Genomic DNA, 51,433 nt, shown 5'->3' with positions numbered 1-51,433 from the left:
GAATTCCTTCTTTTTGACTAACCTGGTCTGGAGTCAAATTTTCAGTCTTCTTAGTGTCTTTATTCCCATTTACATAGGACACACGATTTTTATCTGTATTGGCCTGTTGACTATGTTGATTCAGAGCATAAACACACAGACTTAAGGAGAGGATAACAGCAGAGCCAGCTGCTATATATTTCTTTTTAAATTTCATGATTTCCTCATTTCTATATTCAAAATTGATTTTTCATTTAATTAACTGGTTAATTAATTAGTTAATATTCTACCTCTTTTAAATTTGGATGTCAAGAGATTTTATGTCTTAAAAAAGAGCCAGTATCACTACTGACTCTTAAATTCATTTCTCTTCTAAATAATACTTTCTAAACTATAAAACTATTATTTAGAAAAATTTTAAACAGAAGACTTATCTAAACGTTTATCGATTTCACTTTATGTATAAGTGTTTTCTTATTTTAATTCCTCTACTAAGACAAGCATATTTTCTTCAAGATTTTCTAAATAAGTCTTATCATTTCCCGGATCAGCTTCTAGGGGATTTAAAGTTTTTAGACTCACACCTGCTGATTTTACTAGTGTTTCAGCAACTTTTGAAGAAGCATTACTCTCTGTGAATATCGTCTTGACCTTATATGTCTTAACAAATTCTTGTATTTCTGTTAATTGCCTTGGACTTGGTTCTTGTTCTGGTGATATACCTGCGATTCCAAGTTGATTTAACCCAAATCTCTTAGCAAGATAAGAAAATGCAGTATGTTGAGTAACAAAAGTTTTTTGACTGACTTTTTCAAATTTATCTTTATACTTCACATTTAATTCAGTAGCTTTTTTGATAAATTCTTCAGCATTTTTTTGATAAGTATCTTTATGCTCAACATCGATATCTGATAATTTATCTGCTATAATCTGCGCTTCCTCTGCAACTTTTACAGGATCTAACCATGTATGAGGATCATAAAGAGTTTTCTCATCAACTCCATCTCCTGCTTCAACACCCTCTAATCCTGGTACACGGTCTAGTGTCATCCCTTCAGAAGCTTCTAAAACTTTAACTTTTGATTTTTTCAAATTGGGGTCAAGACTTCCAGCCCAAGATTCCAATGTATGAGAATGATAAATAAAAACATCTGCATCATATATTGCTGCAATATCATTTGCCGAGGGTTCGAACGAATGAATACCACTACTTGATTGAATCATACGAACATCATTCAAATCACCTGATACTTCTTTTACCATTGCGTAAATAGGATAAAAACTGGTCACAATTTTCAACCCTTTTACCTCTTGTGTTTCTTTTTGACTACAAGCTCCAAAAATGAGAGTTAGTAGACTTAACAGTATAATTAAAATAGATTTTTTTTTCATCATAACTCCTTTATAAATTGATTAACTGGTAAATATTTTACCCCTATTTTAAGGGGATGTCAAGTTATTTACCAGTTACTATTTTTTAACTATTCGTGTCTACCAATTACATTAAGAAATAGAATCTCTAAAATGACACAAAGAAAAGAACCTTGCAACAAAGTCACAAGGTTCACAAAAAAGAGAAGGAAATCAATCCTTCTCCCTTCTACTATCTAGTAGATTAGTTTTTACGTTTTGCAAATGGAAGGGAACCAAGGACTAATCCAAGGAATCCTACTGATGCCAATGCAGCATTTTCCTTAGTACCAGTTTTTGGAAGTTCTTTTTTAGATTCTTCTTTAGTAGCTGGTGCTTGGTAAGTGTTATCTTGGCGAGTTCCTGCTGTAGCTGATCCTTGAGCTGGCGCAGCTGATGCAACTGGTAATTTATATTCAGGAACTTCGTTAACAGCAGGTTTGTTAGCAGCTAAAATTTTAAGAGCTTCTTCAAGGTCAGCTAATCTAGCTTTTAATCCTTCAATATAGTAAGATTCAGCACCATTTTCTTCACCATCTTTGATTTGTTCCTTAAGTTGTTCAATCTCGGCTTCAATTTTTAATTTATCAACATTACCTAATTCAGGAACGTTGTTAATTAGAGCCTTAGTACCAGCGTTAGTGCCAGCATTGTTGTTAGCACCAGCGTTTGCATTACCATCATTGTTTGGTTTCACTTCTGTGCCAGCGTTGTTGTTAGCACCAGCGTTTGCGTTACCATCATTGTTTGGTTTCACTTCTGTGCCAGCGTTGTTGTTAGCACCAGATCTTTTGCTTTTAGGGTATGTGACATAGAAATTAGTCCAGTCACCAAAAAGAGCGTTACGACTGTCTAGAGATGTACCTTCACTGCCGCCCCTATTTACTATTGCACCAGCGAATACATATCCACCAGGCAATGTTTCTGGGATATGATCTGACAATGGTTGGTTAGGAGTAACGTAAAATACTTTACTACTACTGCTGCTACTGAATGGACTCATTGGATCGTCATAAAGATTGTAGTAGATCGTTACTTTGTGAGTTTTTTCATTATTGTTAGCACTAGCGTTTACATTACCATCATTGTTTGGTTTCACTTCTGTGCCAGCGTTGTTTGGTTGGGTATATACACCTAACAGATGCAGATGTGCATATTTAGAAAGTAAATCACCTCTATGGTCAACTCTATAGTTATGATCAGGATCTACTTTATATACCCACATCATTCCTTTGCCTTTGGTAATATATTTTAAATCAGCACCATCCTTAGATAATGGATAGTAGTCTCCAACGGTAGCATTAGGATTTTCTGCAATATTTACCTTAACGTTAATTAAGTCATCCTTTCCTTCGAAGCGGTAATGAAGATCTACTATGTTTTCTTCAGCATAAACCACACTACCATTCAAATTAAGTACTGACGGAACTACTGCTGGAGCTACCCCACCAAGTACTCCTGCGCTCAACATTACAATTCCTGCTTTTTGCAGTTTTTTCATCTTTTTTTACTCCTTATGAATAAAGTTTTTTGTTTTTTTGAAAAAAGTTTTAAAAAGCTCTTCATAAAAAACAATAATGAACTGCACCCCAAAAGTTAGACAGAAAAAATCTAACTTTTGGGTGCAGTACATAAAATTAATCAAAATTAACGTATTCTTTTTGAAGTTCAAGAACTTCTTCCATTGTTGAACACTCTGTAAGGGCACGGTTAGCGTACTCTTCCATCTTAGCAGTATCCAATTTCTTCATCAAGCTACGTGTACGAAGTACAGATGTTGCTGACATAGAGAACTCATCCAAGCCCATTCCGACAAGAAGTGGAACAGCTTTTTGGTCACCAGCCATCTCACCACACATACCAGCCCATTTGCCTTCAGCGTGAGCTGCCTTGATAACATTGTTGATCAAGCGAAGGATTGATGGGTTATATGGTTGGTAAAGGTATGAAACTTGTTCGTTCATACGGTCTGCTGCCATTGTGTATTGGATCAAGTCGTTTGTACCAATTGAGAAGAAGTCTACTTCTTTAGCAAATTGGTCTGCAAGCATCGCTGCTGCAGGGATTTCAATCATGATACCAACTTGGATATCATCCGCAACTGCAACTCCTTCTGCAAGAAGGTTTGCTTTTTCTTCGTCAAAGACTGCTTTAGCTGCACGGAATTCCTTCAAAAGGGCAACCATTGGGAACATGATACGTAATTGACCATGAACAGATGCACGAAGAAGAGCACGAATTTGTGTGCGGAACATAGCATCGCCAGTTTCAGCGATAGAGATACGAAGGGCACGGAAACCAAGGAATGGGTTCATTTCGTGTGGCATATCAAAGTAAGGAAGTTCCTTATCTCCACCAATATCCATTGTACGAACAACCACTGGTTTACCATTCATTCCCTCAAGAACAGCCTTGTATGCTTCATACTGCTCATCTTCAGTTGGGAAGTCTTGAGAATCCATGTACAAGAACTCTGTACGGTAAAGTCCAACAGCTTCTGCACCGTTGTTGTTAACACCTTCAACGTCTTTTGGAGTACCGATGTTAGCAGCCAACTCGAAGTGTTTACCGTCAGCAGTCACTGTTTGAGCATCTTTTAAAAGTGCCCATTCAGCTTTTTGTTTAGCATAAGCTTCACCAGCTGCTTTAAATTCTGCCGCTTGCTCATCTGTTGGGTTGATAATCACTTCACCAGTAATTCCGTTAACAGCAAGGATATCACCGTCTTTCACTACTTCAGTGATGTTATTCGTTCCCAATACAGCTGCAATTTCAAGTGTACGTGCCATGATAGCTGAGTGACTTGTACGTCCACCGATGTTTGTTACAAAAGCTTTTACAAAGTTTTTGTCCAATTGAGCTGTATCAGAAGGAGTTAAGTCATGAGCAATCACGATAACTTCTTCATTGATTGAAGCTGGGTTTGGTAATTTCTTACCAAGAAGGTTTGCCAATACACGTTTTGTCACGTCGCGGATATCCGCTGCACGTTCTTGCATATATGGGTTGTCTTCCATTCCTTCAAAGATAGTGATGAACATGTCAGTCACTTCTTTAAGACCTGCTTCAGCATTGACTTTCTTAGCACGGATTGTTTCTTTAATCTGACCAATCAATTCTGGGTCAGCAAGAACCATCAAATGAGCGTCAAAAACTTGTGCCGCTTCTTCACCTAGCGTACCTACAGCTTTCTCACGGATAAGAGAAAGCTCGTTTTGAGAAGCTTCAAGAGCTACATCCAAACGAGCCTCTTCTGCGTTTGTATCTTCGACTGTAAGAGTCTCAAATGACAAATCCGGTTGAACGAGTAGATATGCTTTTGCAACGGCAACACCATCAGATGCTGCAATTCCTTTAAGCATTTCTGTCATTTCTCTTATGCCAACCCTTCTTTTTCCATAGTTTCTGAGATTGCAGCAATAGCATCATCTGCGTCTGCACCTTCAGCAGAGATTGTTACGTCAGCACCTTGGCCAACACCAAGACTCATAACACCCATGATTGATTTAAGGTTAACTGATTTACCTTTGTACTCAAGAGTGATATCTGAAGCAAATTTGCTAGCAGTTTGTACCAACAATGTTGCTGGACGCGCGTGAATACCTGTTTCTGCCACTACGTGGAAATCTTTAGAAGCCATAGTTTGACTCTCCTTTTGTTCTTTCTTTTTTGAGTTATATGTGATAACCCTTACAATTCTGTATTATATCACCTTCTAGATTATTTTTCAAGTATTTTATAGACTTTATTCTAATACATTTCTGATAACTTACTGAAAATCTTTCAAATATCTCATAAAAACACAATATAAAACCGGCCAATAACCCTACTTTGTCTTAAACATTACCATCTAATTGCATAAATACTATATATTGTGTTTTATATTTCGTAAGACAAAATTTCACCACAATATTTAGTCTTATCGATTGACAAATAATTTTTTTCTGATATACTAAGAAAGGAATCTATTTTGAAAGAGAGCTACAATTATGGTAACTGTTTATTCTAAAAACAACTGTGTCCAATGCAAAATGACCAAACGTTTCTTGGACAGTAATAACATCACCTATCAAGAGATTAATCTTGATGAGCAACCTGAATATATTGAACATGTAAAAGAGCTCGGTTTCAATGCAGCTCCAGTAATAGAAACACCAACTGAAGTCTTTTCAGGTTTCCAACCAGGAAAATTAAAGCAATTAGCTTAATCTTAATACATCATCCAGAAGAAAACTGCTTCTAGTTCTAAGTTAGAAGCCTTTCTTTTTAATTAGATAAGGGAAATTTTATGGGATTAAAACATCTTGCAGACGTAACCTATTTCCGTCTCAACAACGAAATCAACCGTCCTGTTAATGGACAAATCATGCTTCATAAAGACCAAGATGCTTTAGAGGCCTTCTTTAAGGAAAATGTTCTTCCGAATACTATGGTTTTTGATTCGATTTCTGAAAAAATCAATTACCTCATCAAACACAACTACATCGAAACAGCATTTATCAAGAAATACCGTCCAGAATTTTTAGAAGAGTTATCTCAATTTATCAAGGCTCAAAACTTTCGTTTCAAGTCGTTCATGGCAGCCTACAAGTTTTACAATCAATATGCCTTGAAGACAAATGACGGTGAGTATTATCTTGAAAGCATGGAAGATCGTGTCTTATTTAATGCTCTTTATTTCGCAGATGGAAATGAAGCCATTGCTACTGATATTGCAAATGAGATTATCCATCAACGTTACCAACCTGCTACTCCTTCCTTCTTGAATGCTGGACGTGCCCGTCGTGGAGAGTTGGTATCTTGCTTCTTGATTCAGGTAACAGATGATATGAACTCTATCGGTCGTTCCATCAACTCTGCCCTTCAACTGTCACGTATCGGTGGTGGTGTAGGAATCACCCTTAGCAACCTTCGTGAAGCTGGTGCACCTATCAAAGGTTATGAAGGAGCCGCTTCTGGTGTCGTTCCTGTTATGAAGCTTTTCGAAGATAGCTTCTCTTACTCTAACCAATTGGGTCAACGTCAAGGCGCTGGTGTTGTCTACCTCAACGTCTTTCACCCCGATATCATCGCCTTCCTTTCAACTAAGAAAGAAAACGCTGATGAAAAAGTTCGTGTTAAGACCCTTTCACTTGGTGTTGTGGTACCCGATAAATTCTACGAATTGGCACGTAAAAATGAAGAAATGTACCTCTTCAGCCCTTATTCTGTCGAAAAAGAGTATGGTGTACCTTTCAACTACATCGACATCACGGAAAAATATGATGAATTAGTCGCAAATCCAAATATCCGTAAGACAAAAATCAAGGCTCGTGATTTAGAGACTGAAATTTCTAAATTGCAACAAGAATCAGGTTATCCTTATGTAGTCAATATTGATACAGCTAACCGTGCAAATCCTATTGATGGAAAAATCATCATGAGTAACTTATGTTCAGAGATTCTCCAAGTTCAGGAGCCAAGCTTGATTAACGATGCTCAAGAATATCTCCAAATGGGTACTGATATCTCATGTAACCTTGGTTCAACCAACGTCGTCAACATGATGACTTCACCTGATTTTGGTCGCTCTATTCGAGCAATGGTGCGTGCTCTAACCTTCGTCACAGACAGTTCTCACATCGTAGCTGTTCCTACTATCGATAATGGAAACAGTCAAGCACATACCTTTGGTCTTGGTGCCATGGGACTTCATAGCTACCTAGCGCAACAATTGATCGAATACGGTTCAGCCGAATCGGTTGAATTTACAAGCATCTACTTTATGCTTATGAACTACTGGACTTTGGTAGAGTCAAATAATATAGCACGTGAGCGTGGCATCACCTTCCATAATTTTGATAAATCAGATTATGCCAACGGTACTTACTTCGAGAAGTATGTGACTGGCGAATTTGTCCCAACATTAGACCGTGTCAAAGAACTCTTCAAAGATGTCTTTATCCCTAGTGCAGCTGATTGGGCTGAGCTTCGTGACAAGGTTCAAGCGGATGGTCTTTACCACCAAAACCGTCTAGCTGTTGCTCCAAATGGCTCTATCAGCTACATCAATGATGTTTCTGCGTCAATCCACCCAATTACACAACGGATTGAAGAACGCCAAGAAAAGAAAATCGGTAAAATCTACTATCCTGCTGCAGGATTATCTACAGAGACTATTCCTTACTACACTTCTGCCTACGACATGGATATGCGCAAAGTCATAGACGTTTATGCCGCTGCAACTGAACACGTAGACCAAGGACTATCCCTCACACTCTTCATGCGTAGCGACATTCCAAAAGGACTTTACGAATGGAAGAAAGAAAACAAACAAACGACTCGTGACTTATCTATCCTTCGTAACTATGCTTTCAATAAGGGTATCAAGTCTATCTACTACGTCCGTACCTTTACAGATGATGGTGGAGAAGTTGGAGCCAACCAATGTGAAAGCTGCGTTATTTAGTTTTTAACCAAAGGAATTACTATTTCTCTGTAATTTTAGTAAGCTCACTTCAAAAGAGAACTTGGTCAAGCATTTTATAAACTAGCTAAGCACATGTAAAAGTCGGTTCTCCGACTTTTTGTGCGATACACTAAAGGAATTATCATAAAGCAAAAACGATTGTGCAATAGCATTATTATATACAGAAAGAGATTTCAAATGGAAACTTACTACAAAGCCATTAACTGGAATGCCATCGAAGATGTCATCGACAAATCAACTTGGGAAAAATTAACTGAGCAGTTCTGGCTCGATACACGTATCCCCCTATCAAATGACTTGGATGACTGGAGAAAATTATCAAATAAAGAAAAAGACTTAGTTGGTAAGGTTTTTGGTGGATTAACTCTCTTAGATACCATGCAATCTGAAACAGGTGTTCAGGCTCTTCGCTCAGATATCCGTACTCCACACGAAGAAGCTGTCTTTAATAACATCCAATTCATGGAATCAGTCCACGCAAAATCTTACTCTTCTATCTTCTCAACTTTGAATACAAAATCTGAGATTGACGAAATTTTCGAATGGACAAATACAAACCCTTACCTACAAAGGAAGGCCGAAATTGTCAATGAAATTTATCTCAATGGTAGCCCACTTGAGAAAAAAGTTGCCAGTGTCTTCCTTGAAACCTTCCTCTTCTACTCTGGTTTCTTTACTCCCCTCTATTACCTGGGTAACAACAAACTTGCTAACGTTGCAGAAATTATCAAACTAATTATCCGTGATGAATCTGTTCACGGTACCTACATCGGCTACAAGTTCCAGCTTGGTTTTAATGAATTACCAGAAGATGAACAAGAAAAACTCAAGGAATGGATGTACGATCTTCTCTATACACTTTATGAGAACGAAGAAGGCTATACTGAAAGTCTCTATGACGGTGTTGGATGGACTGAAGAAGTTAAAACCTTCCTACGCTACAACGCTAATAAAGCTCTTATGAATCTAGGGCAGGATCCTCTTTTCCCAGATTCAGCAGATGATGTCAATCCAATTGTTATGAACGGAATCTCTACAGGAACTTCTAACCACGACTTCTTCTCTCAAGTCGGAAATGGTTACCTGCTAGGTGAAGTTGAAGCCATGCAAGATGATGACTACAACTATGGCTTAAGCTAATTTCAACTATCTAATAGTGATAAAAAATATCATGATTTGTTTAAACAAACCATGATATTTTTGTTTTTTGTTTTTTTTTGTTTTTTTATATTTGAATGATTGATTGTTTTGTGGTAAGATAATAATAGTAGAAATCGAGGTGATAGAGATGTTAAAGCAAGAAAAATTAGACAGTATTCTAGAAACAGTTAATACAAAAGGTACTATTACTGTAAAAGAAATCATGTTTCGATTGGATGTTTCAGATATGACAGCTCGACGCTACCTACAAGAACTTGCTGACAAAGATTTACTCGTTCGTGTACACGGTGGAGCAGAAAAAATTCGTACAGGTTCTCTTTTAAATAATGAACGTTCTAATATAGAAAAACAGAGCTTACAGATTGCAGAAAAGCAAGAAATTAGCAGATTCACTGGTCATTTAATTGATTCAGGCGAAACTATTTTTATAGGTCCAGGAACAACCTTAGAATGCTTTGCTCGAGAACTTCCTATCGATAATATTCGGGTAGTTACAAACAGTTTGCCGGTATTTCTCATTCTAAACGAACGAAAACTAACAGATTTGATTCTCATTGGTGGTAACTATCGTTCTATCACAGGTGCCTTTGTTGGTACGATGACATTACAAGATTTGAGCAACCTACAATTTTCCAAGGCCTTCGTAAGTTGTAACGGTATCAAAGATCATGCTATTGCAACCTTTAGTGAAGAAGAGGGCGAAGTCCAGCGTATTGCTTTAAATAATGCCAATAAAAAAATCTTGTTAGCAGATAATAGTAAATTTAATAAATTTGACTTCTATACTTTCTACAATCTCTCGGATATTGATACTATTGTTTCCGACTCAAAATTAAATAAAGAAGCCTTTTCTCAACTGTCTAAACAAACAAAAATTATTCTTTCTAAACCATAAAAAATCCTACCACACGCACTGCACCCCAATAATGGGACAAGAGAAAATCCCTCTTATGCGGCCAGTTTTCTGTACTCTACAGGAGACTGGTCATTTAATTTCTGTTGAATTCTACTTTCATTATCAAATATGATGTAAATTTTGACAATATCCGTCATACTATCTTTGGTTAATTTTCTCCACTTATGGAGATAGAAGGTTTCAGACTTGAGAACAGAATGGAATCATTCGATACGGGCATTATCTGCTGACGTTTCTTTTAGGGAGATGGAGCGGGTGATGCCTTCTATATAAGCCTGATATAGTAAACTGAACCAAAAATAGTACATAATGTGGTATAATCTTCTTATGGCATATTCAATAGATTTTCGTAAAAAAGTTCTCGCTTATTGTGAGCGAACAGGTAGTATAACAGAAGCATCACACATTTCCCAAATTTTACGTAATACCATTATAGCTGGTTAAAGCTAAAAGAGAAAACAGGAGAGCTAAATCATCAAGTCAAAGGAACAAAACCAAGAAAGGTTGATAGAGATAGATTTAAAAACTATCTTACTGACAATCCAGACGCTTATTTGACTGAAATAGCTTCTGAATTTGGCTGTCATCCAACTACTATTCACTATGCTCTCAAAGCTATGGGCTACACTCGAAAAAAAGAACCACACTTACTATAAACAAGACCCAGAAAAAGTAGCCTTATTTCTTAAAAATTTTAATAGTTTAAAGCATCTAGCACCTGTTTATATTGATGAAACAGGATTCGATACTTATTTTTATCGAGAATATGGTCGCTCATTAAAAGGTCAGTTAATAAGAGGTAAAGTATCTGGAAGAAGATATCAGAGGATTTCTTTGGTTGCAGGGCTAACAAATGGTGAGTTAATCGCTCCAATGACTTACGAAGAGACGATGATAAGTGACTTTTTTGAAGCTTGGTTTCAGAAGTTTCTCTTGACAATATTAAATACACCATCAGTTATTATTATGGATAATGCAAGATTCCATAGAATGGGTAAGCTAGAACTATTGTGTGAAGAATTTGGGTATAAACTTTTACTTCTTCCTCCCTACTCACCTGAGTACAATCTTATTGAGAAAACATGGGCTCATATCAAAAAGCACCTCAAAAAGGTATTACCGAGTTGTAATACTTTTTTCGAGGCTTTTTTGTCTTGCTCTTGTTTCAATTAACTATAATATGCTTTTGAGGTGTAGACAGAATCCTGATCGATGTGTAAAGTAGCTCTTGAGGTATTAAGTATGTCGAGCACAAAGTCAGTATCTTAGCAATCGGAGATGGTATAAGCTACAATTTTGTGATTATAGAGATTCGTGATCGAAGATAGATAAAGTCTACAGTTTCCAAAGTAGAGGTAGGTGATGTCTGTGACAAGCTTCTCAATAGGCTTGTCTGTCTGAAAATCACGATCCAGCTTATTATCTGTTACATGGTAAGATTTCCCTAATTTAGCTCCCTTCTTAGGACGGACACAGCAAAGGAAGTCCTTTTCCTTACCTTCTTGCGATTAACGACGAGGTTATAAACTTTCTTGAGCAAGCAAGTGATGGTTCGATAGCCGTAAATAAAGTGAATTTCCATACAGAGTTTTTCGATTTTATCTGCTATTTCGTCTCATTTCTGAGAATTCTTACACTCCTGTTTCCAGCGATAAGAGGTTGAGTGTTTGACTCCGAAACACTCTAAAATAATAGATACAGGGCGCGTTTTCTTATACTCTTCCACTAGCTTGATAAAGCTTACTTTGGCGATTCTCTACCAAGCTCTGATACTTTTTTAGTATTTCTACTTTCGAACATAACTATGAGACTTCAGATAACTGTTTCAACCTTTTACCATAAGTATATTGTTTCTCCACAGGTTGGTGGAAACGGTACAATTCATCATTCTGATACCATCCCCACCAGATCTTGACCTAACTAGCTTTTTGATACCGTGAGTTTCCATGATAACCTTATTTGATTTACCGGCCTTCTTCATTTCTACTGAATATGCTTTTTTAATCATAACAAAACACTCCTGTTTCTAGTTTGCCAGAATTCAACAGGAGTGTTTTCTTGTGTTTCATTTTATGGGTGCAGTGCCTGGAAATCTCTAGCTTGTTGTGGCTGAGAACCATTTTGTCTCATACTCTTTTATTTGCTTTCATCACACCACTACAATGTAGCAAAATCTTTTATTATCCGATTCTTTTAATCAAAAATCTAAGTTTAAAGACAGATTAATCTTCTTTTTTATTTTTTACTGAAGCTAAACCTACTCCTAAGCCAAGAAGTGCTAAACCTGCAGCTAGTGTTGCTTGATTATTTTCACTTCCTGTATTTGGTAAATGAAGTTTATCTTCTTTAGAGTTAGAGTGAGTTGAAGAATTCTTCCCTTCTTCAACTTTAAAATCAACAGTTTCTTCTTCAAGAGGAAGTTCTGGTCTGTCTAGAACAAGATTCTTCACTTTATCTTCTGGAAAAGCTGTTCTTACTTTTGTACCTATCGAAACGATATGGTTTAATGGATTTTGTACGACCTCACGACCTGTTTCTATCTTAGTGCCGTCAGGATTTACAATTGTAAAGATTCGTTCCTTACCAACTTGACCTTCTTGTTCTACACGAGTTTCACCAATATAGAGAGTTGAATCTTTTTTCTCAATTGTATTAAAGGCTACCTCTTTTTCAACAACATCAAGTCTTGAAGTCTCTTCTTGAACTGCAGCTACAGTCTTCTCAGATAAAGGTTTTTCTTTTGTAAATTGGATACGGTATTCCTTAACTTGTTTACCACTCTCTGAAACCAAACGAACAAGCACTGGTAGATTATCATGTCCACTATCTACAACGGTTGAAGCAACGTGATCAGTTTCTTCAACTGAGACCTTTGGACGTTTCCCTTTATAAGTTACTTGATAATCTTGGCGATCTTCTGCAAAATTAGGGAGCTCATTTCCATCTACAAGAATCTTAGATTTTGTACTTTCTTGTGGTAATTCACTAGGAGCAAGGAAGCTCATCTCAAGAATCGCAACACCTTTCTTATCTGCTTTACGCTCCATACGCCATCTCAAGACTTTGGTTTTCACAGCTTTGAATGTTACATTGATTTCATCTCCAGCTACAATTTCCTTTTCTGCTTTATAAGGAACAACTTGCCAGTTTTCCGGAGTATTAAATGGGTGGTTTCCTTCATAGGCTTGATAATTTGAATAGTATGTAGGAACATTAAATTCTGGACCAACATAACGTTCTAGAACAAGTTTAGAAGGCGCATCAGTACCGCTATCTGCAAAGAATTGAAGTTTTGCTTGAGCAACAGTGCGTTCTACAATCTTACCATTTTCACGGAAAATAACACCTGCAGAGACCTCTGGATTAGCAGATGGTGATGCAGACCAGTTTGTCCATCGACGATTTTCTGAATGATTCCCGTCATTGATATAATCTACACGGTCATGAGAATTTTTATCTATATCATTCGTTGCAGAGGCAAAGGCTTGATTACCATTTTCATTGTATTCAGGATTATCTGAAAGAACCTCACCTAATTTATCTGTTACGCGAACAGAGATTTCAGCTTTAAGGTCACTACCTAGAACGTGTCCTCTAACAGTAAATTGACCTGTCTTGTTCAAGTTTTCTGCTGGAACTTCTTCCCATTCAACTGCCAAATCTTTTGCTTCATAAGCATCTTTACCTGTGAAGTATACAGAAACCTTGCTTGGTAGATCTAGTTGTTGCCCTAATTGTAACAAACGAGATTGTTTAACTGCTGCAACAGGTTTACTAGAAAGCAGCTCTTTATCGTTAGTAAAGTGTAGACGGTATTCTCCTAAAATATCACCATTTTCTGCTTTTGCAATAACACGTACAGGCTCACCTTCACGAACGCTTGGAACGACAGTTGCTAGACCATTATTCGTTACGCTAGCTGTTACTAAAGGAACTTTACCCTCTACTGACTCAAGATAGTAGTTTTTTAAATCAGGGTTAAAGTTTGATAAGTCTTTGCCGTCAACTTGAATATTAGTTTGTCCTTGTTTAGCTGCAGCAACTTGTTTAGCAAAAATCTGTACTTCTGTGATAGAAGTTCCTTTCTTATTGTCAAGTCTAACCATGCGCATACGAATAGCATAGGTATCCACCTTATCAAAGCTAAAGTGATTCATTTCTCCAGCCTTAAGTTGATCTGGTGCTTTCAGATTTGTTACTGGTTTCCAGTTGGCATCATCATTAAAGACATGATTTTCATTGCTTACAAAACTTGGATTTTTAGGTGCAGTTGGAACTGTCTTACCGACATAATACTCAATCACATAGGTCTTAGGTACACCAACTCCGTGGTCTTCGTGGAATCCGACACTCAAGTTATCAACTGAACGTTTACTCAAGATACCTGAATCTCCAAACAGAACACCAACTGAAGCTTCTGGTTTACGATTCCAGTTTGTCCAACGGTTTGCTGGTCGATCATTAAATGAAATTAATTTATCGTTGACATTTGAAACTGGATCACTCGGATTTGAGTCTGATGCAAAGGCAAGTGGTAATTCTGAACCGGTCCATTGATCAGAAATGTTAGCACCTTGCTCTGTTTGAGCAGATACACGAACATGGAGTTTCGTTGTCAATTGAGAACCTTCTAGTCGGCCATTAACTGTGAAGTTGCCTTCTTTAGCGTATTGATCAGGACTAATAACATCCCAAGCTACCTTAGCGGATGAAACCTGACCGTTAGAATCGTAAGTACGAACACTTTCCGGTAATTTTGGAGCTTCAGAAATTGGAGTTGTTACGCTAACCTCTTCAACAGATATGATACCTTCTACAGATACTTTAGCATGTGCTTCTAAATCAATTCCTTCAACTTTTCCTAAAACATCAAAGGTTTGATAACGATCTAATTTTTCTTTTGGAATAGATTGCCAAGTGACTTTATGAGTTTTAGGGAAACCTTTATCGTATTCAACAGTAACTGTTGCTGGAAGACTTGGTTCTTGATGCAAGTCAGTCACTACATTTACTGGACGAATGGCTTGAACGACTTTCTTTTCAGTATTAGGTTGAATGGTGAGGTCAACTTGACCTTTAGCTCCCTCATACTCTGCCTTAAGAGTAACAGCACCTGGTTTATGCATTTCGAGCAAACCTTTACGAACCGCTACTTCCCCTTCACCACTTGTAGAGAAGGTAACTTTATCAGCTGCTAAAACTGCTTGGGTATCGTCTTGATAATGTGCAAGTACTGAAAGTTTGGCTGTTTGGTCTTCTTTAAGAGATGAGGCTTGCTCAACTTGTAGACTCAAATGATCAATTTTTGGTGCTTCCTCAAGGAATTGAACAGCATAAGTTTGGAGAGAACCTCCATCTTTTGATTGAACAAAGATGCTTGCACGCATACCATTAGCTACACTTGCTTGAAGAACTGTAACATCAGCATTTTCAGCACTTGCAGTTACTTCAGGTAACTGAGCACCGTAAGGAAGAGTTTTATAGTGCATTGGCCTTTGGCTTGAAAGACCTGAAACAGCTTCCCCAGCAATGCTTATATTTGGTACTACAGGTTCAGGAACTTTCCCTTCTCCAACAACAAGAGTAGCACGAATTGTATCACCTGCTAGTTGTCCAGTCATTTGAATTCGAGATCCTGCAACTGAAAGTTTGGCCTTGTCTGCCTCTGCTATTTCCCACTTATCTACTTCGTATTCTTGAACGCTACCATCTGTTACTGCGATAGAAACATATTTATCAACATCATTCAAATCTGTTCCTGGAGCAACACGTTTAACGGTTGGAAGTTCTTTTGCAATTGCAAGAACTTCTACACGAGCCTCTACCTCACGACCCTCTGCTATTCCTTTAACAGTCACAACTCCTGGTTGACTCACATCAACTGGTGACCATGTTACCGAATGTTTTTCACGACTACCATCGCTATATACAAAAGCGACTGTTTTCGGCATTTTTGGAATTTGAGAAATAACTGTGCGTACTTTTGGAGTTTCTGTGCCTAGAACTGTTTTTTCTTTATCTTCTTGTTTACCAGTAAAGACAGTTACTTGCGCAGACTTCAAGAGATCAGAATGAGCAGTAAGAGTGAATTTACCTGCTTGCTCAGTTGACTTGACAATTGCAACACCCTTACCGTTAAAGGCTCTACGAATCCAAGAACCATCTGGCTGCGCTTTGTAACGTTCACGGCTAGCTTGTTCCCCATTATCAACACCGACCAATTGACCTTGTCCATGCAATTGGAAGCGAACCAGATTATTAGCAGTTGGCACTACATTTCCTTGGCTGTCAACGATTTCGTAGTAGATATAAGTCAAGTCTTTTCCATCTGCTGCGATTGCATTTTCTTCCTTGATGAGACGTACACCAGCTGGTTGCCCCGCAGTAGTAATCTTATCTCTTGCAATCTCTTTACCAGCATCATCGCGAGCTACTGCTTCTAAAGTTCCTGGTTGATAAGCAACCTTCCACTCAAGATAAAGTTCTTTGGCATTAGCTCCCTCTTGGTATGTTCTTCCATCGCTAGTTTGCTTTTTGTTAAATTTCTTCTCTCCTAGGGACTTGCCATTTAAGAACAATTCTACACTAGAAGCATTCGAATAAGCACGAACTGGAATCTTGCCTTCTGAATCAGCTACTTTTGATGCTAACTCTTCATTTTCCCAGTTCCAGTGAGGAAGTAGGTGAACCATCGGTTTCTTTTTAACTGAAACCCATTGACTTTGGTAGAGATAGAAGTCATGTTTTGGAATACCTGCAGTATCTACAATACCAAAGTATGAACTCTTAACCGGCGTGTGGTTTTGATTGTGCCAAGGTGTTGGCTCACCAATGTAGTCTGTTCCAGTCCAGATAAATTGACCAGCATAACCAGCATTGTCACGGTCAAAAGTCCATGAATCTGTAGCCGTTTTCCCCCAACCAACTCTGTCATTACCGTAGTCAGACTGTTCGTAATTACGTTCAGGTCCATTACTATGTTTCAATTCACGTTCAGGACGATAATAGCTACCACGAGTACGAGTTGCTGAAGAGGTTTCAGAACCATAAATCAACCATTTTGGATGCTTAGCTCGAAGAGCTTTATAGTTATCTTCAGAGTAGTTAAATCCAACAGCATCTAATTCTTCGGCAATTTTCTCATGTCCACCACTACCATTACCGAAACGGAACTTATCTGCTCCCATAGTGACATAGCGTGTCTTATCAACATCTTTAATAACCTTGACCAAACGTTTTACTGTAGCTAGTGAGTGAGCATCACCATTGGCTTCACCGATTTCATTACCGATTGACCACATGAAGATAGCTGGATTGTTTTTGCCTCTTTCTACCATGGTACGTAAGTCAAAATCAGACCATTTCTCATCTTTTTTAGCTTCTGGATGAGTGGCATCTTTTTCAAAGAAACGTCCGTAATCATATGGTTTCTTGCCTCCATACCAAGTATCAAAGGCTTCTTCTTGAACAAGCAAACCAAGTTCAGCAGCTATTTGCAAGGTTTGCTCACTGGCAGGGTTATGCGTTGTACGAATGGAATTGACACCCATTTCTTTCATCTGTTTAAGACGACGGTACTCAGCTTTGTAGTTTTCTTCCGCTCCAAGTGCTCCGTGATCGTGGTGCAAGGAAACTCCATGGAATTTAATACGTTCACCATTCAAAGAGAAACCTTCATTTGGTGTCCAGTTATAGTAACGATAACCAAACAGGTCTTTCTTAGCATCCACCAACTGACCGTCACGATATACACGAGTAACCAATTCGTACAAAGCAGGTTTATCACTTAGGACTGTCCAGAGTTTTGGTTTTTCAACTTCTAAAATAGCATCAAGTTGTGTTGTTTCATGAGCTTTCAAAGTACGACTAGATGTACGAACTAAGCCTGTTACAGGCTGCCCACCACGTTCAACAATTTGATATTCAGCAACAAGTTCGTGGTCTTTATCATCAGTATTAACAATTTTACTTGTTACATGAGTTTCAACCTTACCATTTTTTTGATCCTCTAGTTTTGGTGTTAAAATAGTTGTACCATTTTTCTCAACATGGACCTTATCAGTCACTTGTAAAGTCACATCACGGTAAATACCACTTCCTGAGTACCAACGGCTACTTGGCTGTTTGTTAACTGCATGAACAGCAACTACATTATCACGACCATCCTTATTTAAATATTTAGTAATGTCATAAGAAAATTGGTTATAACCATTTGGATAATGACCTACTAACTGACCATTTACATATACTTGTGAATCCATGTAGACACCATCAAAGATTAGACGAATATTTTTATTTAAGTCTTTTTCATCAAGTTTAAATGTCTTACGATACCATGCTTCACCACCATTAAGCTGTCCACCTTCGTTTTGAGCAGGGGATTGATGGTCAAAATCGTTGAAAATACTCCAGTCGTGTGGCAAATCTAATTTATTCCATGAAGAAACATCTGCATCAGGTTTAATCGCTTCTTTAGAATTTGCATTGAGTTTAAAGTGCCAATTTTGATTAAAATTAACTTTTCTGTCTTCAATCACTTGATTCACTTCTTCATTTGTCACAGCTTTGGCATCTTCCTTTACAGGTTTTTCTTGACTTGTGGGTTGAGTTTCAACCTTTGGAGCCTTTTCAACTTGCTTAATAGCTGCTGTTTCTTTAGGTGCTATAACTTCAGCATCTTTCTTCACTTGATTAGAGGTCTCATTTGGATTAGGAATGTTTTTTTCAGGACTTGCAACCTCGGCATTTATAGTCAAAGATTGATTACCTTTATTTTCTACTGTCGGATTTTCCTTATTTTCTTTCTCTACAATTTGAGTTACAGGATTTTCTTCTGCGTATACTCTAGATTCTCCAGCTATATTTCCTCCAAACAGAACTGCACAGGTTCCAATCATAACTGAGCAAGCTCCAACAGCAAACTTACGAATACTATATACCCTTTTCCGATTCCAATGGCCTTTATCCATAAAATCCTCCTTTTAGTAAACGCTTTCCTTATTTGTAAGCGTATTCTTTTGTTGTAATTACCATTATATAAAATAACATAAGATTTTTCAACAGTTTAATTATATAAACTTACAATTTTTAATTCGATAACTTCTCAAATTAACTTCCACTTGGCTGGCTGAAGTGGTAGTTAGTTTAAAACGGATTTTTATGGTGGAATTAAGTATGAGACGTTTGAGTTAGAAATGAGGTCCACTATTACAAAACACAAACACCTCACCCTTTCAGACCGTAATGATATCCAACTAGATTTAGAGCGCGGGGAAACATTCAAAGCTATTGGGCAACTTATTCTAAAAGATCCAACTACTGTTTCTAAAGAAGTCAAACGAAACAAATAAGTCCGAGAGGCTACATATGATAACCTCCCTTGTCCTCTACTCGATAAGGCTCCCTTTTTTCTACACCAAAATAGGCTCCATAATATCCATAGGGGGTTACCCACTACAAATAGTATAGAGCCAAAAATGACCACAAATGAACTAGAAAATCATCCGATTTCTAATTCACCTGTGATCATGCCTAATATTACTTAGTAACACTCACCTTGTATTAACTTGTGATTTAAGTATAGCACAAGTAAGTTATTTTGTAAACCTTTACATACAACTTTTTTTTAAACTTAACTATGTTCTAAAATTTATCAAACAGAGGCTCTGTTTTTATTTTTTTTTGTAAATCAAAACAAAAACAGGAAGACAGAAAAATAAAAAAGTAGCTATATTTTTAAAATTCATTAAATCTAATAAACAAAGAACACAAGAAACTATAAAACAAAATACAGTTATTTTTTTAAAAGAATCATTCATAAAGAAATATCCTTTAAGGTAAATCTATGGTGTAAACTGAGAATATTGAAACAATACCTAGTCCTACAACTAACGCTTTAAAACTTTTTTTAGTAAGCATTTATCTTCTCCTTTTATAAAACAACGAATTGAAATGCGCATCTAAATATAGTTTATTCTGGCAATATTGTTTCTGTATTTTTTCCTTCCTAGCTCGTAAAATAAACTATACCTTATTTTTATTATACTTCATATAGTTACTTTCTAATTCATATTAACTTGTGATTAAAGTATAGCACAAGTCGGTTGTTTTGTAAACCTTTACATATAACCTTTTTAGATTCATGTTCCTAAACTAGGAGGACTTTCTTACACGCGTTCTTTCCATGAAGTTGCTGTTGTTTGAAGAACTTTGTTGAGTTCGTCAATGTTTTCAAAACCAGTTGTGCGAAGCCATTCGCGTGCTGCTGCTTCACCATCTTTGATGTAAGCTTCAACTGATCCAGCCCATGTTGCACGGCCACAAAGAACGCCATTGAAGTTTGCACCTGATTCGTGAGCAAATACAAGAGTATCTTGGAAGAGTTTAGCTGATACACCAGCACTCAAGTAGATGTATGGCAAGTTAGTTGCTTCATCTTGAGCTTTGAAGAAGGCTGCTGCTTCTTCACGTGTATAAACTACTTCACCTTCAGCGAAACCTTCAACATATTTAATGTTAACAGGAACTTCTACTTTCAAGACATCAATGTTAAAGCGTGGGTCTGAGAAGACTTTCATAGCACCGATAACTTTGTGTGGTTTTACTTTAGCGTATTCTACAGAACCTGCGTCAGCAATTTTTTCATCGTAAGCAAGAATTTCAAGGAAGAATGGAATATCTTCAGCCACACACTCAGAACCAATACGTTCGATGTAAGCTTGTTTTTCTTGGTTGAGTTCGTCTGAGCTATCTACATCGTAGTAAAGCAAGAATTTAACTGCATCTGCACCTTCTTCTTTAATACGTTTTGCAGACCAAACATCCAAGCAGTCTGGCAAGCGTTTTGTGCTTGTTGTGTCATAACCTGTTTTTTCATAAGCAAGGAGAAGACCAGCTTTTTCATCAAGAGCTTTAGTTGCTGGAAGTCCATACTCAGGGTCAAGAAGCATAGATGAAGCGTATTTAGTCAATTCATCTGCTACCAAAACTTTAAGTTCTTCCATTTGAGCCACAGTTGGTTCTTCTGTTTGGTGTTGAGCCATGAGGCGTTTCAAAGCACCACGTTGGTCAAATGCAAGAGCTGAGATGATACCATTTTCATCAGAAAGTTTTTCTAAGCGTGCACGTTTTTGTTCTGTTAAAGCCATTTTATACCTCTTTTACTATTAATTGATCATATAGAGCTTGATAGTTGGCCATGTTGACATGACCAGTCATTTTTTCTTGAGCATTAAGCATTCCAAGGACATTTGCCTTGATTAAAAGTTCTGCATCCGATTCTTTATGAAGAAGTCCTGAAGAAATTCCTGCCACAGTAGAATCTCCAGATCCAACAGGATTTACTACCTGAATTCTAGGAATATCTACCTTGTAGAAAGTGTCACCATGTTTGGCAAAGGCACCATTGGCACCAAGTGAAACGATAATCCATTCAATACCTGCAAATAAAGGTTCTTGAAGAACTTCTTTTAATTCCTCCAAATCCTCAGAAACTTCTCTTCCTAGAAGTTGAGATAATTCCTCATTATTTGGTTTGATGACTGTTGGTTTATGTGATGATTCAAGAACCGCCTGAAGTGCTGCACCTGAACAATCCAAAACAACAGGCTTACCAGCATCATTTGCAATTTTTACAAGTTGAGCATAGTAATCCACTGGAAGACCTGCGGGTAAACTACCTGAGATAGCTACTACTTCTACACTATCAAGAAGTTTTCCAAAATGAGCCAAGAAAGCTTGTCCTTCTTGTTCCAAAACTTCTGGGCCTTTTTCTAATACTTCTGTTTGGTTTTCACCATGTAGAATAGCGATACAGTTGCGAGTTTCTCCCTGAATTGAGAAGAAATCTTTCTTTACTTGATCATCGATATTTTCAACCAAAAACTCACCAAGTTTACCACCAACTAAACCAGTAGCAGCAACTGGATCACCAAATTCTGAAAGTACTCGAGTAACATTGAGCCCCTTACCACCAGCTGTTTTTGTAACATCAACAACTCGGTTGACAGTATCAATTTTTAACTCATCCAAAGGATAAGAAATATCAATGGATGGGTTCATTGTGACTGTTAAAATCATAGGTCACCTCTTAGTCGTGGTATTCTCCACGATCCCATTTTTCAAGGAATTCTGTAAAGAAGTTTGCATCAGTTTGTTGAGCATTGTGGCTTTCAACATGTTCAATCTTAGCAATCAATTTTTTGTTTTCTTCAGATGGTTTGTATTCAGCATTAATGAATGCTTCAATGATATCACACATGAGCAATTCACCAGTAATCTTACCACCAAAACCGATAACGTTAGCATTCAATTGTTCTTTGGCATAAAGAGCTGTAGTCATATCACGTACTAAAGCAGAACGGACACCAGGAACTTTATTTACAGCATTGTTGATACCAACACCAGTACCACAGATACAAACACCAAGATCAGCTTGTCCACTAACAACTGCTTCCCCTACTTTTTTACCAAAGATTGGGTAGTGAGTACGTGTATGGTCATATGTACCAAAGTCAATGACTTCATATCCTTTTGATTTCAAAAATTCTGAAACCGCCATTTTTTCATCTGTTACGATGTGGTCACATCCAATTGCAATTCTCATTTTTAACTTACCTTTCTTACTGTAATCTAATTAGCACATTTTGTTCAACATATCAACACGAATTTGGTGACGTCCACCATCGTATTTACCGTTAACAAATCCTTTAGCAATATTTTTAGCCAATTCATCACCAACAAGTTGTGCACCCATAGTGATCATACGTGAGTTGTTGTGACCACGAGTCATATAAGCTGAGCGTTCGTCAGAAACTTCTGCAGCAACCATTCCTTTGATCTTAGTTGCAACCATAAATGGACCAGCTCCATAAGCATCAATCACGATACCAAGGTTTTGTTCCTCTTTGTTTACTTCTTCAGCAACAGCAAGAGTCACATCAACAAAATCTTGTCCCTCTGCTGTAACATCCACAACGTGGAAGTTTTCTTTTTCCAAGAAGTCTTTCACAACTTCTTTCAATCTCAAACCTGCAGCATCTGCACCGATAACAATAGCCATATTGTATACTCCTTTTTATTTTTCTAGGCTAGTAAATCTTAATCGTAGAATTTTAACAATAAAGATTATCTAGCAGTTTATTAACATAAATTAATGTTCAGATGATAAACATCCTTACGATTCCTTTAAGAGGACTTAAAGGGATTTTCTTTAGAATCAAAGAAAATATAACAACCTACTATTTGTTTGCTTCAAACAGTATTTGTTGCTTACAAACATAATATACTCTTATTTTTTAAAAAAGTCAACAGTTAATGTTTGTTTTCTATTTTAATTTTAAAGAATTTGGATCGCAAAACCAATTTGGTCTACCTGTCCTGCTTCTAAGAGTCGCACATTCTTTTTATCTTCCAAATGATCGCCTTCTTCTAGCGATGTTGATAAGCCAGACCATGGTTCAAAGGCAATGAAAGGTCCCTTATTTAATGTAGACCAAATAATGAGATTTGAAAACTCTTTAAAATCTACTTTTAGACCTTTAGTGTGCTTACGAGATCGTAATGTAACCGTTCTAGATTTTAATTCATCTAATGTAACAGCATCCACACTAAAAAGATCGTAACTTAAATTTAATTCTTTTTGGTTTGTTAGCCATGGACTTCTATCTTGAAAATCCAGCATACCAGTTTCAGGGAAAGGACGTGGAACAGAGCAAGTCTCTTCTTTCTCAAACTCTATATAGTAATCTTCATAGGATTCATCGTCACTAAGAGGACAATTAAAACCTGGATGACCTCCTATAAAGTAAGGCATGAGCTTGCTAATTTCTTTATTGAAAATCTTGTATTGAGTCCGTACCGTCTTACCAGTAAGGCTATAAGTGATTTCTAAGCGGAAATGATAAGGATAGTTTTCATAAGAAGATTCATCATCTTCGATAGCAAAGGTTACACTATTATCAGTTTTTTCTACCAAATCAAACTCTTTTTTGCGAACTAATCCATGTCTTGGAATATTTCCTTTAGATTCATTTCCTTCACTATCTACATAAATAGCTGTGTCATTACGTAAAGAACCGCAAATAGGAAATAGAACTGGTGCTTGACCACTCCAGTATTTAGCATCACCTTGCCATAAGTATTCAATACCCTCATTGTCTTTTATTGATGAAAGAGCACCACCGAGTGTTGTAAACTCAACTGTTAATTTATCTGATTTTAATTCAATCACTGTTATTTACCTCCGAGATTTTATACTTAAGAAAAAGCTAGACTGTCACTCCCAATTAGGAAATTGACAACCTAGCTTTTACAATTTACATTTTATAGGAGTGCATTATTTTGCGTTTGCTGCGTATTCTTCGTTACGTTTGATCATTTGTTTTCTGTACCAAGCAAAGATACCGATATAGAATACAAGGAAGACTACTGCACCAAGGATTGCTTTGATATCACCAGTTGTAGTGTTACCAATTGTCCAACCAAGAAGTTTTTCAATTGGTCCTTCAAGAGTTGAGTGAGTAATCAATTGAGTTTGGCTCACACCTGCTGGGAAGGCACCTACACCTTTAGCAAGTTCTGTTGCAAATGGTGCAATAAGTGTACCTGAAAGAAGGAAGAGTGGCAACAAGAGTGTTCCGAAGATAATCATACGGAGCAATTTACCACGAGTTACAACCAAGAGAGCTGGAGTAACACCCATAGCGATGATACCTGCAAGTGGCAAGATACCATTTCCGACTTTTGAAAGAAGCACAGCTTCAATCAACATGATTGGTGCAAGTACGTTGGCACAAGCCCAGATTTCAGCACGACCAGCGATGAATGGCCAGTCAAGACCGATGTTAAATTTACGTCCTTGAAGACGTTTAGTAGCAACGTTTGTAATACCTTGTGAAAGTGGTTCTACGGCAGCGATGAACCATGAACCGATAAGTGAGAAGAGTTCCAAAGATACACCAGCTGTCAAACCAAGAGACAACCATCCTTTGATAACAAGACGCCATTTATCTGCATCTGCAACACCTTCAATTGGATGTGGAGTTCCCATAATACCGATAACAATACCAAGAATGAAACCGATAAAGAATTTAGAACCCCAGAAACCGATTTTCTTGTTCAATTTTGCAGCGTCAAAGTCATATTTATCAAGACCTGGGAAGAATTTTTCAAAAATCTTATCCAAAACCATGATAACTGGGTTCATCATGTAGTTCATGTGAGTTGATGTCATTGGTGATGAACTTGGTGCATTAAGAAGGTCATCAAATGTAGGTTTCATCAAGTCAGAGTTGATAATTTTCAACACACCAACAAGGACGATAGCTGCTGTAGCAATAAAGAGTGAAACCCCTTGGCTCACACCATTGTTGTCAGCATACCATTTAATCAAAAGACCTGTGATAGACAAGTGCCAGATATCGAAGATATCAACGTCAAGTGTATCTGTTTTCTTCATAGCAAGCATCACTACGTTGACAATCAACATGATGAGCAAGAAGTAAAGTGTCCAAGCAGATCCCCAAGTGATTGTTGCAAGTGGTGCCCAACCAACGTCAGTGATACTCAATTGGATACCTGTGTTTTCAACAAATTTTGCAAGTGATGCTGAGAAAGCACCATTTAGCATACCGATGATGGCACCGATACCTGTAAGAGCGATGGCAAGTTTGATACCACCTTCAAGCGCTTTGGAGAATTTCACTCCAAAAAGTAAAGCCAATACTGTCAAAATGATTAACATGATGACAGGTCCACCCATATCTAAGATAGGTGTGAAAAATTTTTTGATTAGGCCAAAGATTGCATCCATAACAGTTCCTCCCTTTTTATGTTATATGAATGTTAACAAATTAGAATTAGCCTAATCCGTGTTCTTTAATAGCTGCTTCAATATTATCAAATACTGGAGCGCTCATTGCTGGAATACGGAATAAGATTGGTCCAGCTTCAATTACTGGAATACCAGGGTCAAAGCCAAGGTCTGTAGCAGCAATTGGTGTGAAGATGTCATAACCTTTGATAAGGTCTTCGTTCACATCTTTAACCATAACTGCATCACAATGTACATCGTAGCCACGGTTTGCTAGTTCTTCTTCAAGAGCACTTTTAATTTGGTGACTTGAGTTTACACCTGCACCGCAGGCAGCAAGAATTTTAATCATATGGATCTCCTCCAAATTTATTTTTATAAACTAAGTTATGCTGTTGCTTCAGTAATATAAGTATAAAGAGCTTCTGGTTCAGTAATTTTAGCTAAATCTGCTAAATGTCCATTTCCTGTGAAGAAGTCCATTAACTGAGCAAGGATGTTCGTCTGGCTTGAACTTGAGTTATTAATGATAAAGAATAGTAATGATACTGGAACTTCCTTATCAGGTGCAATCATATTATGAAAAGTAACAGGCTTCTCGATACGAACAACTACAACTTTCTCAGCTAGATTATGAATTGTATCCGTATGAGGAATAGCAACATTTGGTAAATCTTTTCCCAAAAATTCCATATCTAAGCCAGTTGGAAATGACTTTTCTCGTGTAATTAAGGCTTCACGATAAGTTGGAGCTACGATTTCTCGCTCTTCCAATAAAGTTGCTACCTTATCAAAAAGTTCTTCTTGATTATCCGCTTCTAGACAAAAGACAAGATCTTTATCAAAGAATTGATCTAATCCCATAAGGTTTAACCTTCTTTCAATTAACTTTATGTTCTAAGTATAACACTATATGAAATCGTTGTCAATCATTTTCTGTTTTTTTTTGTCTCTTTTTCAAAAACTTTTGATTGTTTTTTAGCTTCTTATCAACAAATAAACACCATTCAAACAATTACTCTAGTTCAATCAAACATTTCTTTATCATTAAAAAATTTAAAAAAAGCAGGAAATTCGAATCCTGCTCATATTTTTTATATTAATAAGTTAGTTGCCAGTTAGTCCTCAGTATACTATTCTTCATCCATACTTAGAACACTTAGGAAGGCTTCTTGCGGTACTTCCACTGATCCAATGGCTTTCATTCGTTTCTTACCAGCTTTTTGTTTTTCAAGGAGTTTGCGTTTACGAGAAACGTCACCACCATAACACTTAGCAAGAACGTTCTTACGAAGGGCCTTGATATCTGTACGAGCCACAATCTTGTGTCCAATTGCCGCTTGAATTGGAACTTCAAATTGTTGACGAGGGATGATTTTCTTAAGCTTATCAACTATGAGTTTACCACGTTCATAAGCAAAATCCTTGTGGACAATAAAGCTGAGTGCATCAACCTTATCACCATTTAGGAGGATATCCATTTTCACCAGTTTAGATGGGCGATATTCTGACAATTCGTAGTCAAAGCTTGCATAACCACGTGTAGAAGACTTAAGTTTATCAAAGAAGTCAAAGACGATTTCGGCGAGAGGAATTTGATAGATAACATTAACTCGATTATCATCGATATAATCCATTGTCACAAAGTCTCCACGCTTGCGCTGAGCCAATTCCATTACTGCTCCGACAAACTCTTGCGGTACCATGATTTGCGCCTTGACATAAGGCTCTTCAATGGTCGCAATCTTAGTTGGATCTGGGAACTCAGACGGGTTAGATACATCCATAGACTCACCATCCGTCTGATTAACCTTGTAGATAACCGATGGAGCTGTCATGATGAGGTCGATATTAAACTCCCGCTCCAAACGTTCTTGGATAACATCCATATGAAGAAGGCCAAGGAAACCACAACGGAAACCAAATCCAAGAGCCTGAGATGTTTCTGGTTCAAACTGAAGACTAGCATCATTCAGTTGCAATTTTTCAAGGGCTTCACGCAAATCGTTGTACTTGTTTGACTCGATTGGGTAAAGACCTGCAAAAACCATAGGATTCATTTGTTTGTAGCCATCTAATGGCTCTGTCGCAGGATTGGTTGCCAAGGTAACGGTATCACCCACACGAGTGTCCTGAACAGTCTTGATAGAAGCTGCAATATAACCAACGTCACCAGTCGCAAGAAAATCACGACCAACTGCTTTCGGAGTAAAAATACCGACTTCGGTCACATCAAAGGTCTTGCCATTACTCATAAGCTGAATCTTATCGCCAGGTTTGACCACTCCATCCATGACACGCACTTGGAGAATAACCCCACGGTAAGCATCGTAAACTGAGTCGAAAATCAAAGCCTTAAGTGGCGCTGTCACATCACCCGTTGGTGCAGGCACTTTTTCTACAATTTGTTCAAGAATTTCTTCAATCCCAATACCAGCCTTGGCAGAAGCCAAAACTGCTTCGCTGGCATCTAAACCAATCACATCTTCAATCTCTGTACGCACGCGCTCAGGATCTGCAGCTGGCAGATCAATTTTGTTAATGACTGGCATGATTTCCAAATCATTGTCTAAAGCCAAATATACATTGGCAAGCGTTTGAGCCTCAATTCCTTGAGCAGCATCGACCACCAAAATAGCACCTTCACAGGCAGCTAAGGAACGAGAAACTTCATAGGTAAAGTCAACGTGTCCAGGGGTGTCAATTAAGTGGAAAATATAAGTCTCTCCATCTTTAGCTGTATAATTAAGCTCAATGGCATTCAGTTTAATGGTAATCCCACGTTCACGCTCCAAATCCATGCTATCTAAAAGCTGGGCTTGCATTTCACGACTAGAAACGGTTTCTGTTTTCTCCAAAATACGGTCTGCCAAAGTAGATTTGCCATGGTCAATATGGGCAATAATGGAGAAGTTGCGAATCTTCTCCTGTCGTTTTTTCAATTCTTCTAAGTTCATGATTCTCTTCCTTTCAGGGTATCTATTAATTATAAATTGTTTTTAACATTTTGACAAGACCATACCCTGTAAGGAGTACTAATCTTCGGCCACAAAGCCATCATTTTCGATAATGTAATGTTCTGTCATTCCTTGCTCTGTAAAGACAATACCATGAAGAACACCACCAAAGACAGCTCCACCATCCATACCGATTTTACCATCTTCTGTCATCCAAAGTTCAGCTGTCCCTCGATCTTGTTTTAGCAAACCATAAACAGGTGTATGCCCAAAGACAATGGTTTTCCCTGTATGATTAACCGCTTCATGGAATGGTTTTCTGAGCCAAACTTTTTTATAATCTGTCGTATCGTGCCAGTCATCTAGTGTCAAATCGACACCTGCATGAACAAAAATATACTGTTCCGTTTCTACTACAAAAGGCATTTGACGAATAAATTCAACCAAATCGGCAGCTTCAGTCGCAACACGTTTGGCATCCTTCACTCCATCTACAGGAGCATCCAAGGGACGACCTAAAATAGAGTTAATAGTTGTATCACCACCGTTTCTCCTGTAGTGATCATAACTTTCTTCAGGATCATCAAGCCAAGTTAAAAACATATACTCGTGATTCCCTGAAATACAAATAGCTCCATGATTATCAACTAAATCTTTAACCATTTCGAGAACACGGCGACTATCTTCACCTCGGTCAATTAAATCACCAAGGAAAAGCAACTGGGTTTGACCATTCCATGTCTTAAGAAGGTCTTCTAGCATTCCTGCTTTTCCATGGACATCTCCAATAACATAATAGTCTGTCATTTTATTTCTCCCTATTTTTCAACAATTCTCTTGCTTGGGTAAGGGCAGCTTCTGTCACATCATCTCCTGCCAACATCTTGGCAACTTCCTCCACCCGCTCTTCAATAGTTAAGAGACGAACGGTAGAAACCGTTGAATAGTCATTGCTAATCTTCTCAATAAAGAATTGGTAGTCAGAGATAGCAATCACTTGAGGAAGATGGGAAATAGCTAATACTTGACTATGCTGACCGATTTTATAAATCTTTTGAGCAATGGCTTGGGCTACACGACCTGAAACTCCCGTATCCACCTCATCAAAGACAATACTAGTCTTACCTTCCTTACGAGAAAAGGCTGATTTGATAGCCAGCATGAGACGAGACAATTCTCCACCAGACGCTACTTTTACAAGAGGTTTAAATTCTTCACCAGGGTTGGTGGAAATATAAAACTCAACTGTTTCATTTCCTTCACGACTGAATTTACCCTTAGTAAATTGAACTTGAAACTGTGCCTTATCCATATATAAATCTTGCAGCTCTTGCTTAATCTCAGTTTCCAATTGCTGGGCCAATGCATGACGTGCTAATGCAAGCTGACCTGCCAAATTTACAAGGTTTGCTTCCATTTTTTTGAGTTCAGCTTCCATTTCTGCTGAGGAAAGATTGTTTCCTGTCAAGTGATTGTACTCATCTGTTATTTTAGCAAAATAAATCAAAACATCATCTACACTACCACCATATTTACGTGTGATTGTATGAAGAAGGTCCAAGCGGCTTTCAACCTGCATGAGTCGATTGCCATCAAAGTCTAAATCATCAATAATCCCTTCTAAACGCTTGCTAATATCTTCTAAAACATAATAAGACTCAGATAAGGAAGCTGAAATATCTCGATATTCTGGATCGAACTCTTCCACACTTTCCATATCATTCATAGCTGAACGAACATTAGCTAGACTAGAAAATTCTTCATTGTCCAACATCCTATAGGCATTTGTTAAGGTATCAGCAATATTCTTATGGTTAAGAAGTTTATCTCGCTCTTGATTGAGAGCCAAATCTTCACCCTCTTTTAAGGAAGCAGCATCAATCTCTGCCATTTGAAATTCCAACATTTCGATACGAGCCTTATGTTCCTCTTGATTTTTCTTAACTTCAAGTACTTGCTTACGCTTCTTTCGGTAAGTGTCAAAAGTTTCTTGATAAGACTCTTTCAATTGCCAAAAAGCAGAATCTCCAAATTCATCCAACATTTGAATATGGCGTTGGGGACGCATCAATTCTTCTTGGTCATGCTGACCATGAATATCGACAAGGTGTTGACCTATTAAGCGTAAGACCGAGAGATTGACCATCTGGCCATTGACACGGCTAATACTGCGCCCATTTTGTAATATTTCACGACGAATAATGATTTCATCGCTCAATTCTAGACCCTGCTCTTCAAAAATATTCTCAAAAACACGGCTATTCTCAACGGAAAACAGCCCTTCAATCTCAGCCTTGGGAGCACCATGACGAATAACATCCGTAGTTGCTCTAGCCCCCAACATCATATTCATGGCATCGATAATAATGGATTTCCCTGCTCCAGTTTCCCCAGTCAGAACCGTCATCCCTTTTTCAAAATTGAGAGAAATAGATTCAATAATAGCAAAGTTTTTTATTGAAATTTCAAGTAACATACAGCCCTACCAATTTCTTACTTGTTCAAACAATTCCTCAGCTAGACTTTCACTTCTAGCAATAACTAGAATAGAACTATCATCTGCCAAACAAGAGAAAATCTTATCTGAAAAATTCTCTATTAGCTGAGCTTTGACAAAGGCAGTGTTACCTGGAACAACTTGGAGGCTAATCATCTTATCCATCCATTCTGCCGATTCAATATTATCTTCAGCTAGCTGCAAACTTTTTACGACTGATTTTGGCAATTCATAGACGTATGTGTTATCCTTTAAAGGAATTTTAACAATACCTAACTCCTTAATATCTCTTGAAACAGTCGCTTGAGTGGCAGTAATTCCAGTTTCTTTTAGATGTTCTACGATTGCTTCTTGTGTTCCAATTTGATAATCTGTTACAAAGCGTCTGATTTTTTCAAGTCTTTCTTTTTTATTCATCTTTAAACTCTCTATGTGCTCTCTCTACAATTTTTTCTATTTCAGAAGCAACTATGTTGCTTGCCCCATTTTCTTTTTTCAAATAAGCCAGAAACTCAATATTCCCGTGGCCGCCTTGGATCGGAGAAAAGTCCAAACCAAGAACTGAAAAACCTTCTTCAACTGCCATGCTAGTAACCGTCTCAAGAACAGTCTGATGAACCTTGGCATCCCGAATGATTCCATTTTTTCCAATTTGCTCACGTCCTGCTTCAAACTGAGGTTTAACGAGAGCAACAACTTGACCTTGATCTGCTAAGACACGGTGCAAGGCTGGTAAGATAAGACTGAGAGAAATAAAACTCACATCTATACTAGCAAAGCAGGGTTCTTGTTCAAAATCAGTCTTTTCAGCATAGCGGAAATTAAATTGTTCCATGCTAACAACACGTGGATCTTGCCGTAATTTCCACGCCAATTGATTTGTCCCAACATCCACTGCGTATACAAGTTTGGCTCCATTTTGCAACATGACATCGGTAAATCCTCCAGTAGAGGCTCCAATATCAATGGTTGTTGCGCCACTTACGGACACATCAAAGATTTGCAAGGCTTTTTCTAATTTTAAGCCACCTCGACTAACATACTTGAGCTTTTCTCCTTTGAGTTTTAACTCTGTATCATCTGCAATTTTTTCCCCTGGCTTATCAAAACGCTCCCCATTTAAAACAGCGACTACCAAACCAGCCATAACCCCTCGTTTGGCCTGCTCTCTCGTTTCAAACAAGCCCTGTTTATAAGCGAGTACATCCACTCTTTCCTTAGCCATCTATTCTTAAACTTTCTACTATTTTTTGAATAGGCCTAGTTTCAAAGCTGATCAGCTGTGCAATTTCTTCTAATTTAGCATTAGCTTGATCTAAGGTTTGATTACAAAAGGTAACTGCTTCTTCCAATCCCAATAAGGATGGATAAGTTGATTTTTCCGCCTGTATATCCTTTTGTGGTGTCTTACCGATTTCTTCAAAACTCGCCGTTACATCCAGTACATCATCTCTGACTTGAAAGGCTAGACCAATCAACTCACCTACAGTTTTCAGTTTGCCTTCTATTTCTGAACTTAACTCTGCTATGATAGCTGCAGCTTGGAAAGGAAAGGTCAACAGTTTACCAGTTTTATTTGCATGAATAGTCTGGAGTTCTTCCAAAGACAAGTGCTGATGTTCTCCCTCCATATCCAGAACCTGGCCTGCTACCATGCCCATGCTTCCTGATGCAAGAGACAAGTTAGCAATCAAGTCCACCTTGATCTGACTTGGCAAATCTGCCTGCGCTATCAAGGCATAAGGATCTAGGAACAAGGCATCTCCAGCCAATATTGCCATAGCTTCGCCAAATTTCTTATGGTTTGTTAGCCGTCCCCTTCGGTAATCATCATCATCCATAGCAGGAAGGTCATCATGAATCAAGCTTCCTGTGTGAATCATCTCCAAGGCTGCCGCCACTTGCGCGTGAGCTGGTGTAATAGAAACTTGCAAGGCTTCTAAGACTTCTAATAAAAGAAAGGGGCGGATGCGCTTGCCACCAGCATGAATGGAATAGAGAACAGATTCCCGTAAACTAAAAGCAAACTGCTGATCCCCATAGAAATTTTCCAAGGCTGACTCAACAAGTGCTAATTTTTCTTGTTTGTTCATTCAAAATCACTTTCTGTTCCGTCTTCTTGCATAACCTTAACCAAAGTTTTTTCAGCCTTGTCCAAGGTAGCTTGAAGTTCTTTTGATAAGAGCATGCCTTTTTGGAAAGCTGTAATCGCTTCTTCTAGGGCAATTTCACCATTTTCCAAACTTTGGACAATAGTCTCTAGTTCTGCTAGATTTTCCTCAAATTTCTTTTGTTTTGACATCTTTAACCTCTAATTCTACCTGACCGTCTCGCATCAAAAGCGTCACTAGGTCTTTTTTATTTAAATTCGCAACTGAATCCACAACGGACTCATCTTTTTTGACAATAGCAAAGCCACGCGCCACAATGCGACTAGTATCTAACATGATCAAAGCTTCTGATAAACGCTTGACTTCAGCAACTTTAGCATCATAAACCAAAGCTACCTGACTCCGTAACAGCTTATCCATCTGTTCCAGGCGGTCCTGATAACGTTGAACTTTAGTAACAGGTGATAACTGCATCAGTCGATGCGTCCTTGCTTGGACTATCTGTTTGTTATCAGAAATCCGTGTTCGCAAACTTTGTTTTAAGCGCAATTGCAGTTGATCCAAGCGTTGCATATAGCCATCATACAAACGCTCTGGCTGTCTAAAGATAACAGACTGACTGCATTTTTTCAAAGCTTCTTGTTTCTTAGATAGGATATTTCGGACTGCCGTTGCCATCCGTTTTTCCTGATTTTGCAAATGAGCTAATACATCCAACTTGGTCACAGGTGTTGCCAGTTCAGCAGCAGCTGTTGGCGTTGCAGCTCGTCGATCTGCAACAAAATCCGCCAAGGTCACATCCGTCTCATGTCCCACACTAGAAATGATTGGCAAACGAGATTCAAAAATAGCTTGTACCACAATTTCTTCGTTAAAGGCCCACAAATCCTCAATGGAACCTCCACCACGACCAATAATCAGCAAATCCAAATCGTCACGTTCATTAGCACGCGCAATATTACGAGCAATTTCCTCCGCAGAGCCTTCACCTTGCACCTTAGTTGGATAAAGTAGGATATCAACACCTGGAAATCGTCTACTCACTGTTGTAATAATATCTTGAATCACCGCTCCACTACGACTGGTCACTACGCCGATTCGTTTAGGAAACTGAGGAAGAGCTTGTTTGAAACCTTCTTGAAAAAGGCCTTCTTCTGACAATTTTTTTTTGAGCTGCTCAAACTGAATAGCCAATGCTCCTATCCCATCTGGTTCAGCCTTTTCGATAATGATAGAGTAGCTCCCACTCGGTTCGTAGATTTGAACTCTACCAATTACATTGATTTTCATCCCTTCTTCTAAGTCAAATCCCAATTTTTGATAGACTCCTGACCAAATAGTCGCCTGGATAACAGCATGATCATCTTTGATGGAGAAATATTGGTGGGTAGGGCGCTTACGAAAGTTGGAGACTTGACCAGTCAAATAGACCCGTTCCAGATAGGGGTCTTTATCGAATTTCATTTTAAGATATTTGGTCAAAGTTGTTACCGATAAATACTTTTCCATCTCTACCTTCTATCTATTTTCTTGCTTTTTATAGGTATTATTATACCAAAACTAACCTCAAAAATCTCCATTTATGTTTTCATTATAAGGAAAAAATAAAAATGAAGGCAAGACCTCCATTTTCAAAAATCTATTATTAGTTTTGTCTGCCTTCTTCCAAAATCTTTGCAATTTTGGTTGTCAAGAGGTCAATAGCAACAGTGTTACTAACACCCTCTGGTATCACGATATCGGCATAACGCTTGGTTGGTTCGATAAACTGATGGTACATAGGTTTAACCACACCTAAATACTGTTCAATCACACTATCCAAGCTACGACCACGTTCTTCCATATCACGCTTGATACGACGAATAATGCGCACATCGTCATCTGTATCTACAAAAATCTTGATATCCATCAAATCACGTAAGCGCTTGTCCTCCAAGACCAAAATCCCCTCAACGATAAAGACATCTTGAGGCTCCTGACGATAGGTCTTGCTACTCCGTGTATGCTCTGTATAGTCATAAGTCGGAATGTCCACTGGACGCCCTGCCAACAATTCCTTAATCTGCTCGATCATCAAGTCTGTATCAAAGGCAAAAGGATGGTCATAGTTGGTTTTTACACGCTCTTCAAAGGTCAAATGAGACTGATCCTTGTAGTACGAATCATGCTCAATCATGGAAATTTTTTCATCAGGAAAATGCGATAAAATGGCTCTGGAAACACTGGTTTTCCCACCACCAGAACCACCTGTCACTCCGATAATGATTGGTCTATTTTGCATGCTATCCTCCGTTTTTTTATCCGTCGTCTATTCTATCATATTTTTAGCAAAATTTATAGTCTGGTTTGGATAGTCTAGGGGAAGAATTCAAATCCCTACACCCTAATTATACTAGCTAAAAACCTTTCTTGGCTTGTAAAGGTTATCCCGTTTTTCAAGAATGGCTAGCAATTTATCTCCTTCAAAAGCAGCCAATTCTTGATTCGTTTGTTCTAACTCAATAAAACGACCAAAGCGTACTTCCTGAGCCTGTTCTGGGGATAGGAAAACTTTGACAAGGTCCCCTGTCCCAATCTCTAGAGGATGGAGAAAGTTCAGTTGACCAGCCTCCACTTTTTCTGTGATTTCTTCCAATGTAAGAGCGTCTTCTAGCTGTAAACCGGCTGCACTAGTACGAGTTAACTGAGACATATGGGCCGCATAGCCAAGCTTCTCTCCTAAGTCAACCGACAAGGTACGGATATAAGTACCCTTGCTACATTTCACACGAAAAGTAAAGCGTGCAAGATGACCCTCATAAGAAATCGGACTTGTCCGTTCAAATTGATAAATGGTTACCTGACGTTCTGGGCGCTCTACTTCCTGTCCAGCACGCGCATACTCATAGAGCTTACGACCATTGACCTTGACTGCCGAATACATAGGTGGAATCTGACTAATAGGCCCCGTCAAGCTAGCAATCGCTCCATCAATAAGTTTTTCATCCAAGGGCGATAGAACAGGTGTCTCTGCGACCACTTCCCCACTGGCATCCTCAGTCGTCGTGGAATAGCCCAGAGTGATTTCCCCCTCATAGACCTTACCCTCGTCCTGCATAAACTCGACCATGCGGGTCGCCTTACCAACCGCAATCGGCAAAACGCCCACTACATCCGGATCCAAGGTCCCACCATGACCAATCTTCTTGGTTCCCAATATCTTACGCAGTTTAAAAACCACATCATGCGAGGTCATACCTGCTTCTTTTTTTAAGTTAATAATACCGTTCATTTTTGCTTTCTCACTCCCCCTTCAGAGCTTCAAATTTCGCTTTCATGGTTGGATTTTTCCGGGTCAATTTTTTAACAGAGACATCTTCCAATTTGTTGTTAGCTAGACGAAGTTGATTCTCAGATGTAGTTAAGAACTTCTTAACTTCTTCCATGCGCTTAATGGCCTTGTCGATTTCATCAATGGCTTTGCCAAAGTTAGTCGAAGCTGAGCTGTAGTTCTTGGCAAAAGCCTGTTTAAAGGCATCCAAGTCTTCTTCAAAATGCGTAATGTCAATATTTTGTTCGCGAACCAAGGCCAACTCCTGCTTGTATTTTAGGGAATTTAGCGCCGCATTACGTAAGATACCAATCAACTGGATAAAGAATTGAGGACGAACCACATACATCTTTTCATACTCGTGGCTGACGTCTACAATCCCTGTGTTAAAGTAGTCATTATCTGCCTCAAGCATGGTCACCAAAACAGCATATTCACAGTTTTTTTCACGACGGTCCTTGTCCAATTCCTTGTAAAAATCTACATTCTTGTGCTTCTTCTCTGTTCCGTCCGCTTCATTTTTCATCTCGAACATAATAGAGATAATCTCTACTCCATTTTCATCACTCTCACGGAAGATAAAGTCCCCCTTAGACCCACGCGCAGAGACCTTGTTATCCTTCTCAAAGTAAGCATTTGGAAAGGCGAAACTACGAACCTTGTTAAACTCACTCTCTGCATACTGTTCCAGACTTTCCCCGATGGCTTTTGTAGATTGTTGAGCCTTGAAATTCTTGTAAAATTCAACTTGTTCACTAGCTGCTTTAAGCTGGGCTTCGTAGTTTTGTTTAACTGAAGCAAGAGAAAGCTCATTTTCTTTTTCTTGCAAGAGAAGCTGATTTTTGATCTGATCCCGTTCTTTTTCTAGATCAGAAAGGGTCTTCTGTAGTTGATTTTCATGTTCCAGACGCAAGGTGGCCAATTGGTTTTCCAAGGCCTGTACTTCCTTGTCCTTAGCCAATAAGGCCTCATGGCTTGTCTGTTCAACTTCTTTCTTGGCCAATTCTTTTTCTGTATCAAAGTTTTGGATTTGACTCTGTAATTGCGCAATTTCTTGGTCTTTTTGAGCCAGTTTAGTCTGTTGCTCATTCATGGCCTTTTGCTCAGCCAAGGCCAGTTCCTGCCTCATCCTATCGTGTAGTTCCTTATCAAACTCTGCCGTTCTCACTTGGGACAAGAGTTCGGCATACTGGCTTTCATTTACTGTAAAGACTTCCCCACAGTTGGGACATTTGATTTCGTTCATAACTTTCCTCTTTCTAGACTTCTTTATCCATTATATCATGCCTGAGGGAAAATCAAAAACAGTGAGTCGAGACCCACTGCTTATCTTCTTTTACTTTAAATTTTCTCCAAGGCCAAGCGCAAGTCTTCAATCAAATCTTCTACATTTTCAAGTCCGATTGACAAGCGGATTTGGTTTGGTGTGACACCTGCTGCTTCTAGATCTTTTTCTGACAATTGACCGTGAGTGGTTGTAGCTGGATGGACCACAAGCGATTTAGCATCTGCCACATTTGCAAGGTCAGAGAAGATTTCCAAATTATCAATAACCTTGCGGGCTTCTGCCTCCCCACCTTTGACATGGAAGGTAAAGATGGAACCTACACCTTTTGGCAAGTATTTCTCAGCCAAGGCATGGTAAGGACTATCTGCCAGTTTTGGATAATTGACCTTTTCTACCTTAGGATGATTTACAAGAAAATCAACAATTTTCTCAGCATTTTGCACATGGCGTTCCACACGAAGAGAAAGAGTTTCAAGTCCTTGGAGTAATAAGAAGGCATTGAAAGGTGAAATTGCTGCACCTGTATCACGAAGCAATTGAACACGGACAGCGATAATAAAGGCTGCTGCACCCACATCACGAGTATAGCTCAAATTGTGATAGCTTGGGTCTTCCTCAACAAATTGAGGGAATTTCCCTGAAGCTGCCCAGTCAAAACGACCGCTATCGACAATCACTCCACCAATAGTCGTACCATGCCCACCGATAAACTTAGTCGCAGAGTGAATGGCAATGTCAACGCCATGAGAGAAGACGTTAATCAAATAAGGTGTTGCAAAAGTATTGTCAGAAACAAGTGGAATCTGATGTTTATGAGCAATCTCCGCCAATTTTTCAAAGTCAGGAATGTTAATCAAGGGGTTCCCCAAGGTTTCAATCAGAACAAGCTTGGTATTGTCTTTGATAGCTGCTTCCACTTCCTCCAAATCATCAACATCGACAAAGGTTGTTGTGATCCCATAACGAGGAAGGGTTTCCTTCAAAAGATTGAAGGTTCCACCGTAAATAGTTGATGCCGCTACTAGATGGTCACCAGCATGAGCAAGAGCCAAAATCGTATAAGTCACTGCAGCCATACCTGATGCTGTTGCAAGAGCTCCGACACCACCTTCGAGAGCAGCAATTCTTTCTTCAAAGGCAGCTGTTGTAGGGTTGGTAATACGGGTATAGATATTCCCTGATTTTCTCAAGGCAAAAAGATCCGCACCTTCCTGCGTGTCATCAAAAACAAAGGATGTTGTTTGATAAATCGGCACTGCACGAGACTTAGTTGCTGGATCAACTACTTGCCCAGCATGCAATTGTAAGGTTTCAAATTTAAAATCACGAGTCATAAGGCGACCTCCATATAGTTTGATTAAGGATATTGTAGCACCTTAAGGTATAGTTTACCAATATTAGTTTTCTATATTTTGATATAATAAATAGCTATTACTATCATTCCCATATAAAAAAGCACGAATCAATCGTGCCATTTTCTTAATCTACATAAGTATCTTCATTTTTATTGAGGAAGGCGTATGGAAGACCCATCAAGAGACCACCACCAATCAAGTTCCCAATGAAGGTTACACCCCAGTGACGAAGCATATTTCCAACACCGAAGTTAGCAATTGAATCAGCAGCAACACTGAATTTCACAATCGCGAAAGAAGCAAAGTTCGCAGCAATGTGCTCGTTTGTTAAGAATACAAACATGTAAATTGCTGACAAAACAAGCCAAAGTTTGGCACCACCATCTTTGACCAAAACAAATGAAAGAATCGCAATATTTACGAAAATATTTGCCAAAATCGCCTCAAGCAAGATTAATTCATTTGAACGACCCAACTTCATCTCAACAACACCCGAAATAAAACTATCGTGTGTCAGATGTGCATAAGCTGCTGAGTGAGCAAATCCCCAACCTGCTATCAAAGCCCCGATAAGGTTAAACAAGGTACAGTAAAGTAAAATCTCAGCTGTTTTTCTCCAAGAGATTTTTTTCAAGAAACTACCTGCAGTCAAGAACATCATGTTTGAAGTTACCAACTCAGCATTCAAGAAAACAATATAGGCCAATCCCCAAGCGAAGACAAAGGGGAAGAGGAAGCGTCCACTACCTGGCGCAATTTTATTAATCAAGTCAGCCCCAACTGCACCTGCAGCAGTACTAAAGGTTAAAAATGCACCTGCGAACATCGAACGAATCGCATACTTAAATTTGCTTTGACTATAAAGACTTTCTTTCTTCTTGCAAGCAAATTCAATCTTTGAGATAAATTCTGAAGAAACCATAATAAACTCCTAAAACTTTTATTTGTGATAATTATAACATAAAAGCGATATTATGAAAAGGATTTCCCAGACCTATTTTTATAAAATGCTAGTTGTGGTAATCGATTACATATCATTGATGAAGAAGCTTAGAAAATTCTTATTTCTTTATTAAAATTTTAAGTTCTTCATTATATTTATTGTGTTCAGTATTATATATAACTAAAAATAGAGCAAATTACACATTTGATATATCACTAATTCTATCTAATTTACCTCAAAAAAGAGAATCAATATGATTCTCCCTCATCTATCAGTTTTTAATCTACATAAGTATCTTCATTTTTATTGAGGTAAGCATAAGGTAAACCAATTAAAAGTCCACCACCGATAAAGTTTGCAATAAAGGTCACTCCCCAATGACGAAAAATATTTACAAAATCAAAGTGATCTACCTGATCAGAAACAATACTAAATTTCATTATGCTAAAAGAAGCAAAATTTGCGGCAATGTGCTCGTTGGACAAGAATACAAACATAGTAATAGCAGATAATATAATCCATAGTTTTGCTGCACTATCTTTTATCAGAATAGAAGAAAGAATGGCAATATTTACAAAGACATTTGCAAGAATACCCTCAAGTAATACCAAATCACTTGGACGAGCCAATTTCTTGGCTACAAGCTTAGGAAGGAAACTATCATGGGTCAGATGCGAGAATGCTGAAGAGTTTGCAAACATCCATCCAGCTACCAAGGCACCAATGAGATTAAACAAAGTACAATAGAGTAAAATAATCATTGCCTTTTTCCAATCAATCTTTTTCAAAAATACGCCTGCTGTTAAATACATCATATTGGAAGTTACCAATTCCGCATTTAGAAAGACGATATAAGCCAGCCCCCAAGCAAAAACAAACGGGAAAAGGAAGTATCCGCTATTTGGAACAATGCTGTTTAGTAAATCAGCACCAATCGCTCCTGCAGCTGTACTAAAAGTTAAAAAAGCACCGGCAAACATAGAACGAATAGCATACTTGAACTTACTTTGCTTGAAAAGACTTTCTTTCTTGTGGCAATAATAATCTATTTTCGAAATGAACTCTGAAGAACTCATAAAAACCTCCTTTTTACAATCAGCATTATAACATATTTTTGTTTAAATAATCAATAGTATTCTTATCTCTTAATAATCGGATGAAAGTATGTTATTTCTAATAGTCTATAGCTATATAAACAAGAAGCTTGAAAAATATATGGATGCTAAAATTTTACTTATTTTTTTAAAAATTTGTATCATTTATTTTATACTCCTATTAGTTAGATATGTAAAAAATCAGTGAAAATTTCTCTTCACTGACTCTTTAATTATAAATTAAATTGTTTATAAGGTTGATTAAAAGCCGTTAAAATTTCTTCTGATGTTTTCGAATAATCCATTGTTTCTTTTAAATCACCTTTAACAATGGTCCGCTCTGTAGCAGCTGCATCTTCACAAGTTACTAGAGTAATTTCATTAACACCATCTCGATCTTCAATCTCATCAACACGATCTGGTGTAACCGTTTTGACTTCACGAATTTCATAAGTATAGACCTTGTTCTTGTCCGTCACATAAATTTTCATACCTTTTTTAGCACGGTCTAATGGAGAAAACAGCATTTGATTTGCATTCTCAACACTAAAGACATGGTGACTAGCAAGTGAATAGTTACCTTTACCCATCACCTGATTTCGTTTCATAGTTCCTGCTCCATACAAGAGATTTGCATTATCAAGACCTTTAAAAATTGGTAAATTAATCTCTACCTCAGGTATTGCAATTCCTCCGACTACAGGCAATTTTTGAGCATCCCATTGAGAGGCTAAAACAGCTTCTGAAGAAAGTGATTTTACCGAATTAAAATCAAAATTACCTTCAGTGTCTTTATTTTCTTCAATTTTCTCTTTAGATACTTTACTAACTTGATATTTATTTGTATTCCAAACTATAAAAGCATCGCGAATTTTTGAATTAAAAATTAAAGCAATAGAGATAAGTATGAGAAATACAGCTAAAATATTTTTCAGTAGATTTTTTCTTCTGTTTTTCTTTTTTCTATTTTTACGAGACATTAAGCATCACCTTCTATTTTATATTCTGTCCCAACTTCTTCTTTTTCTGCAGCTGCAACACTTGTAAATGTCACAATCTTAGCATCTTGATCAAGCCGCATTACTTTTACTCCCATAGTAGAACGACCTGTTTGTGAAATATTAGCAACATTTGTACGAATCATAACACCTGTATCGGTGATAATCATCAAATCTTCATCGCCTTTAACAGTTAAGAGACCAGCTAGTGGACCGTTTTTATCAGTAATTTTAGCAGTTATCATTCCTTTACCGCCACGGCCTTTAGTAGGGTATTCAGTGGCTACAGTACGCTTACCATACCCTTTTTCAGTAATAACAAGAACCTCATCTTCATCAGTGATAAGTCTTGCCCCTACTACTGTATCACCTTCACGAAGATTCAGACCTTTGACACCCGTTGCACTTCGACTCATTCCACGAACAGTAGATTGTTTAAAGCGAACTGCATAGCCCAACTTAGTTCCTATTATAACATCGGCATCTTCTTCAGTTAATAGGACATTGATTAATTCATCTTCCTCTTTCAAATTTAAGGCTTTTAATCCATTCTGACGAATATTAGCAAATTCCTTAACACTGGTCCTTTTCACAATACCATGACGGGTTGTGAAAAAGAGATAGGCATCATCACTACGTTTTGATTCTATGTTGATAATAGTCTGAATACTTTCACCTTCGTCCAACTTCAATAGATTTACGATAGGCAATCCTTTAGCAGTTCGACCATATTCCGGAATTTCAAAACCTTTAAGACGATAGACACGTCCTTTATTTGTGAAGAAGAGCAGATGATCATGGGTGCTAGTTGACACTAACTCACGAACGAAGTCATCATCTTTGACACCTGTCCCTTGGACTCCACGTCCGCCACGTTTTTGAGCAGTAAATTCACCTTGATCTAATCGTTTAATGTAACCCTTGTTAGAAAGAGTAATTAGAACATCCGATTCTTCAATCAAATCTTCATCTTCTAAAGACAAGACTTCTCCAATCATCAACTCTGTACGACGTTTATCGCCAAACTTACGCTTAACCTCATCTAATTCATCCTTGATAATTTGAGCTACACGTTCTGGTTTTGCTAGAATATCTGCTAAGTCCGCGATCAAAGCAATCAATTCATCGTACTCAGACTGAATCTTATCACGTTCCAATCCTGTCAAGCGGCGGAGACGCATATCTAGAATAGCCTGACTTTGTCTCTCAGAAAGCTTAAACTTGCTCATCAACTCAGCTTGTGCTTCTGCGTCTGTTTCACTAGCGCGGATGATACGAATAACCTCATCGATATGATCCAGAGCAATCAAGAGACCTTCTAAGATATGAGCACGCGCTTCAGCTTTCTCTTTATCAAAACGTGTACGACGAACAACAACTTCTTTTTGATGCTCAATATAGGCATCCAAAATCTGACGAAGAGACAAAATCTTCGGTACGCCATTTTGAATAGCTAGCATATTGAAGCCAAAGTTTGTTTGCATTTGGGTCATTTTGAAAAGATTATTAAGGATCACATTGGCAGAGGCATCTCGTTTCACTTCAATAACAAAACGAACCCCTTCACGGTTAGATTCATCTCTAACAGCTGTAATTCCTTCAATACGTTTTTCTTGAACCAACTTAACAATATGCTCATGTACTTTCGTCTTATTTACCATGTAAGGAAATTCTGTGACAACAATTCGTTCACGTCCAGTCTTTGTTTCCTCGATTTCTGTACGAGAACGTAGAACAATTGAGCCTTTTCCGGTTTCATAAGCCTTATGTATACCAGATTTACCCATAACGAGCGCTCCAGTCGGAAAATCTGGACCAGGTAATACTTCCATTAGGTCTCTTGTCGTCACATCAGGATTATCCATGACTAACTTAACTGCATCAATAGTTTCACTCAAATTATGAGGCGGAATATTTGTCGCCATACCGACAGCGATACCAGTAGCACCATTAACTAAAAGATTTGGAAAACGAGCTGGAAGGACTAAAGGTTCACGCTCATTTGCATCGTAGTTATCTACAAAGTCAACCGTATTTTTGTTTATATCTCGAAGCATTTCAAGAGCAATTTTACTCATACGAGCTTCAGTATAACGTTGGGCGGCAGCGCCATCACCATCCATAGAACCAAAGTTTCCATGCCCATCTACAAGCATGTAACGGTAGCTCCACCATTGAGCCATACGAACCATAGCTTCATAAATAGATGAATCTCCATGTGGATGGTATTTACCCATAACATCCCCTGTAATACGAGCAGATTTTTTATGGGGTTTATCAGGAGTAACACCAAGCTCATTCATTCCGTAGAGAATTCGACGGTGAACTGGTTTTAAGCCATCTCGAACATCAGGAAGAGCCCGCGCTACGATAACACTCATGGCGTAGTCAATAAAGCTAGTCTTCATCTCCTTTGTCAGATTGACATTCACTAAATTTTTATCCTGCATTAATAAATGCCTCATTTCACTATTAGTAACTAAAAATATTATACCATAAAAAGTCCTTGATTTCACTCATCTAAATCTTCTAAAACGTTTACATCATAGACAAGCGGGAATAATCCGTGACAAAGTATTTTAAAAGTGATAGAATGAAAATAAATGGGGAAACCCGAAAAAAAAGAAGGAGAAATTCAGAAGAATGACTTTAACTAAACAACATAAAAAAGTGATCCTTATCGGTGATGGTGCCGTTGGTTCATCTTACGCTTTCGCACTTGTTACCCAAGGAATTGCACAAGAACTAGGAATTATTGAAATTCCTCAATTGTTTGAAAAAGCAGTTGGTGATGCTGAAGATCTTAGCCACGCTCTTGCCTTCACTTCACCTAAAAAGATCTACGCTGCTAAATACGAAGACTGTGCTGATGCAGACCTTGTTGTTATCACAGCTGGTGCACCCCAAAAACCAGGTGAAACTCGTCTTGACCTTGTCGGCAAGAACCTTGCTATCAACAAATCAATCGTTGAACAAGTTGTTGCTTCTGGTTTCGATGGTATCTTCCTTGTAGCAGCTAACCCAGTTGACGTTTTGACTTATTCAACATGGAAATTCTCTGGATTCCCTAAAGAACGTGTTATCGGTTCAGGTACTTCACTTGACTCAGCTCGTTTCCGTCAAGCTCTTGCAGAAACAATCGGTGTTGATGCTCGTTCAGTCCATGCCTACATCATGGGTGAACACGGTGACTCAGAGTTCGCTGTCTGGTCTCACGCTAACGTTGCTGGTGTTAAACTAGAACAATGGTTACAAGATAACCGTGATTTGAACGATGCAGACCTCGTTGAACTTTTCATCTCAGTTCGTGACGCTGCCTACTCAATCATCAATAAAAAAGGTGCTACATACTATGGTATTGCTGTAGCCCTTGCTCGTATCACTCGTGCAATCCTTGATGATGAAAATGCAGTACTTCCACTTTCTGTATTCCAACAAGGTCAATATGGAGTTGAAAATGTCTTCATCGGTCAACCAGCTATCGTTGGAGCACACGGTATCGTTCGTCCGGTAAATATCCCTTTGAACGATGCAGAAACTCAAAAAATGCAAGCTTCTGCAAGAGAATTGCAAGCTATCATTGACGAAGCATGGAAAAATCCTGAATTCCAAGCAGCTTCTAAAAACTAATTATAACAAACTCCCTTTCATAGGGAGTTTTCTTTGTCATTCTTTATAGACTATCAAAATAATAAAAAGCCTACTGACCAAGCTAGAAAGCTTGAATCAATAGGCTTTTTTGAGTGTTATTATTTAACAGCGTCTTTAAGAGCTTTACCTGCTTTAAATGCTGGAACTTTTGAAGCTGCAATCTTGATTTCTTTACCAGTTTGTGGGTTGCGACCTTTACGTTCTGCACGCTCACGAACTTCAAAATTACCAAAACCAATCAATTGAACTTTTTCTCCAGCTGCAAGATATTCTGTCACTGCTGCAAATACAGCTTCAACTGCTGCTGCTGAATCTTTCTTTGTCAATTCTGTAGCTTCTGCTACTTTAGCGATCAAATCTTGTTTGTTTGCCATGTTAATGATTCCTCCAAAATAATTTCTAATTAACAAATATAATCATATCCTAAAATCCGCTTTAGGTCAAGTTAAAAACGCTAAATCTTCTTATTTTCTTTATTTTTTTAGGAATGATAACGAACTAATATAGCCCAAGCGTTTTCACCAGTATGAGTCTGAATAATAGAACCAGTCTCTATAACAGAGATAGGGTTTTCAACATAGGGTTGTAATATATTTCTCATCTCATTTGCCCACTCAGGATTTCCTGAATAGGAAATTCCAATCTCTGCAACAGAACGGTCATTAAGAGATGATGTAAACTCATCTAACCATTTTTTAAAAGTTTTCGCACCACGACCTTTAACAATAGGCTGTAATTCATCATTCTTCATTTGCATTACAACACGAATGTTAAGGAGAGAACTAAGTAAACCAGTAACTCTTCCAATACGACCACCTTTGACAAGGTTCTCTAGAGTAGAAACACCAATATAAAGTTCTGTATTGTTTTTGACTTCTTCCACTCGAGACAAGATTTCATCTATGTCTATTCCTTCTTTGGCCAATCTTGCTGCTTCAACCACTTGAAACTTTAAAGCCTGATCCGTAAATGAACTATCAATAACTGTGACATCCGCCGTTGACAAACTAGCACCTTGTCTAGATGCTTCTACAGTACCTGAAAGGGCATGGGACATATGAATAGCAAGAATCCGACTACCATCCTTGCATAGTTCTTCAAAAACTTCAGCAAATACACCTACAGGTGGTTGACTTGTTTTCGGAAGATTCTTACTTTCTTGCATCAACTGAAGAAATTTACCTTCTTCTTTCAAATCAGCATCAGAATAAACAACGTTATCAATCATTACAGATAATGGAACAATTGTAATATCTAATTGCTTTACTAATTCTGGTTCAATAGTAACAGATGAATCGGTTACAATCTTAATTTTTGTCATAGTATCAATCTTTCTATTTTATACTTCAGATTGGTTTTTCCTACTTTTTATTATATCAAAAAAAGTTTGAAAATCCTAATGGAGTCACTGAAAATTTTCCTTAAAATTTGATATAATCAACTTATAAGAAAAGAGGTTGCCTATGATTAAAAAAATTTCTCCCATCCTAACTATTTTATTAGGTGCTGCCATTTATGCTTTTGGACTAACCTATTTTGTCGTTCCCCATCATCTATTTGAAGGAGGTGCTACTGGTATTACCCTCATCACTTTTTATCTTTTCCAAATTCCAGTCTCTCTTATGAATCTCCTTATCAATGTTCCACTTTTCATTTTCGCATGGAAGATATTTGGTGCAAGATACCTGTATTCTAGTATACTAGGAACAATAGCTTTGTCTGCTTGGTTAGCTTTATTTGAAAGAATTCCTATTCAGATTGATCTTCAAGGCGATTTGCTCATAACTTCCCTTATTGCAGGTATTTTAATGGGAATTGGTTTAGGAATTATTTTCAATGCTGGAGGTACAACAGGTGGCACAGATATCCTTGCACGTATTCTAAATAAGTATACCCATGTTTCTATGGGAAAACTCCTTTTCATTCTAGATTTCTGTATTCTTATGCTTATTCTCCTTATTTTCAAAGATATACGCTTGGTAACTTACACTCTTCTCTTTACCTTTATTGTCTCACGCGTAATTGACTTAATTGGTGAAGGTGGCTATGCTGGAAAAGCTTTTATCGTTATTACTAAGCTACCTGATGAACTTGCTAAACAAATCAACGATAATCTTGGAAGAGGAGTTACTTTTATTCATGGCCAAGGTTATTACAGTGAACAAGATTTGAAAATCATTTATTGTATCGTTGGTAGAAACGAAATTGTGAAAATGAAAGAGATGATTCATCGTATCGATCCACAAGCTTTTATTACTATTGCTGAAGCACATGAAATTCTTGGAGAAGGATTTACTTTTGAAAAAGACGAAATTTAATGTTATGTAATATAGTAGAAACTATCACGGAGTCTTTTAATTTAGCATCCATAACTTTTTTCTTAATTAGATCTAGTAAAAATTTATCATCTTTAAATAACATTCCTGATAAAACAAAAAACTTAGAAAGACTATCATAATATCTTTCTAAGTCTTTTGTTTTATTCTTTATCCAAAGAAGTATCAATCACTTCCAAGCTCGAATGTTTATAACCATAGGTGAAGTAAATGAAACAACCAACTAACAAAGCAATAAAGAAGGCAAGCCAAGTTTCAGCATTGTACTGCAACATAAATGATAAACAAACCACAATAGATAGGATTGGTAACAATGGAACTAGAGGTGTCTTAAACTCACCTTTTCCAGGCATACCTTTTTCTTTCCTTAATTTTATTAATCCATACGGCAACATAATCAAGTAAGCGAGAGTACAAATGTTTAAAAAGGCTGCAATACTAGCTAGTGGAAATATTCCAGCTGCTATAGCTGAAGATAATCCTGTTAAAATAGTTGCATTCTTGGGTATTTTACTTGTTTTCGTTAATTTTTTGAAAGTGGCAGGCAATAAACCATCACGAGCCAAACTATAAATCATACGAGATAAAGCATAGGTCATGGAAATGCATACTGTGATTAAGGTTAAAATAGCTACTAGTGAAACATAATTGGCTGCCCAACTTATTCCGATGCTACGTAAAGAGTAAGCAACCGCATCATCTACATTTAAATGACTATAATGAACAATACCTGTCAAAACAAGCGTTACTAGAGCATATAACATAGTTACAATCAAAAGAGACAATACAATACCTCTAGGAATGTTTTTTTGAGGCTTTTTAACTTCATCTACAGCCATGGAAATAGATTCAAATCCTAAAAAACCAAAGAACATCAAAGAAGCACCAGCCATGATTCCAGTACTAGAGCCATAAATTTGACCAAAACCATAAGGCGCAAAGTCAGACCAATTATCAAGTTTAATATGCCATATTCCCACTAAAACAAACAGTGCTAAAGCAGAAAATTTCAATATAACCAAAAGGGAATTAAAGCGTAAAACAGCTTTAGCATTTAGTAAGACCAGTGATGTGACACACAATAAAACTAGGATAGGCAAGAGATCAACAAAAGTTCCTTCTTGGGGATTAAAAGTACCATTCAGTGCTTGTGGAAGAGAAATTCCATATTGAAGTAAAAGTCCTTTGAAATAAGCTGCCCAACCCGATGCAACACCAGAAATAGCTGTCATAAACTCCATCATAGTTAACCATCCAGCTAACCAAGCAGGTAACTCACCAAGTATCGCATAAAGATAACTATAAGCTCCTCCTGTAGCAGGTATCCGAGAAGCAAATTCTGCAAAAAATAGGGCTGATAAACCAACACACAAGGCTGAAATAACAATTGAAATGACTAAAGCTGGACCTGCTAGACTAGCAGCAGCTGTCCCTGTAATCGTAAATACACCCGTTCCTACCATTGCTCCAATACCCAGTAGGATTAAGTCCCATAGCTTTAAATGCCGATGCATCTCCGTTTTATCTAAACTTACATTCTTAGTCCTAAATATATTCATAGTTTTTCTCCAAATAAAATGATGTTTCTATTTTACCATAAATATAGGATTGTGGTGCATATTTATTAAAATTTTATAAAAAACTGACTACTTTTAGTAATCAGTCTGCTTATATCTTTGTTTAATTCATTTCTTTAAATGCAGCTTCTGCATCAGCATTGCTAATAGCACCAAATTGAATCTTTCCGATTTTTCCTTGACTATCGATTAAATACTCTGTTGGAATACTTCGAATTTGATAGGCTTGGAAGGTTGTTGCTTTAGTGTCATATAAGACTGGAATGTCCTTATATCCTTGTTCTTGAAACCATTTTGGAAATTCTTCAACTGTTTTTTCACCTTGAATTCCAGCTGCGATGACACTTAAAATTTCAAAATCACGATCTTGTTTCGCTGCCAACTCCATTAACTCAGGCATACTTTTTCTACAAGGACCACACCATGAAGCCCAAAACTTCAAATAAACCTTTTTACCCTTATAATCAGATAGTTTGACTTCTTTGCCATCCATAGATTGTAAAGTAAAATCTGGTGCATCTTTTCCTACAGCAATTTGCTGTACAGGTGCTTGTTGAACTTGTTTGGGTGATCCTTGTGCTCCTTGAGTCTTTTTAGTTTCTTCTTCGCTACAAGCCATTAATATCACTAATGATAAGAGACTCAATCCTGTAAACATTACTTTTTTCATTTTTTCTCCTTTATTCAAAAATTCCAGCTAGAATATTTACTTGTCCTAATAGTAACAAAATTCCCATTAAAATAATAAGGAAACCACCAATTTTCTTTAGTAGCATCATATGACGTTTGATTTTACTAAAATAAGGCATTACTACACCTGAAGCTAGAGCCAAAACCAAGAAAGGAATGGCCATCCCCAGAGTGTAAATAAGAGTATAGATAGCTCCTTGCCAAGCACCATTACCTCCAGAAGCCGCAAGCGCTAAAACAGAACTTAAAACTGGACCAATACAAGGTGTCCAACCAAAGCTAAAGGTAATACCAAGTAGAAATGCTGACCAATAACGATTGGCTGCTGATTTCTTGAAAGTAAAACTTTTTTGAATCTCTAATTTCTTCAGATGAAATATTTCCATCTGATGAAGCCCTAGTAAAATTATAATGCTTCCCATTGCATATCTAAACCATGTAGCATATAGAATGTTACCAAGAAAACCAGCTCCGAATCCTAAAATAAAGAAAATAAGAGAAATACCAGCAATAAAGCAAAGCGTTCTGATTACCCCAGACCAGGCAACTTTTTTTCCAAATAGAGAAAAATATTTTTCATTTTCTTGATCATCCAATAAAATCCCAGCATAAACTGGCAGTAAAGGGAAAATACAAGGTGAAAAAAATGAAAGAACACCAGCCAAGAAGACTGAAATAGAAAATAATATTGATTCCAATCAGTAACCTACTTTCATAAGAGTAATTCCATTGTACTATAAATATGATTATTTGTAAGAAATCTGCTACGACGGTGCTCTAAAAATAAAAAAGGAGACTACCCCTTTTTGTACTGACCCCAAAAAGTTAGACAATTAATTTAAGCAAAGGATTTAGTTCTGTATTGTACAGGGCTAAGTCC

At 37.7% G+C, this 51,433-nt stretch carries 43 protein-coding genes and 3 pseudogenes; 8 read left to right on the top strand and 38 right to left on the bottom strand.

What is annotated here, in order from left to right; translation table 11 throughout:
* The 5 genes from QZ114_RS01285 to QZ114_RS01265 form a co-directional block, all read right to left on the bottom strand.
* A partial coding sequence (locus QZ114_RS01285; RefSeq protein ID WP_295498794.1) for a pneumococcal-type histidine triad protein occupies nucleotides 1-196 on the bottom strand: 196 nt, incomplete at its 3' end.
* Nucleotides 197-453: 257 nt separating this feature from the next.
* A complete protein-coding gene (locus QZ114_RS01280; protein WP_295498792.1) occupies nucleotides 454-1,371 on the bottom strand; it encodes a metal ABC transporter solute-binding protein, Zn/Mn family in 918 nt (305 codons plus the stop codon).
* A 223-nt stretch (nucleotides 1,372-1,594) separates the two neighbouring features.
* On the bottom strand, nucleotides 1,595-2,890 hold the full coding sequence (locus tag QZ114_RS01275) for an LPXTG cell wall anchor domain-containing protein (protein WP_295498790.1): 1,296 nt from the start codon (nucleotides 2,888-2,890) through the stop codon (nucleotides 1,595-1,597).
* A 136-nt stretch (nucleotides 2,891-3,026) separates the two neighbouring features.
* Entirely contained in the window at nucleotides 3,027-4,760 is a 1,734-nt protein-coding gene (gene ptsP / locus QZ114_RS01270) for a phosphoenolpyruvate--protein phosphotransferase (protein ID WP_295498786.1), read from the bottom strand.
* A gap of 5 nt (nucleotides 4,761-4,765) precedes the next feature.
* Nucleotides 4,766-5,029, bottom strand: coding sequence for a phosphocarrier protein HPr (locus QZ114_RS01265; RefSeq protein WP_000146947.1), 264 nt, complete (start codon nucleotides 5,027-5,029; stop codon nucleotides 4,766-4,768).
* Nucleotides 5,030-5,378: 349 nt separating this feature from the next.
* Between QZ114_RS01265 and nrdH the strand changes: the two genes are divergently transcribed.
* From nrdH to QZ114_RS01245, 4 genes are all read left to right on the top strand, one after another.
* Nucleotides 5,379-5,597 carry a glutaredoxin-like protein NrdH gene (gene nrdH / locus QZ114_RS01260; protein ID WP_295498783.1) on the top strand — a complete coding sequence of 73 codons (219 nt, stop codon included), beginning with the start codon at nucleotides 5,379-5,381 and terminating at the stop codon, nucleotides 5,595-5,597.
* 80 nt (nucleotides 5,598-5,677) lie between these two features.
* The gene (gene nrdE / locus QZ114_RS01255; protein ID WP_295498780.1) at nucleotides 5,678-7,837 is read left to right on the top strand and encodes a class 1b ribonucleoside-diphosphate reductase subunit alpha; all 2,160 of its coding nucleotides are present in this window, start codon (nucleotides 5,678-5,680) and stop codon (nucleotides 7,835-7,837) included.
* 198 nt (nucleotides 7,838-8,035) lie between these two features.
* Entirely contained in the window at nucleotides 8,036-8,998 is a 963-nt protein-coding gene (gene nrdF, locus QZ114_RS01250; RefSeq protein ID WP_295498778.1) for a class 1b ribonucleoside-diphosphate reductase subunit beta, read from the top strand.
* Nucleotides 8,999-9,146: 148 nt separating this feature from the next.
* Nucleotides 9,147-9,914, top strand: coding sequence for a DeoR/GlpR family DNA-binding transcription regulator (locus tag QZ114_RS01245; RefSeq protein WP_295498775.1), 768 nt, complete (start codon nucleotides 9,147-9,149; stop codon nucleotides 9,912-9,914).
* Nucleotides 9,915-9,967: 53 nt separating this feature from the next.
* Here the strand turns inward: QZ114_RS01245 and QZ114_RS09820 are convergent.
* Nucleotides 9,968-10,126: pseudogene (locus tag QZ114_RS09820) on the bottom strand (IS3 family transposase); the annotation flags it as partial.
* A 136-nt stretch (nucleotides 10,127-10,262) separates the two neighbouring features.
* Between QZ114_RS09820 and QZ114_RS01240 the strand changes: the two are divergent.
* Nucleotides 10,263-11,108, top strand: a pseudogene (locus QZ114_RS01240) (IS630 family transposase).
* Between the two features lie 271 nt (nucleotides 11,109-11,379).
* On the opposite strand, the gene QZ114_RS09815 reads toward QZ114_RS01240, so the two are convergent.
* The 3 genes from QZ114_RS09815 to bgaA all read right to left on the bottom strand — a co-directional run bounded on the left by QZ114_RS09815 (nucleotide 11,380) and on the right by bgaA (nucleotide 18,904).
* On the bottom strand, nucleotides 11,380-11,544 hold the full coding sequence (locus tag QZ114_RS09815) for an IS3 family transposase (RefSeq protein WP_366926334.1): 165 nt from the start codon (nucleotides 11,542-11,544) through the stop codon (nucleotides 11,380-11,382).
* A 216-nt stretch (nucleotides 11,545-11,760) separates the two neighbouring features.
* Nucleotides 11,761-11,943 carry a hypothetical protein gene (locus tag QZ114_RS01235; RefSeq protein ID WP_295498773.1) on the bottom strand — a complete coding sequence of 61 codons (183 nt, stop codon included), beginning with the start codon at nucleotides 11,941-11,943 and terminating at the stop codon, nucleotides 11,761-11,763.
* 214 nt (nucleotides 11,944-12,157) lie between these two features.
* Entirely contained in the window at nucleotides 12,158-18,904 is a 6,747-nt protein-coding gene (gene bgaA, locus QZ114_RS01230; RefSeq protein WP_295498770.1) for an LPXTG-anchored adhesin/beta-galactosidase BgaA, read from the bottom strand.
* Nucleotides 18,905-19,141: 237 nt separating this feature from the next.
* Between bgaA and QZ114_RS01225 the strand changes: the two are divergent.
* Nucleotides 19,142-19,282 (top strand): annotated as a pseudogene (locus QZ114_RS01225) (helix-turn-helix domain-containing protein); the annotation flags it as partial.
* Between the two features lie 819 nt (nucleotides 19,283-20,101).
* Here QZ114_RS01225 and lacD read toward each other — a convergent pair.
* The 24 genes from lacD to gyrA form a co-directional block, all read right to left on the bottom strand.
* The gene (gene lacD, locus QZ114_RS01220) at nucleotides 20,102-21,082 is read right to left on the bottom strand and encodes a tagatose-bisphosphate aldolase (RefSeq protein ID WP_001229114.1); all 981 of its coding nucleotides are present in this window, start codon (nucleotides 21,080-21,082) and stop codon (nucleotides 20,102-20,104) included.
* Between the two features lies 1 nt (nucleotide 21,083).
* A complete protein-coding gene (locus QZ114_RS01215; RefSeq protein WP_295498767.1) occupies nucleotides 21,084-22,013 on the bottom strand; it encodes a tagatose-6-phosphate kinase in 930 nt (309 codons plus the stop codon).
* Nucleotides 22,014-22,023: 10 nt separating this feature from the next.
* The gene (gene lacB, locus QZ114_RS01210; RefSeq protein WP_295498764.1) at nucleotides 22,024-22,539 is read right to left on the bottom strand and encodes a galactose-6-phosphate isomerase subunit LacB; all 516 of its coding nucleotides are present in this window, start codon (nucleotides 22,537-22,539) and stop codon (nucleotides 22,024-22,026) included.
* 30 nt (nucleotides 22,540-22,569) lie between these two features.
* On the bottom strand, nucleotides 22,570-22,995 hold the full coding sequence (gene lacA / locus QZ114_RS01205; protein WP_295498761.1) for a galactose-6-phosphate isomerase subunit LacA: 426 nt from the start codon (nucleotides 22,993-22,995) through the stop codon (nucleotides 22,570-22,572).
* 276 nt (nucleotides 22,996-23,271) lie between these two features.
* Nucleotides 23,272-24,165 carry an aldose 1-epimerase family protein gene (locus tag QZ114_RS01200; RefSeq protein ID WP_295498759.1) on the bottom strand — a complete coding sequence of 298 codons (894 nt, stop codon included), beginning with the start codon at nucleotides 24,163-24,165 and terminating at the stop codon, nucleotides 23,272-23,274.
* 105 nt (nucleotides 24,166-24,270) lie between these two features.
* The gene (locus QZ114_RS01195; protein WP_295498757.1) at nucleotides 24,271-25,746 is read right to left on the bottom strand and encodes a PTS galactitol transporter subunit IIC; all 1,476 of its coding nucleotides are present in this window, start codon (nucleotides 25,744-25,746) and stop codon (nucleotides 24,271-24,273) included.
* 46 nt (nucleotides 25,747-25,792) lie between these two features.
* Nucleotides 25,793-26,098, bottom strand: coding sequence for a PTS sugar transporter subunit IIB (locus QZ114_RS01190; protein ID WP_295498755.1), 306 nt, complete (start codon nucleotides 26,096-26,098; stop codon nucleotides 25,793-25,795).
* A 35-nt stretch (nucleotides 26,099-26,133) separates the two neighbouring features.
* Entirely contained in the window at nucleotides 26,134-26,610 is a 477-nt protein-coding gene (locus tag QZ114_RS01185) for a PTS sugar transporter subunit IIA (RefSeq protein ID WP_295498753.1), read from the bottom strand.
* A gap of 269 nt (nucleotides 26,611-26,879) precedes the next feature.
* Nucleotides 26,880-28,703: a translation elongation factor 4 gene (lepA, locus tag QZ114_RS01180; protein WP_295498751.1), complete on the bottom strand. Its 1,824-nt coding sequence runs from the start codon at nucleotides 28,701-28,703 to the stop codon at nucleotides 26,880-26,882.
* A 78-nt stretch (nucleotides 28,704-28,781) separates the two neighbouring features.
* Entirely contained in the window at nucleotides 28,782-29,510 is a 729-nt protein-coding gene (locus tag QZ114_RS01175) for a metallophosphoesterase (RefSeq protein WP_295498748.1), read from the bottom strand.
* A gap of 1 nt (nucleotide 29,511) precedes the next feature.
* Entirely contained in the window at nucleotides 29,512-31,179 is a 1,668-nt protein-coding gene (gene recN / locus QZ114_RS01170; protein WP_295498746.1) for a DNA repair protein RecN, read from the bottom strand.
* A 6-nt stretch (nucleotides 31,180-31,185) separates the two neighbouring features.
* Nucleotides 31,186-31,617 (bottom strand): arginine repressor, encoded by a 432-nt coding sequence (locus tag QZ114_RS01165; protein WP_295498744.1) that lies wholly within the window; start codon nucleotides 31,615-31,617, stop codon nucleotides 31,186-31,188.
* The gene (locus tag QZ114_RS01160) at nucleotides 31,610-32,425 is read right to left on the bottom strand and encodes a TlyA family RNA methyltransferase (RefSeq protein ID WP_295498742.1); all 816 of its coding nucleotides are present in this window, start codon (nucleotides 32,423-32,425) and stop codon (nucleotides 31,610-31,612) included. The genes QZ114_RS01165 and QZ114_RS01160 overlap by 8 nt, the downstream gene beginning before the upstream one ends.
* Nucleotides 32,418-33,293 (bottom strand): polyprenyl synthetase family protein, encoded by an 876-nt coding sequence (locus QZ114_RS01155; RefSeq protein ID WP_295498740.1) that lies wholly within the window; start codon nucleotides 33,291-33,293, stop codon nucleotides 32,418-32,420. The genes QZ114_RS01160 and QZ114_RS01155 overlap by 8 nt, the downstream gene beginning before the upstream one ends.
* Complete coding sequence (locus QZ114_RS01150) at nucleotides 33,290-33,502, bottom strand: exodeoxyribonuclease VII small subunit (protein WP_295498738.1); 213 nt, start codon at nucleotides 33,500-33,502, stop codon at nucleotides 33,290-33,292. Before QZ114_RS01150 ends, QZ114_RS01155 begins: the two co-directional genes overlap by 4 nt.
* Nucleotides 33,480-34,820, bottom strand: coding sequence for an exodeoxyribonuclease VII large subunit (gene xseA / locus QZ114_RS01145; protein ID WP_295498736.1), 1,341 nt, complete (start codon nucleotides 34,818-34,820; stop codon nucleotides 33,480-33,482). The genes QZ114_RS01150 and xseA overlap by 23 nt, the downstream gene beginning before the upstream one ends.
* A 136-nt stretch (nucleotides 34,821-34,956) precedes the next feature.
* Nucleotides 34,957-35,592: a uridine kinase gene (udk, locus tag QZ114_RS01140; protein WP_295498734.1), complete on the bottom strand. Its 636-nt coding sequence runs from the start codon at nucleotides 35,590-35,592 to the stop codon at nucleotides 34,957-34,959.
* A 111-nt stretch (nucleotides 35,593-35,703) separates the two neighbouring features.
* Nucleotides 35,704-36,582, bottom strand: coding sequence for a tRNA pseudouridine(55) synthase TruB (gene truB / locus QZ114_RS01135; protein ID WP_295498732.1), 879 nt, complete (start codon nucleotides 36,580-36,582; stop codon nucleotides 35,704-35,706).
* A gap of 10 nt (nucleotides 36,583-36,592) precedes the next feature.
* Nucleotides 36,593-37,867 (bottom strand): DUF2130 domain-containing protein, encoded by a 1,275-nt coding sequence (locus QZ114_RS01130; RefSeq protein ID WP_295498730.1) that lies wholly within the window; start codon nucleotides 37,865-37,867, stop codon nucleotides 36,593-36,595.
* Nucleotides 37,868-37,962: 95 nt separating this feature from the next.
* Nucleotides 37,963-39,243: an O-acetylhomoserine aminocarboxypropyltransferase/cysteine synthase family protein gene (locus tag QZ114_RS01125; protein WP_295498728.1), complete on the bottom strand. Its 1,281-nt coding sequence runs from the start codon at nucleotides 39,241-39,243 to the stop codon at nucleotides 37,963-37,965.
* 145 nt (nucleotides 39,244-39,388) lie between these two features.
* On the bottom strand, nucleotides 39,389-40,186 hold the full coding sequence (locus QZ114_RS01120) for a formate/nitrite transporter family protein (protein WP_295498725.1): 798 nt from the start codon (nucleotides 40,184-40,186) through the stop codon (nucleotides 39,389-39,391).
* 299 nt (nucleotides 40,187-40,485) lie between these two features.
* The gene (locus tag QZ114_RS01115; RefSeq protein ID WP_295498722.1) at nucleotides 40,486-41,283 is read right to left on the bottom strand and encodes a formate/nitrite transporter family protein; all 798 of its coding nucleotides are present in this window, start codon (nucleotides 41,281-41,283) and stop codon (nucleotides 40,486-40,488) included.
* Between the two features lie 251 nt (nucleotides 41,284-41,534).
* On the bottom strand, nucleotides 41,535-42,281 hold the full coding sequence (locus QZ114_RS01110; protein ID WP_295498719.1) for a class A sortase: 747 nt from the start codon (nucleotides 42,279-42,281) through the stop codon (nucleotides 41,535-41,537).
* Entirely contained in the window at nucleotides 42,281-44,749 is a 2,469-nt protein-coding gene (gene gyrA / locus QZ114_RS01105; protein ID WP_295498716.1) for a DNA gyrase subunit A, read from the bottom strand. The genes QZ114_RS01110 and gyrA overlap by 1 nt, the downstream gene beginning before the upstream one ends.
* A gap of 193 nt (nucleotides 44,750-44,942) precedes the next feature.
* Here gyrA and QZ114_RS01100 point away from each other — a divergent pair, with 193 nt between their 5' ends.
* Nucleotides 44,943-45,929, top strand: a complete 987-nt coding sequence (locus QZ114_RS01100; RefSeq protein WP_295498713.1) for an L-lactate dehydrogenase — start codon at nucleotides 44,943-44,945, stop codon at nucleotides 45,927-45,929.
* 119 nt (nucleotides 45,930-46,048) lie between these two features.
* Here the strand turns inward: QZ114_RS01100 and QZ114_RS01095 are convergent, their stop codons facing one another.
* Both QZ114_RS01095 and QZ114_RS01090 read right to left on the bottom strand, forming a co-directional pair.
* Complete coding sequence (locus QZ114_RS01095; protein WP_049497398.1) at nucleotides 46,049-46,324, bottom strand: HU family DNA-binding protein; 276 nt, start codon at nucleotides 46,322-46,324, stop codon at nucleotides 46,049-46,051.
* A 107-nt stretch (nucleotides 46,325-46,431) separates the two neighbouring features.
* Nucleotides 46,432-47,271, bottom strand: coding sequence for a DegV family protein (locus QZ114_RS01090; RefSeq protein ID WP_295498709.1), 840 nt, complete (start codon nucleotides 47,269-47,271; stop codon nucleotides 46,432-46,434).
* 142 nt (nucleotides 47,272-47,413) lie between these two features.
* Here QZ114_RS01090 and QZ114_RS01085 point away from each other — a divergent pair, with 142 nt between their 5' ends.
* Nucleotides 47,414-48,268 (top strand): YitT family protein, encoded by an 855-nt coding sequence (locus tag QZ114_RS01085; protein WP_295498705.1) that lies wholly within the window; start codon nucleotides 47,414-47,416, stop codon nucleotides 48,266-48,268.
* Nucleotides 48,269-48,429: 161 nt separating this feature from the next.
* Here the strand turns inward: QZ114_RS01085 and QZ114_RS01080 are convergent, their stop codons facing one another.
* From QZ114_RS01080 to ccdA2, 3 genes are all read right to left on the bottom strand, one after another.
* A complete protein-coding gene (locus tag QZ114_RS01080; protein WP_295498702.1) occupies nucleotides 48,430-49,845 on the bottom strand; it encodes an APC family permease in 1,416 nt (471 codons plus the stop codon).
* Between the two features lie 121 nt (nucleotides 49,846-49,966).
* Nucleotides 49,967-50,533, bottom strand: coding sequence for a thiol-disulfide oxidoreductase-associated lipoprotein SdbB (sdbB, locus tag QZ114_RS01075; protein ID WP_295498698.1), 567 nt, complete (start codon nucleotides 50,531-50,533; stop codon nucleotides 49,967-49,969).
* A 10-nt stretch (nucleotides 50,534-50,543) separates the two neighbouring features.
* On the bottom strand, nucleotides 50,544-51,251 hold the full coding sequence (gene ccdA2 / locus QZ114_RS01070; protein WP_295498695.1) for a thiol-disulfide oxidoreductase-associated membrane protein CcdA2: 708 nt from the start codon (nucleotides 51,249-51,251) through the stop codon (nucleotides 50,544-50,546).
* Between the last annotated feature and the right edge of the window lie 182 nt (nucleotides 51,252-51,433).

It is taken from the genome of uncultured Streptococcus sp., assembly GCF_901875575.1.
In the GTDB taxonomy this organism is placed as follows: domain Bacteria; phylum Bacillota; class Bacilli; order Lactobacillales; family Streptococcaceae; genus Streptococcus.
This window is presented reverse-complemented; position numbering and strand designations above follow the sequence as displayed.

Bases quoted from the DNA above. Each gene is read 5' to 3' on its own strand.
- QZ114_RS01265 (WP_000146947.1), bottom strand. From the start codon at position 5,029: ATGGCTTCTAAAGATTTCCACGTAGTGGCAGAAACAGGTATTCACGCG.
- QZ114_RS01095 (WP_049497398.1), bottom strand. From the start codon at position 46,324: ATGGCAAACAAACAAGATTTGATCGCTAAAGTAGCAGAAGCTACAGAA.
- QZ114_RS01235 (WP_295498773.1), bottom strand. From the start codon at position 11,943: ATGATTAAAAAAGCATATTCAGTAGAAATGAAGAAGGCCGGTAAATCA.
- QZ114_RS01280 (WP_295498792.1), bottom strand. From the start codon at position 1,371: ATGAAAAAAAAATCTATTTTAATTATACTGTTAAGTCTACTAACTCTC.
- lacD (WP_001229114.1), bottom strand. From the start codon at position 21,082: ATGGCTTTAACAGAACAAAAACGTGCACGCTTAGAAAAACTTTCTGAT.
- QZ114_RS01275 (WP_295498790.1), bottom strand. From the start codon at position 2,890: ATGAAAAAACTGCAAAAAGCAGGAATTGTAATGTTGAGCGCAGGAGTA.
- gyrA (WP_295498716.1), bottom strand. From the start codon at position 44,749: ATGCAGGATAAAAATTTAGTGAATGTCAATCTGACAAAGGAGATGAAG.
- QZ114_RS01085 (WP_295498705.1), top strand. From the start codon at position 47,414: ATGATTAAAAAAATTTCTCCCATCCTAACTATTTTATTAGGTGCTGCC.
- QZ114_RS01110 (WP_295498719.1), bottom strand. From the start codon at position 42,281: ATGTCTCGTAAAAATAGAAAAAAGAAAAACAGAAGAAAAAATCTACTG.
- lepA (WP_295498751.1), bottom strand. From the start codon at position 28,703: ATGAACTTAGAAGAATTGAAAAAACGACAGGAGAAGATTCGCAACTTC.
- QZ114_RS01090 (WP_295498709.1), bottom strand. From the start codon at position 47,271: ATGACAAAAATTAAGATTGTAACCGATTCATCTGTTACTATTGAACCA.
- recN (WP_295498746.1), bottom strand. From the start codon at position 31,179: ATGTTACTTGAAATTTCAATAAAAAACTTTGCTATTATTGAATCTATT.
- QZ114_RS01165 (WP_295498744.1), bottom strand. From the start codon at position 31,617: ATGAATAAAAAAGAAAGACTTGAAAAAATCAGACGCTTTGTAACAGAT.
- QZ114_RS01150 (WP_295498738.1), bottom strand. From the start codon at position 33,502: ATGTCAAAACAAAAGAAATTTGAGGAAAATCTAGCAGAACTAGAGACT.
- QZ114_RS01185 (WP_295498753.1), bottom strand. From the start codon at position 26,610: ATGGGATTAGATCAATTCTTTGATAAAGATCTTGTCTTTTGTCTAGAA.
- lacA (WP_295498761.1), bottom strand. From the start codon at position 22,995: ATGGCTATTGTTATCGGTGCAGATGCTGCAGGTTTGAGATTGAAAGAA.
- udk (WP_295498734.1), bottom strand. From the start codon at position 35,592: ATGCAAAATAGACCAATCATTATCGGAGTGACAGGTGGTTCTGGTGGT.
- QZ114_RS01125 (WP_295498728.1), bottom strand. From the start codon at position 39,243: ATGACTCGTGATTTTAAATTTGAAACCTTACAATTGCATGCTGGGCAA.
- xseA (WP_295498736.1), bottom strand. From the start codon at position 34,820: ATGGAAAAGTATTTATCGGTAACAACTTTGACCAAATATCTTAAAATG.
- QZ114_RS01215 (WP_295498767.1), bottom strand. From the start codon at position 22,013: ATGATTTTAACAGTCACAATGAACCCATCCATTGATATTTCTTATCCT.
- QZ114_RS01120 (WP_295498725.1), bottom strand. From the start codon at position 40,186: ATGGTTTCTTCAGAATTTATCTCAAAGATTGAATTTGCTTGCAAGAAG.
- nrdF (WP_295498778.1), top strand. From the start codon at position 8,036: ATGGAAACTTACTACAAAGCCATTAACTGGAATGCCATCGAAGATGTC.
- bgaA (WP_295498770.1), bottom strand. From the start codon at position 18,904: ATGGATAAAGGCCATTGGAATCGGAAAAGGGTATATAGTATTCGTAAG.
- ptsP (WP_295498786.1), bottom strand. From the start codon at position 4,760: ATGACAGAAATGCTTAAAGGAATTGCAGCATCTGATGGTGTTGCCGTT.
- QZ114_RS01245 (WP_295498775.1), top strand. From the start codon at position 9,147: ATGTTAAAGCAAGAAAAATTAGACAGTATTCTAGAAACAGTTAATACA.
- nrdE (WP_295498780.1), top strand. From the start codon at position 5,678: ATGGGATTAAAACATCTTGCAGACGTAACCTATTTCCGTCTCAACAAC.
- QZ114_RS01155 (WP_295498740.1), bottom strand. From the start codon at position 33,293: ATGAACAAACAAGAAAAATTAGCACTTGTTGAGTCAGCCTTGGAAAAT.
- QZ114_RS01160 (WP_295498742.1), bottom strand. From the start codon at position 32,425: ATGGCTAAGGAAAGAGTGGATGTACTCGCTTATAAACAGGGCTTGTTT.
- QZ114_RS01100 (WP_295498713.1), top strand. From the start codon at position 44,943: ATGACTTTAACTAAACAACATAAAAAAGTGATCCTTATCGGTGATGGT.
- nrdH (WP_295498783.1), top strand. From the start codon at position 5,379: ATGGTAACTGTTTATTCTAAAAACAACTGTGTCCAATGCAAAATGACC.
- QZ114_RS01080 (WP_295498702.1), bottom strand. From the start codon at position 49,845: ATGAATATATTTAGGACTAAGAATGTAAGTTTAGATAAAACGGAGATG.
- sdbB (WP_295498698.1), bottom strand. From the start codon at position 50,533: ATGAAAAAAGTAATGTTTACAGGATTGAGTCTCTTATCATTAGTGATA.
- QZ114_RS01190 (WP_295498755.1), bottom strand. From the start codon at position 26,098: ATGATTAAAATTCTTGCTGCCTGCGGTGCAGGTGTAAACTCAAGTCAC.
- truB (WP_295498732.1), bottom strand. From the start codon at position 36,582: ATGAACGGTATTATTAACTTAAAAAAAGAAGCAGGTATGACCTCGCAT.
- QZ114_RS01115 (WP_295498722.1), bottom strand. From the start codon at position 41,283: ATGAGTTCTTCAGAGTTCATTTCGAAAATAGATTATTATTGCCACAAG.
- QZ114_RS01195 (WP_295498757.1), bottom strand. From the start codon at position 25,746: ATGGATGCAATCTTTGGCCTAATCAAAAAATTTTTCACACCTATCTTA.
- QZ114_RS01130 (WP_295498730.1), bottom strand. From the start codon at position 37,867: ATGAACGAAATCAAATGTCCCAACTGTGGGGAAGTCTTTACAGTAAAT.
- lacB (WP_295498764.1), bottom strand. From the start codon at position 22,539: ATGAGAATTGCAATTGGATGTGACCACATCGTAACAGATGAAAAAATG.
- QZ114_RS01175 (WP_295498748.1), bottom strand. From the start codon at position 29,510: ATGACAGACTATTATGTTATTGGAGATGTCCATGGAAAAGCAGGAATG.